The organism is Ornithinibacillus massiliensis (assembly GCF_018310345.1).
Lineage (GTDB): Bacteria > Bacillota > Bacilli > Bacillales > Amphibacillaceae > Ornithinibacillus > Ornithinibacillus massiliensis.
The window spans coordinates 115,344-172,381 of the sequence record NZ_JAGXBY010000005.1 but is presented as its reverse complement, the minus strand read 5'-3'; the positions used below and the strand labels follow the sequence as shown (position 1 = coordinate 172,381).

The 57,038-nt window shown below is 37.3% G+C and carries 65 protein-coding genes, 1 tRNA gene and 1 pseudogene (2 of these 67 cut by a window edge); 27 read left to right on the top strand and 40 right to left on the bottom strand.

Going from position 1 to position 57,038, the window contains the following annotated elements; all coding sequences use genetic code 11:
- The 5 genes in view from KGF86_RS14700 to KGF86_RS14680 are tightly spaced (at most 16 nt apart) and all read right to left on the bottom strand, a layout consistent with a single transcriptional unit that may run on beyond the window.
- A protein-coding gene (locus KGF86_RS14700) for an ABC transporter ATP-binding protein (protein WP_211742321.1) crosses the window boundary here: on the bottom strand, nt 1-537 show its 5' portion. 156 nt of this gene lie to the left of the window's left edge; 537 of the gene's 693 nt are visible here — the first part of the coding sequence; the start codon lies at nt 535-537; the stop codon falls past the left edge of the window.
- A 16-nt stretch (nt 538-553) separates the two neighbouring features.
- The gene (locus KGF86_RS14695; protein ID WP_211742320.1) at nt 554-1,828 is read right to left on the bottom strand and encodes a hypothetical protein; all 1,275 of its coding nucleotides are present in this window, start codon (nt 1,826-1,828) and stop codon (nt 554-556) included.
- A 4-nt stretch (nt 1,829-1,832) separates the two neighbouring features.
- Entirely contained in the window at nt 1,833-2,663 is an 831-nt protein-coding gene (locus tag KGF86_RS14690; RefSeq protein WP_211742319.1) for a hypothetical protein, read from the bottom strand.
- Nucleotides 2,660-3,349 (bottom strand): ABC transporter ATP-binding protein, encoded by a 690-nt coding sequence (locus KGF86_RS14685; protein WP_211742318.1) that lies wholly within the window; start codon nt 3,347-3,349, stop codon nt 2,660-2,662. Before KGF86_RS14685 ends, KGF86_RS14690 begins: the two co-directional genes overlap by 4 nt.
- Nucleotides 3,346-3,735 carry a GntR family transcriptional regulator gene (locus tag KGF86_RS14680; protein ID WP_186869583.1) on the bottom strand — a complete coding sequence of 130 codons (390 nt, stop codon included), beginning with the start codon at nt 3,733-3,735 and terminating at the stop codon, nt 3,346-3,348. The genes KGF86_RS14685 and KGF86_RS14680 overlap by 4 nt, the downstream gene beginning before the upstream one ends.
- Before the next feature lie 307 nt (nt 3,736-4,042).
- Here KGF86_RS14680 and KGF86_RS14675 point away from each other — a divergent pair, with 307 nt between their 5' ends.
- The gene (locus KGF86_RS14675) at nt 4,043-4,798 is read left to right on the top strand and encodes an exodeoxyribonuclease III (RefSeq protein ID WP_186869582.1); all 756 of its coding nucleotides are present in this window, start codon (nt 4,043-4,045) and stop codon (nt 4,796-4,798) included.
- Between the two features lie 147 nt (nt 4,799-4,945).
- Here KGF86_RS14675 and KGF86_RS14670 read toward each other — a convergent pair whose 3' ends face one another.
- The gene (locus KGF86_RS14670) at nt 4,946-5,893 is read right to left on the bottom strand and encodes an MBL fold metallo-hydrolase (protein ID WP_211742317.1); all 948 of its coding nucleotides are present in this window, start codon (nt 5,891-5,893) and stop codon (nt 4,946-4,948) included.
- A 214-nt stretch (nt 5,894-6,107) separates the two neighbouring features.
- On the opposite strand from KGF86_RS14670, the gene KGF86_RS14665 reads away from it, so the two are divergent.
- Entirely contained in the window at nt 6,108-6,728 is a 621-nt protein-coding gene (locus KGF86_RS14665) for a spore coat protein (RefSeq protein WP_246521609.1), read from the top strand.
- A 139-nt stretch (nt 6,729-6,867) separates the two neighbouring features.
- On the opposite strand, the gene KGF86_RS14660 is transcribed toward KGF86_RS14665, so the two are convergent.
- Nucleotides 6,868-7,731: a YitT family protein gene (locus KGF86_RS14660; protein ID WP_186869580.1), complete on the bottom strand. Its 864-nt coding sequence runs from the start codon at nt 7,729-7,731 to the stop codon at nt 6,868-6,870.
- A gap of 250 nt (nt 7,732-7,981) precedes the next feature.
- Between KGF86_RS14660 and ltaS the strand changes: the two genes are divergently transcribed.
- Complete coding sequence (gene ltaS / locus KGF86_RS14655; RefSeq protein WP_186869579.1) at nt 7,982-9,976, top strand: lipoteichoic acid synthase; 1,995 nt, start codon at nt 7,982-7,984, stop codon at nt 9,974-9,976.
- Nucleotides 9,977-10,079: 103 nt separating this feature from the next.
- Nucleotides 10,080-10,253 (top strand): YfhD family protein, encoded by a 174-nt coding sequence (locus tag KGF86_RS14650; RefSeq protein ID WP_186869578.1) that lies wholly within the window; start codon nt 10,080-10,082, stop codon nt 10,251-10,253.
- Nucleotides 10,254-10,353: 100 nt separating this feature from the next.
- Here the strand turns inward: KGF86_RS14650 and KGF86_RS14645 are convergent.
- Together KGF86_RS14645 and KGF86_RS14640 are read right to left on the bottom strand one after the other, a co-directional pair.
- A pseudogene (locus KGF86_RS14645) lies at nt 10,354-10,707 on the bottom strand (lysoplasmalogenase family protein); the annotation flags it as partial.
- Between the two features lie 12 nt (nt 10,708-10,719).
- Nucleotides 10,720-10,908 (bottom strand): hypothetical protein, encoded by a 189-nt coding sequence (locus KGF86_RS14640; protein ID WP_211742315.1) that lies wholly within the window; start codon nt 10,906-10,908, stop codon nt 10,720-10,722.
- 111 nt (nt 10,909-11,019) lie between these two features.
- Here KGF86_RS14640 and KGF86_RS14635 point away from each other — a divergent pair, with 111 nt between their 5' ends.
- From KGF86_RS14635 to KGF86_RS14620, 4 genes are all read left to right on the top strand, one after another.
- Nucleotides 11,020-11,469 carry a YueI family protein gene (locus KGF86_RS14635; protein WP_211742314.1) on the top strand — a complete coding sequence of 150 codons (450 nt, stop codon included), beginning with the start codon at nt 11,020-11,022 and terminating at the stop codon, nt 11,467-11,469.
- 60 nt (nt 11,470-11,529) lie between these two features.
- A complete protein-coding gene (locus KGF86_RS14630; RefSeq protein WP_186869574.1) occupies nt 11,530-11,775 on the top strand; it encodes a DNA alkylation repair protein in 246 nt (81 codons plus the stop codon).
- A gap of 87 nt (nt 11,776-11,862) precedes the next feature.
- Nucleotides 11,863-12,387 carry a type 1 glutamine amidotransferase domain-containing protein gene (locus tag KGF86_RS14625; RefSeq protein ID WP_211742313.1) on the top strand — a complete coding sequence of 175 codons (525 nt, stop codon included), beginning with the start codon at nt 11,863-11,865 and terminating at the stop codon, nt 12,385-12,387.
- A 228-nt stretch (nt 12,388-12,615) separates the two neighbouring features.
- A complete protein-coding gene (locus KGF86_RS14620) occupies nt 12,616-14,595 on the top strand; it encodes an acetoacetate--CoA ligase (protein ID WP_211742312.1) in 1,980 nt (659 codons plus the stop codon).
- Between the two features lie 179 nt (nt 14,596-14,774).
- Here the strand turns inward: KGF86_RS14620 and KGF86_RS14615 are convergent, their stop codons facing one another.
- From KGF86_RS14615 to KGF86_RS14600, 4 genes are all read right to left on the bottom strand, one after another.
- Complete coding sequence (locus KGF86_RS14615; RefSeq protein ID WP_211742311.1) at nt 14,775-15,842, bottom strand: DUF4097 family beta strand repeat-containing protein; 1,068 nt, start codon at nt 15,840-15,842, stop codon at nt 14,775-14,777.
- Nucleotides 15,843-15,943: 101 nt separating this feature from the next.
- Nucleotides 15,944-16,339: a thiol-disulfide oxidoreductase DCC family protein gene (locus KGF86_RS14610; protein WP_186869570.1), complete on the bottom strand. Its 396-nt coding sequence runs from the start codon at nt 16,337-16,339 to the stop codon at nt 15,944-15,946.
- A gap of 233 nt (nt 16,340-16,572) precedes the next feature.
- Nucleotides 16,573-18,060: a sodium/pantothenate symporter gene (gene panF / locus KGF86_RS14605; protein WP_211742310.1), complete on the bottom strand. Its 1,488-nt coding sequence runs from the start codon at nt 18,058-18,060 to the stop codon at nt 16,573-16,575.
- Complete coding sequence (locus tag KGF86_RS14600; RefSeq protein ID WP_211742309.1) at nt 18,057-18,341, bottom strand: YhdT family protein; 285 nt, start codon at nt 18,339-18,341, stop codon at nt 18,057-18,059. The genes panF and KGF86_RS14600 overlap by 4 nt, the downstream gene beginning before the upstream one ends.
- Before the next feature lie 199 nt (nt 18,342-18,540).
- Between KGF86_RS14600 and KGF86_RS14595 the strand changes: the two genes are divergently transcribed.
- The 3 genes from KGF86_RS14595 (at nt 18,541) to KGF86_RS14585 (ending at nt 21,834) form a co-directional block, all read left to right on the top strand.
- Nucleotides 18,541-19,083 (top strand): sigma-70 family RNA polymerase sigma factor, encoded by a 543-nt coding sequence (locus KGF86_RS14595; RefSeq protein WP_186869567.1) that lies wholly within the window; start codon nt 18,541-18,543, stop codon nt 19,081-19,083.
- Entirely contained in the window at nt 19,049-21,112 is a 2,064-nt protein-coding gene (locus KGF86_RS14590) for an ankyrin repeat domain-containing protein (RefSeq protein ID WP_211742308.1), read from the top strand. Before KGF86_RS14595 ends, KGF86_RS14590 begins: the two co-directional genes overlap by 35 nt.
- Before the next feature lie 152 nt (nt 21,113-21,264).
- Nucleotides 21,265-21,834, top strand: coding sequence for a hypothetical protein (locus tag KGF86_RS14585; protein ID WP_211742307.1), 570 nt, complete (start codon nt 21,265-21,267; stop codon nt 21,832-21,834).
- 24 nt (nt 21,835-21,858) lie between these two features.
- Here the strand turns inward: KGF86_RS14585 and nagZ are convergent, their stop codons facing one another.
- A complete protein-coding gene (gene nagZ, locus KGF86_RS14580) occupies nt 21,859-23,538 on the bottom strand; it encodes a beta-N-acetylhexosaminidase (RefSeq protein ID WP_211742306.1) in 1,680 nt (559 codons plus the stop codon).
- Between the two features lie 138 nt (nt 23,539-23,676).
- Between nagZ and KGF86_RS14575 the strand changes: the two genes are divergently transcribed.
- Nucleotides 23,677-23,749, top strand: a tRNA-Ala gene (locus KGF86_RS14575).
- Nucleotides 23,750-24,052: 303 nt separating this feature from the next.
- Here the strand turns inward: KGF86_RS14575 and KGF86_RS14570 are convergent.
- The gene (locus KGF86_RS14570; RefSeq protein WP_186869563.1) at nt 24,053-24,382 is read right to left on the bottom strand and encodes a DUF4870 domain-containing protein; all 330 of its coding nucleotides are present in this window, start codon (nt 24,380-24,382) and stop codon (nt 24,053-24,055) included.
- A gap of 178 nt (nt 24,383-24,560) precedes the next feature.
- Here KGF86_RS14570 and KGF86_RS14565 point away from each other — a divergent pair, with 178 nt between their 5' ends.
- Nucleotides 24,561-26,582: a prolyl oligopeptidase family serine peptidase gene (locus KGF86_RS14565; RefSeq protein WP_211742305.1), complete on the top strand. Its 2,022-nt coding sequence runs from the start codon at nt 24,561-24,563 to the stop codon at nt 26,580-26,582.
- A 227-nt stretch (nt 26,583-26,809) separates the two neighbouring features.
- On the opposite strand, the gene KGF86_RS14560 is transcribed toward KGF86_RS14565, so the two are convergent.
- From KGF86_RS14560 to KGF86_RS14550, 3 genes are all read right to left on the bottom strand, one after another.
- Nucleotides 26,810-27,517, bottom strand: coding sequence for an ABC transporter permease (locus KGF86_RS14560; protein ID WP_186869561.1), 708 nt, complete (start codon nt 27,515-27,517; stop codon nt 26,810-26,812).
- Nucleotides 27,514-28,362: an ABC transporter ATP-binding protein gene (locus KGF86_RS14555; protein ID WP_186869560.1), complete on the bottom strand. Its 849-nt coding sequence runs from the start codon at nt 28,360-28,362 to the stop codon at nt 27,514-27,516. The genes KGF86_RS14560 and KGF86_RS14555 overlap by 4 nt, the downstream gene beginning before the upstream one ends.
- A 110-nt stretch (nt 28,363-28,472) precedes the next feature.
- Entirely contained in the window at nt 28,473-29,492 is a 1,020-nt protein-coding gene (locus KGF86_RS14550) for a LytTR family transcriptional regulator DNA-binding domain-containing protein (RefSeq protein ID WP_211742304.1), read from the bottom strand.
- Between the two features lie 293 nt (nt 29,493-29,785).
- Here KGF86_RS14550 and KGF86_RS14545 point away from each other — a divergent pair, with 293 nt between their 5' ends.
- The 3 genes from KGF86_RS14545 (at nt 29,786) to KGF86_RS14535 (ending at nt 30,829) form a co-directional block, all read left to right on the top strand.
- Nucleotides 29,786-30,232: a hypothetical protein gene (locus KGF86_RS14545; protein ID WP_186869558.1), complete on the top strand. Its 447-nt coding sequence runs from the start codon at nt 29,786-29,788 to the stop codon at nt 30,230-30,232.
- 62 nt (nt 30,233-30,294) lie between these two features.
- On the top strand, nt 30,295-30,492 hold the full coding sequence (locus KGF86_RS14540; RefSeq protein WP_186869557.1) for a hypothetical protein: 198 nt from the start codon (nt 30,295-30,297) through the stop codon (nt 30,490-30,492).
- A 106-nt stretch (nt 30,493-30,598) separates the two neighbouring features.
- Nucleotides 30,599-30,829: a DUF6199 family natural product biosynthesis protein gene (locus KGF86_RS14535; RefSeq protein ID WP_211742303.1), complete on the top strand. Its 231-nt coding sequence runs from the start codon at nt 30,599-30,601 to the stop codon at nt 30,827-30,829.
- 55 nt (nt 30,830-30,884) lie between these two features.
- Here KGF86_RS14535 and KGF86_RS14530 read toward each other — a convergent pair whose 3' ends face one another.
- Nucleotides 30,885-31,673: a squalene/phytoene synthase family protein gene (locus tag KGF86_RS14530; RefSeq protein WP_425516496.1), complete on the bottom strand. Its 789-nt coding sequence runs from the start codon at nt 31,671-31,673 to the stop codon at nt 30,885-30,887.
- Between the two features lie 214 nt (nt 31,674-31,887).
- The gene (locus KGF86_RS14525) at nt 31,888-32,916 is read right to left on the bottom strand and encodes a hypothetical protein (RefSeq protein ID WP_211742302.1); all 1,029 of its coding nucleotides are present in this window, start codon (nt 32,914-32,916) and stop codon (nt 31,888-31,890) included.
- A gap of 190 nt (nt 32,917-33,106) precedes the next feature.
- On the opposite strand from KGF86_RS14525, the gene KGF86_RS14520 reads away from it, so the two are divergent.
- Nucleotides 33,107-34,264, top strand: coding sequence for an AI-2E family transporter (locus KGF86_RS14520; protein ID WP_186869553.1), 1,158 nt, complete (start codon nt 33,107-33,109; stop codon nt 34,262-34,264).
- Nucleotides 34,265-34,542: 278 nt separating this feature from the next.
- On the opposite strand, the gene KGF86_RS14515 is transcribed toward KGF86_RS14520, so the two are convergent.
- The 9 genes from KGF86_RS14515 to KGF86_RS14475 form a co-directional block, all read right to left on the bottom strand.
- A complete protein-coding gene (locus tag KGF86_RS14515; RefSeq protein WP_186869552.1) occupies nt 34,543-34,692 on the bottom strand; it encodes a hypothetical protein in 150 nt (49 codons plus the stop codon).
- Nucleotides 34,693-34,749: 57 nt separating this feature from the next.
- Nucleotides 34,750-35,442: a hypothetical protein gene (locus KGF86_RS14510; protein ID WP_186869551.1), complete on the bottom strand. Its 693-nt coding sequence runs from the start codon at nt 35,440-35,442 to the stop codon at nt 34,750-34,752.
- The gene (locus tag KGF86_RS14505; protein ID WP_186869550.1) at nt 35,439-36,167 is read right to left on the bottom strand and encodes a hypothetical protein; all 729 of its coding nucleotides are present in this window, start codon (nt 36,165-36,167) and stop codon (nt 35,439-35,441) included. Before KGF86_RS14505 ends, KGF86_RS14510 begins: the two co-directional genes overlap by 4 nt.
- On the bottom strand, nt 36,139-37,044 hold the full coding sequence (locus tag KGF86_RS14500) for an ATP-binding cassette domain-containing protein (RefSeq protein WP_186869549.1): 906 nt from the start codon (nt 37,042-37,044) through the stop codon (nt 36,139-36,141). Before KGF86_RS14500 ends, KGF86_RS14505 begins: the two co-directional genes overlap by 29 nt.
- Nucleotides 37,045-37,046: 2 nt before the next feature.
- Nucleotides 37,047-37,427 carry a GntR family transcriptional regulator gene (locus tag KGF86_RS14495; protein ID WP_211742301.1) on the bottom strand — a complete coding sequence of 127 codons (381 nt, stop codon included), beginning with the start codon at nt 37,425-37,427 and terminating at the stop codon, nt 37,047-37,049.
- 191 nt (nt 37,428-37,618) lie between these two features.
- Nucleotides 37,619-38,425 carry a GNAT family N-acetyltransferase gene (locus tag KGF86_RS14490; protein WP_186869547.1) on the bottom strand — a complete coding sequence of 269 codons (807 nt, stop codon included), beginning with the start codon at nt 38,423-38,425 and terminating at the stop codon, nt 37,619-37,621.
- Nucleotides 38,426-38,437: 12 nt separating this feature from the next.
- The gene (locus KGF86_RS14485; protein ID WP_211742300.1) at nt 38,438-38,944 is read right to left on the bottom strand and encodes a GNAT family N-acetyltransferase; all 507 of its coding nucleotides are present in this window, start codon (nt 38,942-38,944) and stop codon (nt 38,438-38,440) included.
- Between the two features lie 113 nt (nt 38,945-39,057).
- Entirely contained in the window at nt 39,058-40,059 is a 1,002-nt protein-coding gene (locus tag KGF86_RS14480; protein ID WP_211742299.1) for an HAAS signaling domain-containing protein, read from the bottom strand.
- Nucleotides 40,046-40,405 carry a PadR family transcriptional regulator gene (locus KGF86_RS14475; RefSeq protein ID WP_186869544.1) on the bottom strand — a complete coding sequence of 120 codons (360 nt, stop codon included), beginning with the start codon at nt 40,403-40,405 and terminating at the stop codon, nt 40,046-40,048. The genes KGF86_RS14480 and KGF86_RS14475 overlap by 14 nt, the downstream gene beginning before the upstream one ends.
- Nucleotides 40,406-40,714: 309 nt before the next feature.
- On the opposite strand from KGF86_RS14475, the gene KGF86_RS14470 reads away from it, so the two are divergent.
- Entirely contained in the window at nt 40,715-41,173 is a 459-nt protein-coding gene (locus tag KGF86_RS14470; RefSeq protein WP_186869543.1) for a YaiI/YqxD family protein, read from the top strand.
- A 10-nt stretch (nt 41,174-41,183) separates the two neighbouring features.
- On the opposite strand, the gene cypC is transcribed toward KGF86_RS14470, so the two are convergent.
- Together cypC and KGF86_RS14460 are read right to left on the bottom strand one after the other, a co-directional pair.
- Nucleotides 41,184-42,449: a CYP152 family fatty-acid peroxygenase CypC gene (cypC, locus tag KGF86_RS14465; RefSeq protein ID WP_211742298.1), complete on the bottom strand. Its 1,266-nt coding sequence runs from the start codon at nt 42,447-42,449 to the stop codon at nt 41,184-41,186.
- A gap of 148 nt (nt 42,450-42,597) precedes the next feature.
- Nucleotides 42,598-42,780 (bottom strand): hypothetical protein, encoded by a 183-nt coding sequence (locus KGF86_RS14460; RefSeq protein WP_186869541.1) that lies wholly within the window; start codon nt 42,778-42,780, stop codon nt 42,598-42,600.
- 17 nt (nt 42,781-42,797) lie between these two features.
- Here KGF86_RS14460 and KGF86_RS14455 point away from each other — a divergent pair, with 17 nt between their 5' ends.
- The 3 genes from KGF86_RS14455 (at nt 42,798) to KGF86_RS14445 (ending at nt 44,806) form a co-directional block, all read left to right on the top strand.
- Nucleotides 42,798-43,079 (top strand): hypothetical protein, encoded by a 282-nt coding sequence (locus KGF86_RS14455; RefSeq protein ID WP_186869540.1) that lies wholly within the window; start codon nt 42,798-42,800, stop codon nt 43,077-43,079.
- Nucleotides 43,080-43,153: 74 nt separating this feature from the next.
- A complete protein-coding gene (locus tag KGF86_RS14450) occupies nt 43,154-44,287 on the top strand; it encodes a virulence factor (RefSeq protein ID WP_186869539.1) in 1,134 nt (377 codons plus the stop codon).
- Nucleotides 44,288-44,305: 18 nt separating this feature from the next.
- Nucleotides 44,306-44,806 carry a GNAT family N-acetyltransferase gene (locus KGF86_RS14445; RefSeq protein WP_211742297.1) on the top strand — a complete coding sequence of 167 codons (501 nt, stop codon included), beginning with the start codon at nt 44,306-44,308 and terminating at the stop codon, nt 44,804-44,806.
- Nucleotides 44,807-45,046: 240 nt separating this feature from the next.
- On the opposite strand, the gene KGF86_RS14440 is transcribed toward KGF86_RS14445, so the two are convergent.
- Nucleotides 45,047-45,643, bottom strand: coding sequence for a TetR/AcrR family transcriptional regulator (locus KGF86_RS14440; protein WP_186869537.1), 597 nt, complete (start codon nt 45,641-45,643; stop codon nt 45,047-45,049).
- Between the two features lie 93 nt (nt 45,644-45,736).
- On the opposite strand from KGF86_RS14440, the gene KGF86_RS14435 reads away from it, so the two are divergent.
- On the top strand, nt 45,737-46,279 hold the full coding sequence (locus KGF86_RS14435) for a 2TM domain-containing protein (RefSeq protein WP_186869536.1): 543 nt from the start codon (nt 45,737-45,739) through the stop codon (nt 46,277-46,279).
- Between the two features lie 190 nt (nt 46,280-46,469).
- Entirely contained in the window at nt 46,470-46,808 is a 339-nt protein-coding gene (locus KGF86_RS14430) for a YqzG/YhdC family protein (protein WP_186869535.1), read from the top strand.
- An 83-nt stretch (nt 46,809-46,891) separates the two neighbouring features.
- Here the strand turns inward: KGF86_RS14430 and uppS are convergent, their stop codons facing one another.
- The 8 genes from uppS to KGF86_RS14390 form a co-directional block, all read right to left on the bottom strand.
- A complete protein-coding gene (uppS, locus tag KGF86_RS14425) occupies nt 46,892-47,602 on the bottom strand; it encodes an undecaprenyl pyrophosphate synthase (protein ID WP_186869534.1) in 711 nt (236 codons plus the stop codon).
- An 11-nt stretch (nt 47,603-47,613) separates the two neighbouring features.
- Complete coding sequence (locus tag KGF86_RS14420) at nt 47,614-49,077, bottom strand: DUF4153 domain-containing protein (protein ID WP_186869533.1); 1,464 nt, start codon at nt 49,075-49,077, stop codon at nt 47,614-47,616.
- Between the two features lie 94 nt (nt 49,078-49,171).
- A complete protein-coding gene (locus KGF86_RS14415; protein WP_211742296.1) occupies nt 49,172-49,804 on the bottom strand; it encodes an HAAS signaling domain-containing protein in 633 nt (210 codons plus the stop codon).
- Entirely contained in the window at nt 49,801-50,133 is a 333-nt protein-coding gene (locus KGF86_RS14410; RefSeq protein WP_186869531.1) for a PadR family transcriptional regulator, read from the bottom strand. Before KGF86_RS14410 ends, KGF86_RS14415 begins: the two co-directional genes overlap by 4 nt.
- A 75-nt stretch (nt 50,134-50,208) precedes the next feature.
- The gene (locus tag KGF86_RS14405; protein WP_186869530.1) at nt 50,209-50,769 is read right to left on the bottom strand and encodes a GNAT family N-acetyltransferase; all 561 of its coding nucleotides are present in this window, start codon (nt 50,767-50,769) and stop codon (nt 50,209-50,211) included.
- Between the two features lie 12 nt (nt 50,770-50,781).
- Complete coding sequence (locus KGF86_RS14400) at nt 50,782-51,627, bottom strand: DUF2785 domain-containing protein (protein WP_186869529.1); 846 nt, start codon at nt 51,625-51,627, stop codon at nt 50,782-50,784.
- An 18-nt stretch (nt 51,628-51,645) separates the two neighbouring features.
- Entirely contained in the window at nt 51,646-52,038 is a 393-nt protein-coding gene (locus KGF86_RS14395; RefSeq protein ID WP_186869528.1) for a VOC family protein, read from the bottom strand.
- Between the two features lie 145 nt (nt 52,039-52,183).
- Nucleotides 52,184-53,662 (bottom strand): SulP family inorganic anion transporter, encoded by a 1,479-nt coding sequence (locus KGF86_RS14390; protein ID WP_186869527.1) that lies wholly within the window; start codon nt 53,660-53,662, stop codon nt 52,184-52,186.
- Nucleotides 53,663-53,939: 277 nt separating this feature from the next.
- Here KGF86_RS14390 and KGF86_RS14385 point away from each other — a divergent pair, with 277 nt between their 5' ends.
- The 4 genes from KGF86_RS14385 to KGF86_RS14370 all read left to right on the top strand — a co-directional run.
- Nucleotides 53,940-54,344: a universal stress protein gene (locus tag KGF86_RS14385; RefSeq protein WP_211742371.1), complete on the top strand. Its 405-nt coding sequence runs from the start codon at nt 53,940-53,942 to the stop codon at nt 54,342-54,344.
- Nucleotides 54,345-54,542: 198 nt separating this feature from the next.
- The gene (locus KGF86_RS14380; protein ID WP_211742295.1) at nt 54,543-55,265 is read left to right on the top strand and encodes an ABC transporter ATP-binding protein; all 723 of its coding nucleotides are present in this window, start codon (nt 54,543-54,545) and stop codon (nt 55,263-55,265) included.
- Nucleotides 55,262-56,017, top strand: a complete 756-nt coding sequence (locus KGF86_RS14375) for an ABC transporter permease (protein WP_186869524.1) — start codon at nt 55,262-55,264, stop codon at nt 56,015-56,017. The genes KGF86_RS14380 and KGF86_RS14375 overlap by 4 nt, the downstream gene beginning before the upstream one ends.
- A gap of 100 nt (nt 56,018-56,117) precedes the next feature.
- Nucleotides 56,118-57,038 carry the 5' portion of an aldo/keto reductase gene (locus KGF86_RS14370; RefSeq protein WP_186869523.1) on the top strand. 12 nt of this gene lie beyond the right edge of the window, so 921 of the gene's 933 nt are visible here — the first part of the coding sequence; the start codon lies at nt 56,118-56,120; the stop codon falls past the right edge of the window.

Sequence of the window (57,038 nt, the reverse complement as noted above, 5' to 3'; positions counted from 1 at the left end):
TTCACTATCTAGACTTCCTGTTGGCTCATCAGCAAGGATTAGTGCTGGTTCCAGCACTAATGCCCTTGCTATACTAACTCGTTGTTGTTGACCCCCTGACAATTCGCTAGGGTAATGGTCCTTATACTCTATTAAACCGACTCTCTCTAATAATTGGTTAACCATTATTTTTCTATTCGGTTCATTTTCCCCTCTTAAAATCAGCGGAAGTTCAATATTTTGATACGCGGTCATACTAGGTATCAATTGAAAGCTTTGAAAAATAAAGCCTATATTTTCAAGACGAAAATCGGCAAACTTTGCCTCTGAATAATCAGATACTAGATTCCCATCAATCCAAATCTCTCCTTCTTTAGCACGAATAAATCCACTAATTAGATTTAGTAGCGTGGACTTTCCCGAACCACTCTTCCCAACAACGGAAACAATTTCCCCTTTGTGTACTTCCATTGAAATATTCTTTAATACTGGTACAATCGTTTTCTTTCCTTTTTTCCCCAATTCAAATTGGTGGCTTAGCTTGTCTACTTTTATCACAATATTTCCTCCATGTTTAATTCATTATTAATCGATAGAACCGCAATTCGTGTTCTCCGTTTTCTTCATCTGGGTTTTCCATAACTATTTCCCCTTCAAACAGTACCTCTCCATTGTGAATTGCACCAACGAATACTTTGACAGAGTTAACATCATCCTTATAACCTATCGCATACATTTTATCGTTTACTATTGTAAGATTCGACAAACCCTGAAATACTGAATCGTCTAGGTTAAACTTTGCTTTGGATTGTACAGATAGATCCTTTTCATTGATCTCTAGTATGGTAACTGTATTTTCTAACTCATAGACCAGATACACTTGTCTATCCTGTACAAATCCCCACGTACGCGCATCTAATAATTCGTTCGCTATCTCTTTATCGAAGGTAACTTCTTGGAGTTCTTTGCTTTCCAAATCATATAAATAGAAGGACCTATTAACCACGCTGATTTCAGTTGGTTCATTATCTACTATCTCCGTTTCCAGTTCAGTATCCTCTACTTCTCGTCGGTTCTGATCCTTTTGCAAGAAGTAGAATTTCTGCTCTGAAATATCTTCTGAATCATTTAAGAACATAATATCCTCCCAGTTATTAGCATCTTCAATGCTCTCACTTACTAGCAGGGTATCATCTGCACTAATCTTATGAGAGGAAATATCAATCGTGTATACCATTAACTCACGAACATAACGACCATTATTCCCATAATGATTAGACTCTGTTAATACTTTTAATTCTCCATTAACTAATTGAACATCTGACACTACGATATCGTAATAATGCCCTTGACCCGGTATCTTTATTTCAAATGAATTAGACTTATTGGTCTCCTTGTTTAAAACATCTACGTAAAAATAGTTCTCAGCATCCTCGTAGTGTAATCTCGATGATGTTGACTTAACCGCGACATAAGCGACAAATTCGTCATTTTCAAAGAAATTTCCTGTATAAATCCATTTCCCTCTCATAAAGTTACGATACTTTTCCTTTAACTTAGTCGCATTATTTATGGCAAAAGGGGATTCTAAATTCTCAAAGAAGGACATTTGTCCTCGATAAACAGACCCTTCTGTACTGACCGTGACGGCACTATAATTACTTTTCCCATCATATTCCCCTACTAGTAAGACGTCGTTCATGACCGATTTATCCCCGTCAATTGTCTTCAGTGTTAATTCAGGAAATTGTTTGGCAACCACTAATGATGTATAAATAAAGTACGTTACAAGTACTGTAATAATCACGAGACTTAGCGCTATAAGCTTCCAAAATCGTTTCAATATCATTTCGTCACAACCTTATCTTCTTATTTAACAAGTAATGACTCATCCAAATGGCACCGCTTGTTACAATTAGAGCTGCTACTACCATTAGAATGAATATTTCAGTTGGATAGAAGAATTCCTCCACTAAAAACTCCTGAATCAATAATGGAGATATAAATACGAAGAATGAAAGAACCGCAAAAACCACACCTAATATAATTCCCTTCCAACGAAAACACCTTTCAAATAGCACACCTGTAAATGCAACCAATACCGTCATCATTCCAATTCCATAATGAATGAAGAACTGGATAAACGAAGTGGGATATAATACTCGTAAAGAATCAAAGCTGTATAGTATTTCATTTAATGTGAGATCTTCTCTCAACTGACTTGGGACAATTAGCTTCATCACTTCATTTTCTATCATGATGAAAATAAGCTGAATAGCAACGAGCCCAAGTACCATTAAAAAGATGGCAGATGCCTTTGCAAAAAATACATTAATTCTAGCTGTCGGTAACATTAGTAATCGGTAGGCAAATGTGTTTTTTCCGAACCAATCCCGATACCATATGAAAAACACATAGATTAGCAAGGTAACAACACATAATGAGATAGGTGCTGTAAACCATAATGACCTTGAGATTGCACTAAAAGAGAAAATCCCCCAATCCTTTATTGCCTGCTCTATTGTATTACCTGCTGAAATAAGTTCTTCTATATCTCCTATATAATTATTCGAGATAAATACTACGCCTATTAGCTGCATAATGAGCGTAATTCCAATTAACACTACATATATTTTGAAGAAGCGATTTAGTTCAAAGTTAGTCAATTTTAAATAGCGCATCATGGCTGGTACACCTCTCTCATTACATCGATTATCGATTTTCCTTCTATTTCTCGTACTTCTTCCGCATTGAACTCTCGTAAGACAACTCCCTCATTTAAAATAACTGCCTTGTCGATTAAGTGTTCAATATCATTGATTTCATGTGTTGTAATAATGACGCCTCGGTCCTCTACTAGATGGCTAGTAAATACATTGGCAATTTGTTCTCTACTAAATATGTCAATCCCCGAAAATGGCTCATCCATTAATAGATAATCAACATCCAATGCAAGACCAAGTAGCATATTCACTTTAGCTGTATTCCCTTTTGACAGAGAAGAAATGCGGTCATTGGCGTCCAACTTAAAGAAAGTTAGCAAATCCTCTGCTCGCTTTTGATTCCATGACTGATAAAAATCCGCCATAAATGTCATCGCATCGGAAATTTTCATGTTAGGAGGCATCGTAATCGCATCTGGAATAAAGGTCACCTTTTCAAAGCTACCTTTGTGAAGCTTCTCACCATCAATTAGTATTTCACCACTATTAATAGGTGTTAGATTCATAATCGCATTTAAGATAGTCGTTTTTCCGACACCATTTATTCCGATTAAACACGTAATTTCACCTTTATTTGCAGCAAAGCTAACCCCTTTTAACACCGGTTTTCTACCAAACTTTTTGGTTATACCCTTTATCTCAATCATGCTTCTCCCTCCTGTTCTTCCAATCTCTTTTCGTAATTTTCCTTCACTAGATGAAGCACTTCATCTAGTGGGACATTAATCGTTTGTACAGAAGCAATAAATGAATGGACTGCTTCTAGAATCAATTCCTCTCTAACTGCTTTAATCACATCTGCATTATTCGTAATACGACTTGGTAAATTTCTCTCCGTAAATATCAACCCTTGTTCCTCCATTTCCTTATACGCCCTTTGCGCTGTATTAGGATTAATTTTCATTTGATTTGCTAGTTCACGTCGAGATGGAATCTCCTGACCAGGTTCAAAATTACCGGTAGCAATTTGCTCCTTAAAATGTCGAATTACCTGAACATAGACAGGATCTCGGTTGTTAAACTTTATATTCATAGCTACAACTCCTATATTTACTTGGTAACTGTTTCCTTACTGTATTAACCCCTTAATACACACTTGGCAAAAAAATATGTATTAAGGGCTTAATACACCGATTAAGTGTATTATACGATTAATACACCAATAGAGTCAACCTCATTTAAAAAATAGTTTTCCCAAAGACGCCTTTCATGAACATTTCTGCTGAAGGTGATATGATGAGTACAAACTAAAAAGGTTGTTTCTACTGAGGACTAGCTTACTTTGTTTCGACCTAAAAAAACAACCACTTTACAAAGCAGAGAAATTACGAGGAGATATTATGCGATTAGTATCATGGAATGTTAATGGATTGCGTGCCTGTGTGCGCAAAGGTTTTTTAGATTACTTTAATGAAATAGATGCTGATATTTTTTGTGTTCAAGAAACGAAGCTACAAGAGGGGCAAATTGAGTTAGAGCTAGATGGCTACTTTCAATATTGGAACTATGCAGAACGCAAAGGCTATTCTGGTACTGCTGTATTTACGAAACAGAAGCCTCTATCGGTGAAATACGGAATCGGTGAGGAAGAAACACAACCAGAAGGTCGTATTATTACGATGGAGTTTGCGGATTTCTTCTTAATCAATGTTTATACCCCTAATTCACAGCGTGATTTAGCTCGATTGGGTCTTCGATTAGAATGGGAGGACGCTTTGTTTCAACATATAATGGAACACGATAAAATTAAACCCGTTATATTATGTGGAGACCTAAATGTTGCCCATCAAGAGATTGATATTCGTAATTACAAAACAAACTATGGTAATTCCGGATTTACGGATGAAGAAAGAGAAAAGATGACACGCTTTCTGAATGCAGGTTTCATTGATACGCTTCGCCATTTCTATCCTGATGAGGAAGGTATTTACACTTGGTGGAGCTACATGAAAACGGTGCGCGAGAGGAATATTGGCTGGAGAATTGATTATTTTATTGTCTCCGAAAGGCTGAAGGACAACTTGATTGACTCTAATGCACATTCCGCTATCCTAGGTAGCGATCATTGTCCAATTATGTTGGAAATTGAAATCTAACAGTAAATAGGGGAATGGAATAGGTATCAAATAAAAAGAACTGAATGTAAAACTTTCCCATTCACAGCTATAACACCCCGGAAATATACAAAAGCTAATCTTCCTTTACCTTACGTATATTTCCGGAGTGCGTTATACACTTAATTCTTATTGCTTTAACTTTTGGAAGTAATCAATAATTCCTAATGCACTAACCTGCATATCCAGATTGATTAATATATAAACAGGATGATCATCAGGCACGCCAAGTTCCTTAAGGTGCTCTTTTACACGTGTAAACAGTCGCCCTGATAAAACATCATAGCCTTTACCTTCTTTAAATACCTTCTCGCCTTCCTCCACAAAAATATCTAACCACTCTGACACCTGATGCAATGCTGCAGTAGTTTTCAATGTCGCACCAAAATGCCCAAAGTAAATAAAGTCTACATTCATTTCCATAAAGCGATCAATGGACTCGTGCATAGCTGTCGGGTCAAAATGATTTGGTGATGTGGAAGGTAAGAAGAAATCAATCCCCAATGGATCCAACTGTTCATATTTTACCCCAGCAGTATCTCCTGTGAACAACCCATTACTTACAGGGTCATAAATACTAATATGGTGTCGTGAATGACCAGGTGTATCTAAAAATTGCAATGTACAATTAGGTCCTATTAGTAGTGTATCTCCTTCACTCTTTTCTATGATTGCTTCTTCAGGGACTGGTTCAACAGGATCAAAGAATTCGGCAAAACTATCTCCATAAATTGCTCTAGCACCACTAGTTAACCTTTTTGGATCAATTAAATGCCTTTTACCACGCGGATGGACAATTACTTTCGCATTTGGACATAATTTCAGCAGTATACCTACACCACCTGCATGGTCCAAATGAATATGCGTGACAATTATGTATTTCACTTCACTTAATGTGTGACTTAAATCCTCTAAGCCACGCTTAATATACTTAATGGACGGACTTGGTCCTGTTTCAATAATAGTTAATTCTTCTTCATCCAATACATACGTACCTGTTCGAGACGGTATTCCCATATCAAACCCATCAATTAAGTGAATTCGATCATGAAGACGAATTGGTAATCTTCCTTGCATGATTAATCCCCCCTATTCTAACTACCATCATCGTAGCACGTATTCTAAATAAATTCATGTTCTTCGCAATCGTTTTCTTCTTTTTAGTGTTGCCCATATCTCCCCAAAAAAGAATGCCAATCAAACGTATTTTAGCTAATTTATGGCTGGGATATTTCCAGTGAAACAGATAATAATAAACCTGATTCTTCTTAAGGAGGTTATTAATTTGAATATGAACATGAATAACCAAATGCAAAACCAACAATTAACTGGCACTTCACAAATGCCTGCAGAAGTAAGCCATGGTGGTCACGAGCTTTTTGATGCACATGAAGCCATCGGTGGTTTAGTTGGTGGTATGGAGCAATATATGATTTATGAGCAATATGCACAGGATCCGCAGCTGAAATCCATGATGAACCAACATAAAACATTCCTAACCCAGTTATATAATACTGTGGTAGAAACACTTAAAACAGGAAATGAGCCCACCGTTAAGACACAAACGTACAATATGGCCGAGAGTAATGATGTGTTGTATGGAATGACACCATCCCAACCGAAAAAACCTGCACAGTCTCCTCAAGAGATTAATGATGAATGTGTGACTGGCTTTATGATGGGAGTTCTAAAGTCCAATGCATCTGCCTTTACAATGGCAGCTCTAGAATCCACTAACCCTGTCTTAAGAAGAGTATTTGCCGATAGTGTTCCAAATATTATTGAGATGGCATATGAAGTGTTCCTATATCAAAATAAACATCAATATTATCAAGTACCACAGTTAAAGCAAGAGGACATGCAAAACTATATAAACAGTTTTGCTCCAATTCAAGGAACCATGCCTCATTAATTTGGGGTGCTATCTATTAAAGGATGCTCATTACGGGCATCCTTTTGCTTTTGAATGATTCTATACATATAAGATGGAATGAAAGTTGGAGAAATAATAAAAAGAGACAGTTCAACTATTTTGAACTGCCTCTATTTCGTTAAAGCTTTTGCCCATAGTATTTATCTATCGAAAATCCTCTTCCTAATATTTCGGATGCATTCAGGAAAATGACGAATGATGTCGGAATTTCTTGTTGAAGCATTCCTTTTAATTTTACAGCCTCTTGCTGCTCGGCTACACATAATATTAGTGTCTTATCCATATTGGAGTAGCCTCCAACAGACCTTACCTTTGTTAAGCCACGATCAATACCAGTTCGTATCAATTCCTGAACCTTTTCTTCCTCTTCTGTAATAATCACAATTAACTTAGTAGCAGAAGTTCGCAGTTGAACAAAATCGATTGTTTTACTCGAAATATAGATAGCCATTAATGCGAAAAGTGTCAGTTCTAAACTAAAAACAAATATAGAAGATAAAACTACCACTCCATCAACAATTAACTGCGTATAACCACTGGATTTTCCTGTGAATTTCTTCAGGATTTGTGCTATTGAGGCAGTTCCACCAGTCGAACCTTTTCCAATATAAACAATACCTAGTCCAATTCCTAATACTATTCCACCATAAATTGCACCCAGAACCGGATTGGTAATGGTAATTGGTGTATTTGCCGTTAAACCAATTATAAATGGCACCCAGAAAGTACCGAGTAAAGTTTTCCCACCAAAGTCCTTTCCTAAGACTAACCAACCAATGATAAATATTGGTATATTTATCACAAATTGCGTCATTGCTGGACTAAATCCAAATAATTCATATAAAACAGTACTAATCCCAGAAATACCACCAGCGGCTAATTTTGATGGTAATAAAAATACATTATAAGATAATGCGACTAATGTAGCACCAATTAAAACAAGTACATATTCTTTTATTACGGTTCTATGTTGTTGTTTCATCTTTTTGTGTCCTTTCTATAACAAACAAGCAAATATTATTCTATCATAGTTTCTATTTAATTGAATACAATCAATAATGTCTGAGTGCAATACGGACAAGCCCTCACCATACTTTCCCAATAGTAAATTTTGGAAATTCACTTGATTCATAGATTAATTTGAGTTAAAATCATAACTTGATAACTTTATTTTAGATTTCATCACAAAAAGAAATCTATCAATTTAAGCAAAAAAAGATGGGGGAAATAAGATGAAAAAACTTTTAACATCAAAAATGTCCTTCTTTTTTGTAGCCGTGTTACTAATCTGGTTAAAATCGTATCTGATTTACGTAACTGAATTCAACCTAGATATAAAAAATGGGACACAAGAATTTTTACTTTTCTTTAACCCGCTGAGCTCAGCCCTCATTTTCCTAGGAATAGCATTATTTGCTAAAGGAAAACGGGTAGGATTATGGATTATTGTAGTTGATACATTAATGACCATACTATTATATGCCAATGTCGTGTACTATCGTTTTAATAACGACTACATTACACTTCCAACCTTAACACAAACAAGCAACTTCGGAAGTTTAGGAAGCAGTATTGTAAGTCTTGTACAATGGACAGACATATTCTTTGTACTAGATCTAGTAATCCTTATCGCCTTATTTATTTGGTTTAAAAAAGGCTGGAGCACAGAAAGAATTAGTCGTAAGAAGCCTATACTGGTGCTTATTATAGGACTAATTGCATTTTCATTGAATTTAGGTCTTGCTGAAGCAGATCGACCAGAACTACTAAAAAGAACATTTGACCGCAACTATATTGTAAAGTATATAGGACTTTATAACTTTGCAATTTATGATGCAGCACAAAATATTAAATCATCTTCACAACGAGTACTTGCGGATAGTGATGATATTACAGAAGTTGAAAACTATACGAAGAATAAATATGCAGAGCCAAATCCAGAATTATTTGGTGTTGCTAAAGGTAAGAACATTATTAAAATTCACTTAGAGTCATTCCAAACGTTCTTAATCAATTATAAATTACATGGGGAAGAAGTTACTCCTTTCCTAAATTCATTAGTAAATGATCCTGAACAAGACTTTACGTATTTTGATAATATATTCCATCAAACCGAACAAGGTAAAACAGCTGATGCAGAGCTAATTACGGACAACTCTATTTATGGGTTACCACAAGGATCTGCATTCGTAACTAGAGGTACTAACACATACCAATCATTAACTGCGATACTGAACCAGCAACAAGATTATACTTCAGCCAATTTCCATGGTGATTATAAATCATTCTGGAATCGTGATGAAATTTATAAACAATTTGGTGTGGATGTATATTTCGATGCTAGTTATTATGACATGAGCGAAGAAAATGTTATCAACTATGGCCTAAAGGATAAGCCTTTCTTCGAACAATCTATGCCAATGTTGAAGTCATTGGATCAGCCATTCTATGCCCATATGATGACTTTAACAAACCATCATCCGTATATTATAGGTGATGAAGAAGCTTCACTTGCACCTGCGGAAACAGGAGATAAATCTGTTGATACGTATTTCCAAACCGCTCGTTATCTTGATGAATCGTTAGAGCAATTCTTTAATGATTTAAAAGAAGCTGGTCTATATGAGGATTCTGTGATTTTCCTATATGGAGATCACTATGGTATTTCTCAAAACCATAATCGTGCAATGAAAGAAATTACTGGTGAAGAAATTACACCATTTAAAAATGCTCAATTACAACGAGTTCCATTCATTATAAAAATTCCTGGTGTTGAAGGAATGGGAACAGTCCACAAATATGGTGGATTAATCGATGTAATGCCAACTTTACTACACTTAGTAGGAATTGATGCACAAGATTATATCCAATTTGGAACAGATTTATTCTCTGATGGCCATAAGGAATACGTTCCATTCCGTAATGGTGATTTAATTACCCCGGAATACAGTGTTATTTCTGGTACTTTCTATGATAATGACACTGGTGAGGAAATCGAGCCTACGGAAGAAATGATTCAAGTAAGAGATGAGGCACTTCGTGAGCTTGAGCTCTCCGATAAATTGTTAAATGGTGACTTATTACGCTTCTATACACCAAATGAAGAATGGACACCTGTTGATCCGACTCAATATCGTTACGGAAATGAAACTGGTATCGTTCCTTTCCAACTAGAAGAACAACCAGAAAAACCAATTGATCCAAGAGAGCCTTCATTAGAAAAATAAATAAACGAGTAATCATTAGGAATTTTTTCCTTTTGATTACTCGTTTTTATTTGCCATTTTCGTTCATACTATGACATGAATACTCCAGAAAGAGGTGAACGTTATGGGACGTGGTGACCATAATAGAGCAACAGGTAAGAACTTCTTTGCTCAGACTCCGAAAAATCAATTATCTGATGGAATTGATGTAGAGTATTCAGAGGAATTTGCCGATCACGATGACAAAGTAGCTCAAGCGAGAAGTAGAGCCGCTGACAGACGTGCGAAGGAAAAATAAATAGGTGGCCTTACACTAGGCCACCTATACTTATAGCAAATAATAATTGTGCACCAAAGTAAGTACTCATCACCATGTAATCTGCTAATTTAAATTGAACCTAGAATTTATATATCGCCAGCACCGCATCTGAGATAAAGAATAATGTTGCTGTGATAATGAGAATTTTTTCGCTAGTATGAATAGCTAATCCAAGCATGGTGGAGATAATTGTCATATACATAGCAACTGCAACAACTAAATTCCACCTTCCAACCTGCTTCACACTTTGGAACAGTATATAAAAGACTATTAAGGCAAGAAACAGAAGCGCACATCCAACAATTAAAAGATCCATTGCAATAGAAAAAGAATAACCATACCAAAATGCAAAAATATATATAATATGAGCTAATAAAAAACTAACCAGTCCATGAATAAACCACTTATCCGTAAGCATTAAAAGGATATCACCAACTAGTGATAATCAGAGTGCTAGTACAATGAAATAACTATACATGCTGTTTAATCCCGACCCATATACCGCGAGCACTAGTATAAATAGCATTGTTCCAAGCTTTAATATGTATTTAACTAGCTTATTTTGAAAGTAAATAGCCAGAATAAGATATAACGTAGTTGATAAAATTATTACGCCAAGCAGTATTTCCTGCATGATGCACTCCCTCCCTCTTACAAATTCTACAACTTAGTGAAAAACTCCTCTTTTCTTTGCCAGCAGTGCATGTTCTCATTTACAATTAGGATGAAAAGCGAGGTATTCAAAATGAGTAAGAAAAACGTTGAGGACTATCTTACAGAAGGTATATATGGTACTCGATTACCCAAGCAGGAAGAAAGAGATTATTTCCTTGGTACATTACGAGAGCGAATTGTCATCGCCTTAACAATTGGTCAGGTAATGACGGATAAAGGGATACAAATCCTAGAAGAAAATATGAAACATTATCCCGATGCCAAGCTATTATTTAATGGGAAAATTGCATCCAGATTTCTTAAAGCTGAGAAGGAATTAGCAAATAAATATAATATTTCTTATACGGTAATCAATAACGAAGCAGTAGAAACTGATATTGGTGCTGTTCTAACCTATGACTATGCCATAGATAAAGAAGCAATTTTTATGAATGAAAATAATGAAGATACCCCTTCTGAAGAAGATACAGATCAAAAGGAAAAGACTGGTTTTCTATCTAAGCTAAAACGACTTTTTTAGCTTTCCCCTCCTCGTATAAAAAAGCATGTTGGTTTCATACTAACAATGGAGGTGTGAAAGATGGCACAAAAATATCGATGCCCCAATTGCAAAACAAATCGTTCACGCTTTAATATCATTGAACAAATAGCAAAACCGGTTAAATTAGACCCGCAAACTGGTGCGGTAATAAATGATTATTCAACTGGTGAAGTCGAGCCATTTCATGCTGTGTATAACGGACCAAAATACCGAATCCAATGTGGTTCATGTGGATTAGTAGAAGATGAAAATACATTTGCTAAGTTTGGGGAACGGCCGGTGTAAAACCACAGACGCATCTGTGGTTTTTATATTTCATATAAGTACATATAATGCTCTATTTTCTGTTAAACTTATCATGGAGGTGTTTTGATGCGGTTAGAAAATAAGAAGGTTATTGCTCTTGTTGAAGATGATTTTGAAGATTTAGAGCTTTGGTATCCTGTGTTACGTTTACAGGAAGAAGGGGCAATTGTTCACCTAGTAGGAAAAGAAGCGAAGAAAAAATATATAGGCAAATATGGTGTTCCAGCAGAATCAGATTACGCATTTCACGATATAAAGACAGATGACTATGATGCCATCTTAGTCCCAGGTGGATGGGCTCCAGACAAGTTAAGACGCTACCCTGAAGTTCTTCAGTTTGTAAAAGAGATGGATGAGGCAAAGAAACCTATTGGGCAAATTTGTCATGCAGGATGGGTGTTAATTTCAGCCAACATTCTTCAAGGTAAAAAGGTTACAAGTACTCCTGGCATCAAGGACGATATGACAAATGCTGGTGCCACATGGTATGATGAAGCCGTTATCGTAGATGGACACATTATATCTAGTCGCCGTCCACCAGATTTACCACCTTACGTTAAGGAGTTTGCGGATATACTAGCAGGAAATTAAGACAAGCCCCATACCCCATTTGGTAGCGTGAAATTGCGCCTTGCCTTCATGGAAACTTAGTATTGCAATATTAGCTGCTAGAAATCAGAGATTTTCTTTTTTAAATACAAAACCCATTATTTGTAGTAATGGGTTTTTCTATGTTTGTACCGTAACTGGTCTATTCTTTACACATAGAAACCGTTTTCATATAATGAAAGTAGTTATGAAAATCGGGGGAGGATTTACATGAAACAAGTTCAAGAAGGTACGTTACTTTGGAAGCCAACGAAAGAACGTATCGATCAAGCCAATATTATAACCTATATGAACTGGCTGAACGAGAATAAAGGCTTTTCAATGCCGGACTATACATCCCTTTGGGAATGGTCCGTGCAACATATAGAAGAATTTTGGGAAACCATCTGGGAGTACTTTCATATCCAATCGTCTACGCCGTATCATCATGTACTATCTTCCCATGACATGCCTGGTGCTAAGTGGTTTGAAGGTGCTTCTATTAATTATGCAAAGCATATCTTTCGTAATTATAAGAAGGATAAAACCGCTATTATTCATACATCAGAAGTACGGCCAAATCGTGATGAAGTAACATGGGAAAAGCTATATGAAGATACAGCAGCACTGCAACAAACATTAATCAATCTTGGTGTCAAACAAGGCGACCGCGTTGTTGGGTATATTCCAAACATATATGAATCAATTGTTTCCCTACTAGCAACAGTAAGCCTTGGTGCGGTTTGGTCAAGTGCTTCACCCGATTTCGGTAAGCAAAGTGTCATTGACCGATTTAAACAAATTGAACCAAAGGTCATGATTACAGTAGATGGTTACCGTTATGGTGGAAAAGAATATAATCGAATGGACGTTGTGAAGGAAGTACAGGCTGAACTCCCTACTTTAAAAGCAACGATTGCCATACCTTATCTCCATACAACAGAGCCATTTTCAAATTTACTGTACGTTACGTTGTGGAATGATGCAACCCATTATACAGGGCAGGAGTTAATATATCATGATGTAGAGTTCAATGATCCACTTTGGATATTATTTTCATCCGGAACGACAGGCAAGCCAAAGCCAATCGTTCACAGCCAAGGTGGTATATTAATCGAGCACCTAAAAGCACTAACATTCCATACAGACTTACATGAGGAGGACCGCTTCTTCTGGTTTACCACGACTGGTTGGATGATGTGGAACTATTTAGTGAGCGGATTATTAACTGGAAGTACGATTATCCTTTATGATGGAAATCCTACTTATCCAGATAAACGAATGCTATGGAAGTTAGCAGAAGAAACGAAAATGACGATATTCGGAACATCTGCAAGCTATATTACAGCATGTATGAAAGAGGGCTTCTCTCCTTTAGAGGAATTTGATTTAAGTCATTTGAAGACGATCAGTTCCACCGGTTCTCCACTTCCTCCAGAAGGGTTTAAATGGTGCTATGATCACGTTAAAGAGGACCTATCCATTGCTTCGATTAGTGGAGGTACCGATGTATGTACAGCCTTTATCTTAGGTGTACCAATACTACCAGTCTATGCTGGGGAATTGCAATGCCTGGGACTAGGAGCTAAAATAGAAAGCTTCGATGATGATGGTAATCCAAAGATAAATGAAGTTGGGGAATTGGTTTTAACGGAGCCTTTCCCGGCTATGCCAATCTACTTCTGGAATGATGAAGATGGCAGTAGGATGCATCATAGCTATTTTGATATGTACCCAGGAATATGGCGACATGGCGACTATATTAAAATTACGGAGCGAGGTACTTGTATCATATATGGTCGCTCTGATGCTACGATTAACCGTGGTGGGATACGAATTGGTACAAGTGAAATCTATCGTGCGGTAGACCAGATCAAAGAAATCAAGGATAGTTTAATAGTTGATATTCCGCTTGAAAACGGCGACTCTCTTGTTCCATTATTTGTAATCATGGCAGATCATCAACAGCTGACGGAGGAAATTATTGATGCCATTAAGTATCAGATTCGAACCCAGTGCTCACCAAGACATGTTCCAACGGAGGTCATTCCTGTTCAAGACATACCAAAAACATTAAATGGGAAAAAACTAGAAATACCAGTTAAAAAGATATTAATGGGTCAGCCATTGGAAAAAGTAGCTAATAAAGGCTCGTTAAGTAACCCTGAATCTCTTGTTTACTTTGTGAGGTTTGCTAAGGAACGACTTTAAGCTATGAACTTTTATACGTTACACAAAGATGATGAGACTATTTCTCGTCATCTTTTTTAATTATTCTCAGTTAGAAAAGTTTTCTTCATCATCATTGTTATGGTTTGAGTATCAAGCGAATCCACCAAATTATGCACAAATCTTCCCCATCAAAAAAAGAAAGAGACAATTCTCTTCCTTTATTGATTCATAATCGATGATTTTTCTGTGTATAGTTCTGCATTTCCAGAACCGGTACGGACGCGAATCAGATTATCTGCATAACCAGATTTACCTACTATATGATGTTTCTCTCGTTGTTCTACCTTCATAGGGAGATTCGTAACAATACTACCTGATCCCGTTTTAATATCAAACACGGAATTTAGTTCATATTCTTGGAACCCTACGCGAATATTACCACTTCCAGTTTTTAAATCTAAGCCAGCGTTCTCCGAAACAGATAGATTAATATTACCTGAATAAGCGTTAGCCTTTAACGCTCCACTAAAGTCACGAAAGCTAATTTTACCAGAACCTACATGGGCATTTGTTGTCTCGCCATAGAAGCTTTTTGCTTCAATCATCCCGGAATTGGAACGAACCGCAGCTTGCTTCATATAGACTTCTCTTAGGATCAATTTTCCAGAACCCGCTTTTAATTCTAACTCTTCTCCCTTAGCTTCCGTTAATCGTATACTGCCTGAACCAACGCTCCCATGGATATTCCCATAAGATGAATGGATTTCTGCTATACCAGAGTTTGCTACGAAGGATAGCTTCTCTGTTTTTAATTCTTTCGCTCTTATTTTCCCTGATGTTGTATTTAACGTCAGCTTACTAGCAGTTACCTTTGCTAGATTGACGGTACCAGAGGTTGCCATTATTCGAACTGTATTGGCAATTAGGTGGGTTAAAGCTATTTTTCCTGATGTCGCTGTAATGTCTACATTATCCGCTATATCAACAGGGATATGGAGTTGTAGTTTACACTTCGTTACATTACCCCATAGAAAAACGATACCCTGCCGTTCTCTTTTTGCTGTAATCAATAATGTGTCGTCTGTTTTAGTAGTCTCTAAAACTGGCCCACCTTCAAAAGACTCAAGCTTTATATCTACTGACGACGATTCATGTGGAATAACCTCCACCTCTGCCGAATCAACCGAAATAATCAAGTCACTTAATTTGTGAATAGCAATGGATTCCTCTTGAACAACCTTTTGTTTCGTACCACCAAATATCCTACTGATAATATCCGTAACCATACCCGTATCCTCCTGTGAACGATTTACTATCTCTAGTTTAATACAGGGCACAGATTACACAACGTACTGATGAAGTAGTGAAGCTCCGTCTTAAGGCTGAATTATGCATCTAAAAAACGTTCCCGCTGCTCAGGAGTTGGTATCATGCACTTCTCTCGTTTACCGAACCATTTATAGCGATTCTTGGCAATAACTCCATACACTAAATCCCTTATCGGTCTAGGTACGACTATAAATGCATACATGAACTTCCAAGGTCCCTTCAACCCTTTACATACTTTCAATGCTGCCGTCGATTTATAATAAACTGTATTTCCTTCTAAATAGATAAAGCTATCCAATTCATCTGGAATCTCATTCTCTTTTAATAGCTGTTGGCCAATGGGACTTTGTAATGAGGTAAACTTGTAGCGCCCTTTTGTATCTCTTTTAATGATAAATTGGACACTAGAATTGCAAAAATTACAAACCCCATCGAATAGGATGATTCTTCTCATTCACAAAACCTTCTTTCCCTTTTAGAAAAAGACCGGGACAATAATATTGAAGAAAACCCAATACCGAATGATTAATAAAGACTTGATTCAGGAAACATACTTACAGTTTACAGGTGTCATTTAAACGAACAATAAGTTCAACCACCCGATAAAGCAACCATATACTTCCCGAGCTAGTACCGTATATCACTCAGTCTGACATTTAGTTTTACTCTCTCCCCGGTCTATTCCTTTTAATAAGTTGGTTTTAATTCATTTGGTATCGATTTCTTTGTAATTAAGCTAACAATGACATAGGCAAAGAATGACACAACAACTGGGACTACTACAGCGTGGATACCGAAAGGCTTGAATATGACCTCGAAGGTATCACTGTACGATGGTAATAGTTTTGGTAAAAGATCGGACAACAAATAAATTCCTACTCCAGTAATAATAGAGGCAATCGCACCATACTTATTTCCGTTTTTCCAGTAAAGACCTAGAACAATCGGCCAAATAAACGCCGCCTCTAGCCCTCCGAAGGCAAATAGGTTAAGCCAAATAATCAACTCAGGTGGATTAAGGGCCATTATAAAGACAATTACGCCTAGTATTGCCGTAACCGATAGACTCATCCTTTTAACGGTCTGTTGTGATGCATCTGGTTTAACATAATTTATATATACATCTTTAATGACCGTGGAACTAACTAGAATAAGCAATGAATCTACTGTAGACATAATGGCCGCCATTGGAGCTGCTAGTACAATTCCTGCTAACCATGCTGGCATCGTTTCTAAAGCAATTAATGGCATTACTTGATCTCCAATTTCTATACCCGGAAGAATGGCTCTAGCAAATACACCAATTAGATGCATATTCAGCATGATGAAACCAACAACAATCGTGCCAATGATCAAAGCACGGTGCATCGATTTGGCACTTTTATAAGACATAGCTCTAACAGCGATTTGTGGTAATGCCACTACCCCTACACCAACTAAAATCCAAAAAGATGATACATAGGCAGGTGATAAGGTTCCTTCTGCTCCAAAAGGAGAGATAAGGTTTGGATTTTCAGCAGTTAAATCCGCAATAATGTTAGGAATGCCTCCACCTGCAATTATGGTTGCAATAAGCAGGATTAACGTCCCTACAAACATGAAGCTTCCTTGTATGGCATCCGTTAACGCCACGGCACGGAATCCTCCAATGGTTACGTAAATGAGTACGGAAACCGCAAAGATAAATAAGGCTGTGGTGTACGACATACCGGTTAAGGACTCAATTAATCTAGCCCCACCAATCCACTGTGCGGCCATAGCAGAGAATAAAAAGACAACAATACTAATTGCTGAAAGTACTACGACAACTGGTGATTTATAACGTCCCTTCAAGAAATCTACCATCGTTATCGCTTTATATTTCCGCGTTACGATAGCAAACTTTTTCCCTAATACCATTAATACAAAATATCCAGTAACCACCTGAGACATTGCAAGTAGAACCCAACCAAGCCCTTGTGTATAGGCTGTTCCTGGTCCACCAATAAAACTACTTGCACTTCCATATGTAGCTGTCATTGTCATCGCAAGGACAAATCCTCCTAAACTACGCTCCCCTAGAAAATACTCCTGCATAAACGAATTAGACGACTGCACAAATCTGCTAGCATACAACCCAACTAGAAAAATAAGTACTAAAAATACAAATAATGGTATGAATGCAACTAAATTCATCGTTCACTATCCCCCTCTTCATCTTCGTCCTCAAAGGGAACCTCTACAAAGAATGCCTTGACAACAATGATGACTAAAACTACCATTACAATAAATCCCACTACACAACTATAAAAAAACCAATCTGGTAAACCAAAGATAAACTTATACTCCGCAGGGTCCTTACTTCCTAAACCATATGCAAAAGCATACCACCAAATAAAATTAATGACGGCTAACCCGACACCTATTAATGCTTCTCGATTAGCAATTTTATTTAAATCATGTTTATTGTTCTGCACTGTAATCCCCCCTTAATCTTATGTAAAGCTATATACTTCTACAATTATATAGATAACTAGAATGAAATAGCAATACAGCGTCCTTATATCAAAAATAGGATAATTGTAGCCTAGCCTATTTTTTAAAAATATCCGAATAAAATGCAATTTATTTTTCTGTTCTACGTCTAATTTATTGAAAACCAGGAGGTGATGGATTGTGTCGCATAATGAGATTATATCGAATTGGTTTGAACAGTATGGAAATGATATCTATCATTTTTTACTATACAGGATTGGCCCAAGAGATGCTGAAGACTTGCTGCAGGAAGTCTTTATAAAAGCATTGAAGGGGTTTACAAGCTTTAAAGAAAATGCTACACCGAAAACATGGTTATTTAGTATCGCGCGAAATCTAGCCATTGATGAAACTAGGAAAAAGAAGGCCAAAAAATACGCTACTACCGTGCCACTTGATCAAGCCAATGAACCTAAAACAGTGAATTCTCCCGAAGCCATACTAGACTTAAATGAAGATACAAAGGCTATCTATGAATGCATTCAACTCTTAAAGCCTAATTACCAAGATGTGATTATTCTACGTGGAATCAAGGAACTTTCTGTACAAGAAACGGCCAATATATTGAAATGGAGCGAAAGTAAAGTAAAGTCGACACATCATCGGGCAAAAATAGCCTTACACGAAGAGTTAAGGAGGTGTTTCTCTTATGAAGAAACTAAATCACCTAGAGCAGCTAGATGAACACTTACGTATAATGCCAAAGCCTAACTTAAATAAAGAAAGAGAATTGCAGATAAAGAGAACCATCTTAAATACTAGAGCAGCGAATATTAAACCGAAGAAAAAACGAAATTATAAGGGTATAGCCGCTACAATCGGTGCTTTAGCAGCAGCATTTATATTCAGCCTATTACTGTATGGAGCCCTTGGCAAAGAACAGCAGTCCACCTTATTATTAACTAATTTTATAGAGGATGAGGTTTCTAAAATTAGTGGAGAGCTTAACGGTAATACCTACACCTCAGACGATCAAGCTATCATTAACTTGTTCTACGAGAAGATGGAGGATACGGAACTAGTAGAAACTGTAGCTAGCGATACCCAGTTTGCTGAAACACTAGAGGTATACAACAACCAGAATCAGCTAATAGGAGCCTTTCATTTCAGTGATTCCAATGTGGTTATGATAGATGGTAAACAGTATGAGATGAATACAGCAGAATGGCAGAATTTCAAAGAAGTTTTCTACACCGATGAATATTTAGTTGTAGAAGATTCGGAAGATGAACCAGAAGAGCAGCCAGAGGAAAGTATAAATGTAGAGGAATTAATAGATCAAGAGTTAGCAAAGGCACCTAGCGAACGAGATTGGGACACTATTTTAGGGCATATACAAGAAGGAGCAAATCCAGATCGTGCCCTACAGCTTGCTGCGAAAGATAACCTGGATACAGTGGTGGAATCATTACTTCTTGCTGGAGCTGATCCGAACAGTTTAGACAAAAATAAGGACACCCCACTAACATTGACAACTAGTACAGAAGTCGCTTCCCTGCTTATCGAAAATGGAGCGAATATCGAACACCGCAATGCACGTGATTATAATGCACTAGTTCTAGCAGTTTATGGACATCAGACCGAGATGGCGAAACTTTTATTAGAAGCTAATGCCAATCCCAATACAACCGTTACTTCTAATAATGATGTGACCGTACTATGGATGGCTAGTAAATTTAATGATCAGTCTATTAAAGACCTGCTCATTCAACATGGGGCTGAATTAGTGGAAGGGTATGAATATGAAGGATGGATGGCATCTGAGATTCCAACGCTTGAAGAAATGCTAACGGCTGATTTACTTTCTTATGCCTCTATAGGGAGATTACCTAATTTAATGACCATTCAGCTTCCAGCAGATTCTTCCATCTTCCCTAATCAGTACGGGGAAGCGTTTGAATCATTTACAGTAGAGAATGGTGTGGCAGATGTTTATGGCGACCATCTATTTATTAAGTCCGGGGGGGGAAATCTATATACGAAATACCAGTATGAATTAAATCCTGGTGATAATGTAACTGTAAATGATATCGAAGCGGCATTAGGGCAGCCAAGTTCCACCTATATGGATGAAGCAAACGGATTACGCTATCTATCCTATAGCTTAGATCATTATGAGCTCCGGTTTTCTTTTGATGGTACCGTAACCTATCCAAAGGAAGAAACAGCTATTTTATCACTGGAGCTACTTTACAAACAACCTGGTATTGTTGAACATGCAGAAACCGTATTCGATTTACTTGCAACAAGAAATATGACTGAACTCGCTAATCATGTTCACCCTGAAAAAGGTGTTGTCTTTGCACCATTCCTACAGCTAAATTCAACACCATTAACAGAAGAGCACGAACCAGTAATCTTCCAAGCTAACGAGATTTCTGGGTTATTACAGAATAAAACGGTTTATCACTGGGGAGACCATGGATCAAGCGGCTTACCGATTGATATGTCACCTGCTGAGTACTTGGATAACTATGTTTATACCAAACAAGAACCAGATTCTATCTTTATCAATCAACAAGACCTAAGTGGTCCAGAGTTTTTTACCGACATTATACGAGGAGAATACCCTGATGCCCACATGGTCCAGTATTCATTCAATGAAACTATACCAGGAGATGATTTAAGCTGGCTTCAATTGACGTTAATCTTTGAACCATACAACAACGAATGGAAGTTAGTAGGAATATTGCACAATGCATGGACACCATGATGAAAAAAAAGAGGAAGGCTGTGTGCCTTTCTCCTTTTCCAATTCCACTTGCAACCATAATATATCCCCACTCATTTTTGATGTATAATGAAAGTACATCACTAGTATCGATTGTTTTAATATGATAGGATTTTTTTACTTAGGAGGTAGTTATGTCCACATTCACAAATGAAGAACTAAAAAGAATTATTAAGGGAAATCCGGTTGGCGAATTTCATCCATATAACTTGGAGGAATATGACCATGAGGCAGTGAATGATTATATTGCTAGTGTAGTTGGATCAATCTCCGCAATTAAGAATCTAGCTATTGAGGCAAACTTTGATAGCTATGGAAGTGGTTATGCTTCTTATGTAGATGTATTCTGCTATAAAAAGGACGGTAGCTCTTCGGAACAAAAGGATTATGAGCTATGGATTGATGGAATTAGGGTATATATTAATCGGCTTGCCCCAGTAGCTATATTCGGAGAAAGCGAGATTACGAAACATAGAAATGGTGGATCTAGTGATTTCATTTCAAATCATTCAGTCGGCTCGCTTCCACCAGGAGACTGGGAAGATGAGATAAGCGGGATAAAAAGAGTCTTAGAGAAGTTCCACTTCACCATTTTAGATAAGACCTATTTGAATGAACCACTTCCTTTTCAAACAAAAATCCCTACCATTCTCGCCGATCCACCGTATAAGCTTTTTGATGCGCTATTTTATTGGGAGGACTAACAATAGGAACTTACCAGAAAGCCCCTATTGCTGCTCCTCTTTAATTTTTTTATTAATCTGTTCCAGGTCATAATATGCTACCTGCTCATCGGTAATCTGATATTTTCCCTTTACAGCTAATATTCTTTGAACACTCTCGTTTATTCGCTCTTCACTGATTTCACCTTTTTCAACAGCAGACTTAATTGCCTCAATTGAACGAACGATATCGTCATATTCCTTACTAATTAAAATCACATCACTTCCAGCTTTTACAGATTGAACAGCAGCCTCTCCCGGTTCATAATGATTGACTATTGCATCCATATTCATATCATCGGTTACAATAACACCATCAAAATGTAGCTCCTCCCTTAGTAAATCCGTCATAATCGCTTTGGACATCGATGACGGAAATTCTGAGTCGAGTAAAGGGAAAAGTATATGCGCAACCATGACGACATCAGCGCCCTCATCAATCGCATCGATAAATGGGATAAGCTCTAATTCATGTAACGCCTCTAAACTCTTATCTATTTGAGGAAGTTCTAGATGTGAATCAACTGATGTATCCCCATGTCCTGGAAAATGCTTGACTACTGGTATAATATCATTCGCTTCCATACCCTTCATCGTCTGAATGCCAAGGGTACTTACTAAACTTGGATTATCTCCAAAGGAACGGTCGCCAATTACGGGATTTTTAGGATTGCTGTTCACATCGATTACTGGAGCATAGTTCATATTCATACCAAATGCGTGTAACGCTTCTGCTAATATACTTCCTATTTGGTACGACAATTTAGGGTCATTCCGTAAACCAATCTCTTTATTAGTAGGCAGTTCTTCAAGGCCTGGAAGTCTAGTTACCCGGCCGCCCTCCTGATCGACAGATAAAAACAATGGAATTGGATTGACCGAATTTACACGTTTAATTCCATTCACTAGCTGCAAAGACTGCGAATAGCTAGTTAAATTTTTACGAAAGAATATAATGCCACCAACCTTATAATTTTCAATTAAACGTATTGTTTCTGGTTCTGGTGTTGTCCCCTCAATCCCAGCCATAATCATTTGGCCTATTTTTTCATCAAGAGTCAACGTCTCTAGAACGCTTGGTTGATTACTGGTTAACTTAGTAGGGTCAATCGATAATGAAATATGATGGAGTGCTGGATTACCCTCCTTATCTGTTGGTCTTGGCAGCACCCATTTTAGTTGGTATGTACCGTTCACTTGATACACGAGAATAATTTGGTCCACTTGATCATCTTCATAATAACGTTGTTCATCTGCTTCACCTAACGACTTGATAATATCAGCAAAGCGTATGTCTGAGAGCCTATCTTCAAAGGAACGGATATCGAATATAATATCCCCATTATAGCCCAAGGCTACTTTCTTATCTGGATAATCGATATATACAGTCTCACCGGAAGGACTTGAATCAGCGGGATCTCCCCATTGATCGGTAACATCATCCAATAGTGTCTCCCCAGCAATGAATGATACTCCGGGTAGTTTGCCCTCCTTTGCTTGTGCTTGTATATCAGAAATGAATCGGTTTATCGAACTTTGTTGATCAAGACTTTTTTCAACAGGATGATGCCTTGCCTGCTGCGCATCCTTCACAGAAGAAGTACTTCGATTATCTGCATTATTTACGATAGCTAATGTTATGAGAAGGATTACGGTGATACCAATAATAACCAGAAATCTTTTCATTAAACACACTCCCTCTCCTTTATTCTATCCTTTGATTAGACGAAATATCCGAGAAGTGTCTTTTTCCTTTCACTATACTCGTAATCTAACAGTATTGAAATAAAGCGAAGGAATGATTATAATATTACTAGAATGTTTGGGGCATTAGCTCAGCTGGGAGAGCGTTGCACTGGCAGTGCAAAGGTCAGCGGTTCGAGCCCGCTATGCTCCATTACTTTTTTACTTCAAGAATCTTCCTCAGTTCCTTTAAAACAAGAGTCTCCCTCACTATCCAATCATTCTTATCCAAACGAACCATCAAACTTTCATTCTGCTCAATAGCTTCATCTAGGGACACCCACTTAGGGGCTTTTTATATTTCTTATAGTCCAGAAAATAAGGTAGCAAGACATCTCTATCATTCCGTTGGTTTTGTAGAGACATGCATCATGGTAGATGGAGAAATTGTAGCTAAGCTTATCATGTAACACGAGAAAACGTTCAAGCACCTGAGCTTGAACGTTTTCTCCCTTTACTAATTATTAATAAATCGGATAACCAATGGAATACGATATGTCTCCCCTTGATATGCTTTAACTGCAGCAACGATAGTTAGGATAAACCACACAATACCAACCACTACGATTAACAAGAATCCAATTAAGATGATCATTAAAATACTACTAACGATCGAGTAAATCGTAAAGGAAATAATAAAGTTAAAATACTCCTTCCCATGATAGTCGACAAAATCTGAACTATCCCGTTTAATTAGCCAAATTAATAAAGGACCTAGCACCGGAAACGGAAAACTCAACACGTACAATAACATGGCAAACAAGCGATCATCTTCAGTAGAACCCATTTTATCTCCTCCAACGTTTTTAATTTGAGTTTATTATACCTTTATTTATATATAACAAGTATACATTTATTATGAATATTTTTATTTACGATACTCGAAGTTTTTTCAATAATAAAAAGGATTTAAGCCAACTTTCTCGAATATTAATGTAAGTAGATATATTACAGGGGGGACGAACATGATAACAGTAAAAAAAGATTCGATTATAGAAGATTACCATGGTACAAAAGTAAGTGACCCATATAGATGGTTAGAGGATGCTAATTCTAGTGAAACAGTGGAATGGAGTAACTGGATGGGAAAACAATGCTACGATTATTTTGCCCCAATCGGTACTCGCGATACAGATAGAAAGAGATTAGAGGAACTGTGGAATTATCCTAAATATTTTGTACCAAAGAAGATTAAGGACAAGCTATACTATCAAAAGAATGATGGACTACAAAATCAAGCCATCCTTTTCCGAAAAGACAATGAAAAGGAGACAGTCGTGCTAGATCCTAATAAACTTAGTGAAGACGGAACAGTCGCGATGACGAATTACGCCTTCAGTAAAGACGGCAAGTACTTAGCTTACGCAACCTCTACCCACGGAAGTGACTGGCAAGAGATTCGCGTCTTGGATTTAGCGACAGGCACTGATTTAGAGGACCATATCCAACATGTTAAATTTACTAGTATTATATGGTCTCCTGATAGCTCTGGATTCTTCTATAGCCGTTTTCCAGAACCAGGTAGTGTAGCACCTGAGGACGAAAGTAATTATAATAAAGTTTACTTCCATCGTATCGGGGACAAACAAGCAAGTGATCAATTAGTACACGAACAGCCAGAAGACAAAGAGCTTATGTTTTCATCCTTTATTAGTGATGATGATAAATATCTCTGTTTATATGTATTCCTAGGTACAGCTACAGAAAATCGTTTCTACTTACGACCAATTGATTCTGATGAACCTTTCACTAGGCTATTAGATAAATCAGATGCTGAATACCAATATGTAACGAATAAAGATACTACCTTTTATTTTAAAACAGATTTAAACACACCGAATGGCAAAATAATCGCCATTAATCTGGATAATCCTGACCCTTCTAACTGGGAAGAGGTAATACCGGAACAGTCTGATGTAATAGATTTTGTTATTGCTCTTCATGACAAGCTAGTAATTGGATTATTGCATGATGCTCATCATCAATTAAAGGTATATCGTCTAGATGGAGCCTACGAAAATGATATCCCATTACCAATCCTTGGCTCTTTGACCGATATTTCACGTAGCAAAGATGATAATGAGATTTACTTTGGCGTAACCTCTTTCTTAAGTCCAACCGTTGTCTATCAGTATAATCTTGATTCCCAGAAGCTTACTGTTTTTGCAGAGTCAACATTGCCAATCGATACATCCGATTTTGAAACGAGGCAAATATTCTATACTTCAAAGGATGGGACAAAGGTTCCAATGTTCCTAACACATCGAAAGGACTTAGAATTAAATGGTGATAATCCCGGCATTTTGTACGGGTATGGTGGATTCAACATCAATATGACACCTTCTTTTAATCCTGCTATTTTACGATGGTTAGAAAAAGGCGGCATTTACGCTGTAGCCAATCTTCGTGGAGGAACTGAATACGGAGAAGAATGGCACCGTGCTGGAATGTTAGAAAACAAGCAAAATGTATTTGATGATTTTATTTCAGCTGGAGAATGGTTAATTGAAAACAACTATACACGAAAAGAAAAGCTTTCTATTATGGGCGGATCAAATGGCGGATTATTAGTTGCTGCTTGTATGGTGCAAAGACCAGACCTTTATGGCGCTGTTATTTGCCGTGTTCCTGTAATTGATATGCTTCGTTATCATAAATTTACTATTGGTCGCTATTGGATTCCAGAATACGGTAGTGCAGATAATCCAGAGCAGTTCCCATTCCTTTATAAATATTCACCACTTCATAATATTGAAGATGGTGTTAAATATCCACCGGTTCTCATTGCCACTGCTGAAAGTGATGACCGTGTTGTACCAGCACATGCCAAAAAGTTTGCAGCAACCTTAATGGAAAAGGCAGATAAAGATTCTACCATTATCTTACGTCTAGAGGCTAAAGCTGGACATGGATTAGGGAAGCCAACTTCGAAGGTAATTGAAGAATGGGTAGATTTTTATGCGTTCTTAGATAAGGAATTACAGTAAAAATAAGACAAGTTAAGCATCTTATTGGAATTAACTCAAGGAGACTCTATATTGCCTCCTTGTAAGTAGCATACGCAAAAAGACTACTAGGAGCAGGGCTACTAAGAACTTTAATAGTAGCCCTTGCTAACCAGCAGTCTATAGAATAGAATACCTGTGCAGCTTTAGGGTATTTATTGCTTAAATCTGCTACATTCTCTTCCAAAAGGGTTAAAACCTCTAACGCTTTAATCCATTTCCTTCTTCTTATAAACAAAGGCAGTTAACAGAGAGAGAACGACAGCCCATGCTAGTAAAATTACTAAATTCAACCATACATCACCAAATCCTAATCCCGCTTCTACATCATAAGCGATTTCAACCAATTGGATATTGGGTAAGTACTCGATAAACGATAATGCAGGGTATTGTTCCACTAACAGTACTAACAGGGAACCAAAACCGAACAGAAAAATAATTGGTAAGAAAATAACCGATGCTTCTAAAACCGTTCTTGATAATAGCCCCATAATCGTTCCCAGCGCTAAGTAAAATAACATGGAAATAACTAACGCCACAGCAATGACCGGTAGATTAGTAGGTTCATAGCCTGTAATCATGGCACATACTACAATCGCAATAATTGATAAAAAGAAGCTGACTAGGCTTTTTCCAGTAAGAATCTCTGTTAAGGAAGCCGGCGAGAGCATGAGTCCTCGCAATGTATGTTTTTCCTTTTCCTCCGCTATAACCGCACACTGGATAAATGCCGTTACGGACGCTAACGTCATGTTAATAACTAGGTAATGTAGCTCTATCGTTACTTCCCCCATATTACTATATAGAAAGGCCAAGACAATTGGCATGATAAGGACAGAACTAACATACATATTTTTAGATAAATCCTTTAAATCCTTATTAAAAATCGCATAAATTCGTTTCCATGATAATGTCATACTAATTCCCTCCCTGTAATCTCTACGAAAATATCTCCTAATGTTGGCTCATTGGAATGAATCGAAGCAATTTCATTCTTAGACATATAGGTATAAACCTCATCCGCCCCTTCTGCACCACCTGGAACTTGAACGACCCTACCATCCTTCAATTCCACTATTAAAGTTCCATCTGCAAACTTCCTGCGTAATGCTTTCGGTTCATCTAATAGTTGGATTTTTCCTTTATTTAAAAATGCCACTCGATTACAAAGTGTTTCAGCTTCACTCATGTCATGTGTAGTCAAGAAGATGGTTATCCCCTTTTCATTTAAGCGACGTAACCCTTCATGAATTTGCTTAGAGTTCGCTGGGTCTAATGCAGAAGTCGGCTCATCTAAGAATAACAATTCTGGTTCGTGTAATAATGTTCTTGCTAAAAGTACACGCTGGGTCATCCCTTTTGATAGCTTGGAAACAATTTTCTTCTTTTCTTCTAGAAGGTTAACTAGATCTAACACTTCATCCATTCTTTTTTTCGGAACATCATATAATTCACAATAAAGCTTCATGTTATCTTCTATCGAAAGTCTTTGATATAAACCACTATTATCCGATAAAACGCCTATTCTTTTCCGGTAAGATCCTTTATTGAGTGCAGAATTCTTTACCCCAAAAACTTCCGCTTCACCAGAAGTTTGCAGTAGCTGACCAGTTAATATTTTTATCGTTGTAGTTTTTCCAGACCCACTTGGTCCCAAAAATCCAAACGTTTCCCCTTTTGCTACATTAAAATTTACATTTTCTAATGCCGTTTGATTCCCAAAAATCTTGGCTAAATTTTTAACTTGAATGATATTTTCCATTTTTCTCCTCCGTGATGGTTTATTTTGCCTTGTACTCACAGATTATTGAAAAACAAGGGTTTCTGCACTATTTTCTCCGTGAAAAGAGCATATTTGGGGTTGAATGGAGCTTATTTTAGGCCCAACATTTCATTTAGTAAGGCCATTTTTGCCTTTGAAAGTGGAATGGAGGACTTCGGTTTATCATCTAAAACTAAACTATAACTATTTCTTGTCCACGTAATTACCTCACGCACCTTTTGCAGGTTCACAATATAAGAACGATGACAACGGAAAAATCCAAACGGCTTTAACCGTTGTTCTAATTCATTCAATGTAAATACACTTGGGAATGATTCTCCTTTTATAAATACAATGGATTGACCATCATTACTTTCAATATAATCAATCTCAGGTGGATCAAAGAGAATGATCTTTTCATTTACCTTAGTAGGAATTTTATTAAAATTAAGAGCAACCTGACCCTCTTCTTTATCTTTAGCCTCTGATCCATCTTCCATTTGTACTTTACTTAAACCCGATTGACCTAATCGGTATACATCATTAGACATCGTAATAGCACTTTCCATATTATTGGTTAATACAAGTATCGCTTTGTCCTTTTCTTTTAATTCCTCAAGAATATTTAGAAATACTCGTTTTGTTTCCATATCAACATTTAAATCTGGCTCTTCAAATATATACGCAATTGGATCTTGTATGAGGATAAGGGCAAAGTGAACCCGTCTTTTTTCAGAAAAAGTCAGCTGATTTATCTTTTTATTCTTTACAACCCCCAGCTGTACCACATCTAGAATGGTTTCATTGGAAAGCTCTGAACCATAAAGCTGCTTATAAAAATTAATATGATCCAATACCGTTAATCTAGGGTAAAGCCCCACTTCAAAGAAGCATATTCCTAACTTTAGCTCCGTCTCCTTCTTTTTTTTATAGATTTTCTCCCCTAATAGCGTTATTTCCCCTTTGAATATCGGCTCTTTACCAGCTAACATCTCTAATATAGCTACTCTAATATTAAGATTAGAGTGAATGACAACGACTTGTCCCTTCTCTATTCCCAGTTCAAAAGCTGGAAATAGCAGCATATCCTTTTCTTGTTTTTCCAAATTATGTATAGCGAGAACACTCATGAAACCATTATCCCCCGTTTTTCCCTAGTAATATTTCATAACAATTATTGACTTCGTTAACGAATGCATAGTCTTTCATTCTATCATCGGTCAAGACAGTCTTTAATTAATCTTAGCTTGACTAACCAGAATTTTCTAGTCTTTATTTGTTAATTCATGAAAAGAAGGAAGCATTTAGTAAACTAAGTGCTTCTTTTTATATATAGTAATTAGCCCATTCTTCCCCAATAGACTCCCATCCTAGTTGTTTTCCCCATATATTAAATGGAAGACATTTTAAGGAGGAATACGAGTTGAATCAATTTTGGCCACCACATGATGATGAGAGACAATTTAATTTACCTGGATATTTATTAGGACAGTTTTTTGGCGGATTTCCTGGAGGAGGGCAAACTGGAGGGTTCTTCCCAGGTGGGCCATTCCCTGGTCAGCCTGGAGGACAATTCCCTGGTGGAGGTTTTCCTGGCCAACCCGGTGGGGGGCAAGTAGGAGCTCCAACTACTCCGCCACCGGCGTTTATACCACAACAACCACAATTTCAAACATTTGCTATTGACCCTGGAGCAATTAGAGGCTGCTTATTTCGATTTACCTATATTTGGTTAGAGAACGGTAACGCCTTCTGGTTCTATCCAACATTTGTCGGAAGAAATTCCGTTGCCGGATTCAGATGGCAGTTTAATCGTTGGGTATACTTTGGCATTGACCTAGATCGTGTTGCGTCCTTCCAATGCTTCTAGGACAAATGTAATAAACAATGTCCCCTCCTTCTGCATAACCTATAGTGGAAGGAGGGATATGTATGTGGGATAGACTTGTAGGACTATATATTGCAGCTATTTTAGCAGGATTTGCGCTTGCTAACGTACCTACTTCGACCATCATTACAGAGCAAATTGCGGAAATCCTTCAACTAATAGGTGGACTTGTCATTGTTGTCTTTGCTATCGCAATAATCTACCTAGCACTTCGAGCACTCGTTAGTAAGAGTACGAATTAGTTATATTATTTATCTTATAATAAGTAAGAGGCCATATGGTCTCTTTTTCTATTTTTTATGAAACAATTACCACTTGAATTCGTAATAATAAGTGAGGGGGATTGGGATGGAATATGTATTATTACTTACTCTCATTGTAATTCTTATTGTTTATGGTCTTTTAGCTATCTTAAAGCCAGAGATTGGTTGGGAAAACTCAGAAAAATGGAAGACCTTGGACGCAGAAGAAGCATCCGAGGCATATTTATGGCAGGTTCGTATTAGTGGTGTTATCAGTATATTTCTCGCGGTAAGTGTACTGGCAGGCATCCTACTTAAAATATTTTACTTTTCATAAACCAAATATCTGTTTGCTTACAAAGAAAAAACCACGACCATTATGCCGTGGTTTTCTAGCTATTTTTTAGTATGTCATCTACGGTTGCTTCTACCTCTTGACGAGATATTTTTTCCTTGCCCATTTTCAACGCATGAAGGGTTCGATTAGCTAAAGCAAGTGGTATTCTGCAGAATAGAATGATGTTTTTTGTCTTAATAGACTTCATATATTCATCTGCTTTCGCTAGATTGGCAGATGCATATTCAAACATATCTTCTCTTGTCCAATTATCAGGGAAAAACTGTACACCGCGCTCTCTATCCTCATCTACATTACGCAATACATTTACAGCTTGAAGACCTCTTCCATAGCCAATTGCCAAGTCTTTATTCGTTTCCGTATTATCATACCATCGCCAAATGTCGGAAAGCATAACACCGACAAGTCCAGCAACATAGTATGTATAGTCATCTAAATCTTCTTTTGTTTTAATATTCCAGTTTTTCTCTACCCAGTCTGCCATTCCTCTCGCCATGATACTAGTTGATTCTAATACTTTATCCACAATATCTTTCGGACAGAAATGGATCCAATCCCCTAAACGCTTGGTTACCTCTGGTAAAATGGATTCATGAGGTTTAATTAATTGGTTATATGATTCGTTATTAAAGTCCCCTTTTAACAATTCACTAGTCGAACGTAATAAATATTGCTTTGAATCCGAGTCCAGCTCTTCATGATCTTCTATTTCATCAATTGCTCGCATACAAAGGTAAGCTGATGCAACCGTTTTTCGTAATGTTGGTTTCAAAATCTTTATAGGTATATAGAAAGTTCTACTAGTTTCTTTAAGCATATGCATTGCTTCTTTTTCTAATCTCGCCACGTCATTCAAGCTGGTAAATCCTCCTTAAAAAACTAAGCCTAAGTTTGTTTGTGTCAAAGGGATTCCTTGAAAGATTACACACTTTCTTAGAATCCCCATTTTTTATACGTTATATCAATCTATTCCCATTTTACTCTTAATATAACTAAAGTATAACAAACTTTTACAGAACTTGCTTCAATTTACGCGCCTACTCTACTGTGATTGATAGTCTTTGCACGACGTTTTTCCCATTTTCTGTATTTACAACTAAATCCCCTTCTAGCTCTTCACCGTTTTCACCGTATGCTTCTACCACATTGATACTTTGATTATTATCCGGTTCAAATGAAATAACTATCTCGTATTCTTCTAAGTCCTTGATTCTATCGTCTTTTTCTGGGTCTACTATATAAATAACAGCTGTTCCATCTGGATTTACTTCACTTGTCCCTTGGAATCCACTTGTAATATAATTTGGTATTTCGGCACGAGCATGAATGGTTGCCTCTTCCAGTAGATTGCTTTCAATATTAAGTACAATATAATCACCTTGTCTTTCTAATGTAGGCGTTATTCTAACATGCTTACTCCCTAAATCATCTGGAATGTTCCATTCAGGCTTTGTAATGGAGAAAGATTGTTTGGACCCATCAATTACTACAATCTGAGCAAAGGATGCCTTATCGAACATCGCTTCTTCAAAAGCGTCATAATAGATTTGAGCAAAATCACCCCTAATTCCTTCTATGTAATACTCTGCTAATTCTTCTGTATATTGGTCCCCCACCTTAAAGGTTAATTCAATATGTAATATACCTTCGTAATCGTCTGGAAGATTCGCTTCTAATTCAAAGGCACCAGATTCCTCTACTTTCCCTTGAGCGCCGCCACCGATAAACGTTCCTGCCACTGGGGTTGTCATCAGTTGAAGTTTAGAACCCGGTAATAGATTAGTTGTTCCATTTACTCTCACTTTATCTCCAACAACATGGAAATCCCCTTCAAACCATACGTTTAAATCCCCTTGGTCTTCCGGAGCAGTTGTATCCTTAACTTCAAATGACACTTTTTCAGAAACTTGCTCTTCTTCCTCCTGCTCTTCTATTTTCTCCACTTCACTTGTCTTTATTTCTTCTTCACTTTCGTTACCATTTGTCTGTTCCTCTGAATTACTACATGCAGCTAAAATAACAAGTATTATAATAAGAACAATAAAGCCTTCTACTCTCATTTTCATTATCCCACTCCTATTTTGATCTTAACTATTATATAGACATAGGACATAATCATCATCAACAGGACTTTATACTTAATTTATCAACCTAGCATCATACCTTTTTACTATAAATAGAAATAAATTGTAAATCTTAAATGGCATCTTACTCTCGCTTCCTCTATAATAAAAAGAAAAAAGGAGTCCCAATTCTATGAATTCAGATAATCAATTCATCAAGTTCCTCGGGGGAAAAAACATAGTATTCGTCTTAGCTGTACTAATTTTGATTGGGATAACGGTTTTAATCTATAACAAGATTTCTTTTGTTTTTTATCCGTTAATCGTAATCTTATCGACCATAACACCGCCAATTATTCTAGCTTTTATTGCTTTTTACCTATTAAATCCTATTGTTGATTTACTAGAAAAGCTTAAGATACAACGAATTTGGGGCATTGTGATTATTATCATTGGGATCGGTGGATTAGCAACTGGATTAATCCTATTAATTGCTCCAGCTATCGAAAAACAAATTTCCGACTTAATCACTGCATTCCCAAATTATGTACAAACATTATGGTTGGATATAAACAATTGGATTCAGAATAATACACTTCTTGAACCTTATTATGACGAGGCTTATAACTGGGTTGTGTCTAATTTCAGTAATATTCCAGGTGTTATCGGTTCCTATGTATTAGATGCATTTGCAGGGGTAAGAAGCTTTGCGGGGACCGTTACGAATGTTGTTGTAGCCATGGTAACTTTCCCTTTCGTTCTCTTTTTCCTATTAAAGGATGGTAATCGCTTTAAGGAATATAGTTTAAAATTATTACCACCTAAATATCGAAGAGATGCGAATCAAGTATTAGTCAATATGGATGCACAAGTAGGATCGTATATTCAGGGACAAATTATTGTTGCAACCTGTATAGGAATCCTATTATATATCGGCTACTTTATCATCGGATTAGATTACGCTATCACATTAGCAATTTTAGCAGGTATCTTAAGTGTCGTTCCATATTTAGGTCCAACCCTATCCATTATCCCAGCTGTCATTATTGCGATAGTTAATTCACCGTTAATGCTATTAAAGCTGGCAATCGTATGGGTTGTTGTTCAATTCTTAGAAGGGAACTTCATATCGCCTAATATTATGGGAAAAACGATGAAAATCCACCCATTAACGATTATGATCGTATTACTAGTAGCTGGTAATTTATTTGGGCTAATAGGTGTCGTTCTTGGTATACCAGGATATGCCATCTTAAAAGTCATTGTTTCATACATGTATCAAAAATTTAAAGAGCGATACAACCGATTTTATGGTGAGAAATACGGTCCTTATCAGATTGATGAAGAATAATTATAAATAGTTAAATTTGCCTTTATTGTTCATTTTAGCTTCATTCTCGCCGCTGATGAATGATAAAGGCTTTCTATTGTTCGTTATAAATTGGGTGTTTAAATTGATGATCCTTATCGTTCAATTCTTATCGGACCCTAGTTTAGATTGATTATTAAACCTACTTACATAAATCTCATCATAAACAAGCAGGCTCTAGGGCAGTAATCTCCCTCAAGCCTGTTTATTTTCTATCCTTATCTAGTGTTATAAAGAATTCCTCGGGGTACATTGTTTCATTAATTATCTTTACGCAGCAGCACGATAGATAAAATTCCTAATCCGAACCCTACCGTTCCTCCAGCCTCCATATTATGAAAGAACAACCCAATTCCCATTCCGGTAATTAAAAATCCCAAAAAGGCTAGACCACTTTTTACATAGCTCATAGTGAGGACCCCCAAATATAATGTCATTGTCAGTATATTCGGGGGGATATGTATTGGTTAATTGTTTACTTCTTCAGCTAATATTTCATTAGCATTTTCTATGTTCAAGTTCTCCGGGACACGGATATAGAAAAAGCGGGATCCAGTATATCCATTGCCTAAGTCATATTCTGATAAGAATTGTGCCGTGGTAAACTCTGGATCAGAATAAGCAATTTTTACATTGGTTGTACCTTTCCCTATCACTCGAAGTACATTTTGATCCATAGTGATATTAACATCTGGTATATAATCACTAATGTCGACCTTTACCGAACCCGCTTCCATAACATGCCAATTTTCAATGTAATACACCTCCACTTTATCCTTTAGGTCCGAATTCCGCTCTATAATAAACGCTTCTTCATAGTTGGATGAATCGAAAGAAAGAGTATTACCTGTTAATGGGAATTCCCAACTCTTTTTAATCTCTTTAGAGTCTATTGAAGAAAAATTACCATTTAGCGCTTGTTGATAGTAACTATTCTCCCAGTCTTCATCAAGATTATTATCAACTACTTTCGCCTTAGTTGATGGGAGAAACAAGGAACCAATCGCCGCAACTAACAGAATCGAAACATAACCAATAATAATCCATTTTGATTTCCGAAACGTTACAGGTTTCACTTGAAATCGTTTGTTGAGAAGCACAAAGAAGATGATTATTCCAATTACAATTACTATTGGAAGAAGAGACACGAGAGCCATCATCGTCTTACCTCCAATCGATTGGATAGTACTAATATGAAGGTACTACCAATTAGTATAGTAGTTATTACTTTTACGACAAATACAAGAAAGGACTGTTCCATGAAATAAAATCCGACTATCATTTCTAAACGCTCTAGATACGTAAAGGTAATAAAGATAGCTGGGATTAATAATAGAAATAGTTTACTAATTTGAATCATCATGCCAATTACGTAGCCTGCTATTCCAAATAGTAAGACATACAAAAACGTAGAAATAAGCCCTACTCCATAATGGGAGATTCCCACTTCACTATTTAGTGCCAGAAATACATCAACATCAGCGGTGAAGTATACGAATAAACGGATTATTCCATTGGATAGTAAGGCCGTTATTGCTCCAATGCCACTTATTGTGATGAGAAACAACATATTAGCGAGATTATACGATATTCGGGTTGATACAAACGTAAAGTCATCCTCACGATAAGCCTTTGTTGTAATTAAAATGGCATTCATAAATGCCCAAATAAAGGTGAGAATTATAACAGCGCTAGAGGAGTAACCTTCAAAGTAAATGGTATACAAATTATTTGATACTGACCAGAATGACGTCCCTAAAATCGCAAGAAATATTCCTAGAACCTGAACAAGAATTAACGCAAGAAATACTCCTATATAAGCTTTCATTTTATAACGGAATTGCGTAAGTACTATACTAGACAGACTTGTGCTTGTTAAAGACATCATCAATTCCCCCTTTTGTTTGATTCGTGAGATAGACACATAGATCATTAGGCGTAACCGGCACAACCCCTATCCCTAATTGTTTCATTTCATCATGAGAAAAATCGTTCCGAACAACAGCATAGCAATTATCAGCGTCTATATTTTGTTTATATAGGACCTCTTTCTTCTCTATTGCTTGTAGAACCGCAACAGATTTCCCACTTAAAGCTACCGCATATTCTTTTAGATCATCGATTGGGAGATGTAAGATATTTTTACCCCCATCAATTAAAAGGACATCCTCTAGTAAATCTTCCATTTCCTCTAAATGGTGACTCGAAATAACAATTGTACGAGGAGAATTCAAATAATCCTTTAACAATGCACGGTAAAAATCCTTCCTTACTGCTGCATCCATCCCTGTAGTAGGTTCATCTAGAATCGTAAGCGGGCATTTGGCAGCAAGGCCCACTATCATATTAAAGGTACTCCGTTTCCCTTTTGATAGACTATGATGATTATGATTTAGATGGAATTGAAAATAATCCATCAATCCCAAGGCCAGTTCATGATCCCAGTTCGGGTAAAACTTCCCCGCTTCATCTAATATCTCTTTCAAGGTTAAGGTATTCGTAAAACTCATCATGTCATCAACAAATATAACGTTCATGGATACATCAAGAGTATTGAACGGACGTTTACCAAATACGCTAACCTCTCCAGCTGTTTCCCTCCAAAATCCTGCTAATATTTTTAGTAATGTAGTCTTACCTGCCCCATTTCGACCGATCAGTCCGGTAATGGTGTTCTCTTTTAAAGAAAAAGTTAATTCATCTAATGCCTTAAAGTTACCATACTGCTTCACAAGACGATTACATTCCACAACTACATTCACAACTAATCCCCCTTTTTCTCCTCCATCATATCTTTCAGCATTTGTAACAGATCATTTTCCGAGACCTGGAGCCGCTTTGCCTCTTGAACCGCTTCAACTAGCAGACCTTTTAATTTCTGATTTTTACGTTTTTCTAAAATAATCTCCATTGCTTCTTCGGAAACAAACTTACCTAATCCCCGCTTGTTATATAAAATCCCTTCTTCATAAAGGAGATTCAAGCCTTTAGCAGCAGTTGCAGGATTTATAGTAAACATATCCGCAAGCTTATATTGGGAGAATACTTTATCACCTTTTTCGAGATTGCCATTTAAAATTTCATTCTCTAGCCATTCCGCAATCTGTACATAGATCGGAGTTGTGCTACCCGAATTTAAAAGCATACCGTACCCCCTCACAAATATAGTGCATTAGTGTTGTAATGTAGTATATATGATTTGTGCTTTTTTGACAAGAAAAAATGCCCTCCATTGAGTGAGAGCATTTTCACTTAACTATTTAATTGGTAAATAACTTGATCTAATCCTGCTGTTAATGTATCTAGTTTCATGGGTGCTTAAACGTTCAAAACAACCTACATGTCTCCCCATATCCCCTTTGTATACGCAATCCTTAACCCGAGTCGTTCCATGTTGTTTGAGCTAATACTTGCGAATTTAGCTTGACCCGTTATGTACTCTACATTTCTATCTCTTGCATCTTTTGCCCTTTCTAAAATGAGAGCACGATGAACCCCTTTCCTCCTCAATTCTGGGACAGTTGCTGATGCTGATAGCGTGGCGATTCCATTTTGAATGAATAAAACACCAATACCAGCTAGCTCGCCATCTACCATTGCAACATAAAAGCTCCAAGAATCGAGCGGATATAAGACCTGATTATTTTGAGCAATACCTTGTTTAATAAAGCTAGGTAAACCAAATCCTCTCACATATAAATCTGCAAATAAGTCAAACTCATCTGAATGCAGCTTTCGTACAGTTATGGTAGAATCTACCTCTCCAATTAAATCCATACTATCGCCATATAAAACACTATGAAATCCCTTTTGACAGAGTCCCTTATCGGCTAATGTTCGGAGCAAATCCTCACTACTAGATCCTGGTGCAATTTCAAGTTGAACTCTAATGTTATGTTCCTTGTAGTAATCAAGAATCCCATCCAGCTCTTGAATATCTTCAGATGTGAGTCCTCTAATGGTATTAAATGCTGGCCCTGGAATCCCTTCTGCTATAAAAGCAGTTGCGGTACCAAACTGCCTGATATGTATCCCCATCGGATTACCTGGTAATGATTGAATAGCAGAAAGTCTTGATTTAAGTCCATCAATCTCAGAAACTTCAATTCTTCTCGCTAACTCCTTTGTGAGCACATGAACCACCTCTAATCCCTCCTAATCTACTCCTACAACCTCACTTCTTCTTTCTAAGAATACAACATCTCGCCATACACCATGTAACTTCCCAACGCGTTCTCTTGTTCCCACTATTTCAAATCCATAACGAGTATGTAGCTTAATGCTATTCGTATTTTCTGGGAAGATTAATGCCTGTAACGTCCAAAATCCTGCCTCCTCACTAGACCGAATCAACCGCTCTAGTAATAACGAGCCAATCCCCTGCCCGGCGCTTGTAATCGAGACATATATACTCACCTCTGCCACACCACGATAAGCTTCTTTATGGGCCGTTTGGCTTAAGGCAGCCCACCCAACTACTTGTCCATTATATCGGGCTACTAACCGACAATCCGTAATATGGCCATGATCCCATTCTTCAAAGCTAGGTGGCTTTATATCGAATGTTGCATTTCCTGTATGTATACCCTCCATATAAATACTACGAACAAACTCCCAATCTTCTGCTTTCATTTCTTCAATTTCAATATGTGTATTTGTCATCTATTCCACCCTAATTCTTTTAACTTATCCAAAACTTGATGCCTTCTTTTCTTTAAAAAACAACGAATTAATTATTTTTATCATAATCAATTCGTTGCTTATTGAAAAGCATATTATTGTTTTCTTGCCTTGATATATCCATCTACTACATCCCATACTAATCCAATTAATAGTATGATGAGTACAATATTCGTACAATTAATCCAAATGGCTTCGACAACAGAATATCCATCCGACCCCTCAGCAACAACTCCTGCTTGCGCCAAGTCACTCATAAATTGAGTATTCCAGAATGCATCTCCGGTGATTAAGAAAATAACAGCTACTATCCCAATCAAATTGATAATCAAGGTATAAGCTACCAGTTTCATCGTCCATTTACCGGAAATTAGCTTTAGACATTCTTTGACAATAAATAAAGCAAGTGATAGCAATATGAATGGTAGATATTGTGAAAGGGTAGACTCATTTAAAAAAGGAATCACATGCTGAAATGTTCCATCTTGAAATACATATACACCAAAGAAATTACTAGAGAAAGTAAATAGCACCATCACCAAGACGTAAAAAACAATCGCAATTATTGGATTACAGCGTTTAATTTGTCGTTTACGATCTGGAATCTCTGGTAGTAATGACGGGCTCCACGTTTTATCCAGAGCTAAATCCTCTGCCTTATATCCACCATTGTACTCCACCAATGCAAAGATGAGGATAACCCACCCTACTGCCTGTGGTATTGCTGTAACTAACGAAACAATCAACCCTACAAAGGCATCTAATAAATCAATCGGATTAATCATAGTTTGAATCACGAAGACGATACCAAGTGCAGCTGTCAGCGATATTAATACAATCTTTAAAACAGTAAGAAATGGATCAAAAAGCTCTGGACCTATTAAATACCTTTTCTTCCCTGTGTATTTTAGTGCCATCTCCCTTGGGCTGCCCAATTCTAATAAAACTTCTTCCACCACTTTTTCATTTGCAGTATCTCCAACACGTTCCTCCACCATATCTTCAATTAACCCACGAAGCTCAACTGCAATATCTTCTCGTTGGGATTGCGGTAGCTTTTGGGTAACTGCATAAATGTACCGTTCAATCATCTCCATCTTCATTTGCTCCTTTCCTATGAATAAGACTATCCAGACTCTCGACCATACTTTCCCATTCTGTACATAGTTGCTTGTAAACCGTTTTACCCATTTCACTTAAGACATAATACTTCCTAGGCCTTGCTTCATTGGTATCCCAACTGCTAGCCAGTAAACCTTGCTTCTCCAATCTTCTGAGTAGTGGATACAAAGTTCCAGGCTCTACTTGAATTCCCCTATCGTTTAATCTCGTAACAAGTGAATAACCATACTGGGGATTAGATAGCTGGCTAAGAACACCAATGGTGATTGTACCTCTTCGTAATTCAAGCAATAACTTATCAATATGTTCTTGTTCGTTCATCTTGATCAACTCCTGTTTTCATTATAGTGTATGACGCACACTATTGTAAAGTGCATATTATTATAAAATAAAAAACATGATGGATTATACACAATCCAATCATGTTTTTGGATATTCTCCAAGCTAGTTCGATTGCCCTTATCGTCGTTAGGAGTCCATATTAACCTCAGCTATTTTTTTATTAGTACACTACTGAATACCGGTAAGCAAGCCAATCCAACATCTCCCACGAATAAAAAGCAAGAGTGATTGACAAATCATCAATAATTCGCTTTCATGGAAGTAGACACAAAAGAACGGAGAATTAACATGAAAATATATGTAGACGCAGATGCAAGCCCAGTGAAAGATATCGTCATCTCAGTTGCGAAACAATATCAGATACCAGTCGTATTAGTTAAAAGCATTAGTCACTACTCACATGATGAACTTGTGGATGGGGTACAGACGATTTACGTTGATACAGGAGCCGATGCAGCAGACTATCGGATCATGCAGCTGGCTAAACGATTAGATTTAATCATTACCCAAGATTATGGTCTTGCTTCTCTAGGACTGGGGAAGGGTTGTCTTGTATTACATCACAAAGGCTTTGCCTATACGAATGAAAACATCGACCAATTGCTACAGACAAGGCACCTTAGTGCAAAGGCAAGAAGAAGTGGTCAAAAAACGAAAGGACCGAAACCATTTACCGATGAGGACCGTAAAAAGTTTAAAGAATTGCTGGAGAAAACAATTAAACAAATAAAAGGGAGCAATACTTAACCGCTCCCTTTCATCCGTTTTTTTGACGAATGTGATGAATGATAAATCTGCTTTTAGGCAAGCTTGGAAATCGTCTCATACTAAATCGTAAATCTTGCTTCGGTACTTCATATTCCACATGATTGATTAAAAAATCCATCGTTTCTTTCATTAATTCAATTGTTAACCATTCCCCTGGACAGCGATGACCTCGATAGTAGTCACCTCCACCTTGGGGTATAAAATCATACAGATTATCATCACGATCCTTAAAGCGTTCTGGGTCAAACATGTCTGGATGCTCCCAAATATCAGGGTGATGATTCGTACCGTAAATATCAAGTAACACGAGGTTTCCTTTACGAAAATCATGGCCATTCCATAGATAATCATCACGAACTCTTGCAACTAATACTGGGAAAAATGGGTAATAACGCCTTACCTCCTGGACGAACAATTCAAAATAAACACTAGGTTTTGTTTGAAGCTTCTCTTTTTCTGCTGGATGCTCATATAAAGCTAACGCACCAAAGGTAATGTAAACAGCTATCGCAGCAATTGGTCGTAAAATATTTAACAATTCTACTGCAACGATCTGTTCATGTAAAAGCACACCATCTTTATCCTGATACCACGCCATTTTGTATAGCGCCGTATTTTGAGGAACCTCTATAGCATTATTGCGGACATCTTGAACAAGACCCTTTAACCAACTTTCTGCAAAATTTCTAGCATTTCTGCCTTTCCAATGCCTCCCCCCAAGTGCCCCTGCACTATCAAACATTGCCTCAAGCTCATTCGCTCTTTTGCTCCATTCATTCTCCTTAAGTGGTACACCAGCCCATTCACAGGCTACCTTTGTCAGCAGCTGGCACATTTCACTAAATAGCACCACCTCTTGTTGCTTCACCCACTTTTCCGAAGCTCGTTCTAAATGTTTCCTCATAATGGTCTTGATATCGTCTAGACGTTCGCTTGTCATCAAAGACATAAATAATTCCTTACGATGTCGATGACTCTCCCCATCCATCGTCTGAATCGCATGCTCTCCAAATAAGGTTTGTCGAAGTCGCTTCGGCGCTGCCCCTTGCCGAATCAGCTTTTTCTCATCGTAGAACATGTTTACCGCTTCTTTCCCCGCCACACAGATTGCCTTTTGCCCACCAAGCAGCCTTGTTTCAAAAATATCCCTACCAAATTGATTTCTGCGATTCGTTATATAGTTATAGCCTTCCAGTAATAGCTTTACAGTGTTGTCGATACCTGTATCAATTGGAATCTGTTCCCGATATGGCATATGTATCACTCACTTCTCTTAAGTTCTGTTCCTTGTATAGTCTGTTTTCCTTCCAAAACTTTATACACCGTTCATTTAATTTCATATAATGAATAGATAAGCTCTTAGGGTAATAGGAAACAAAAAAATAACCCGAAGTAGCTTCAGGTTATTTCATTTGTTGTACTTCCTTTAGTACATTGCGTGCAAAGTGATAATAGGTCGTACGGGGATATATTTTTTGTATTGCAACGCTATCCTTGGCTGTTTTTTCCGCCTTTTCTTCGTCTCCTAATTCCATATAGCAGAGCGCTTGATAAGACTTATTCACTTCTCTAAGCGCTACATCCATTGGATGGACTCCTGCATGTGTATCATTCAATAGTTTACGGTAGTAGTGGTAATGCTTTCTTTAGTGGATTAGTTTTTGTCCCTTTGTCCACTGCTCCATTCCTAGCCTTTCTTCCAATAGTCAAAGGTGTCGATCTAATTCGAGCTACGATGATTGATGGGTTATCTTTAGCGGACTTTACAGCTTTTGATTATTTCTCGCTCTTTTTTAATGCGATATTCTACTTCTTACTCGGGCTAATTTTCTTCTTATATTGTGAACGTATTGCTATGAAAAAGGGATTATTAGCACATTATTAATTAAACGAATGGCTAGAAGGTTTCCCCTTTGGTAGAATTGACTTACCTATAATAAAATCTAGGGGGATATTTCTATGAGGATTGTATCGATTGAACCAACACCAAGTCCATACTCCATGAAAATAATTGTCGACGAAGTGATGCCAGATGGTATAACAGAAAACTACAAACTTGGCGATGACTTATCAAATGCCCCTTTCTATATACAAGAATTATTTGCCATTAATGGGGTGAAAGGAATTTACCGCGTTATTGACTTTATTGCCCTTGAGCGTGATGCTCGGACACCTTGGGAGGAAGTTTTACCAGAGGTACGGAAAACGCTTGGTTCTGTAGAAGAAAATGAAAGCGACACAAAAACTTCCGAAGCATCCATTGATGACCATTACGGCGAAGTAAGAGTGTACATTCAAATGTTCCGCTACATTCCGATGCAAGTAAAGCTAGAAGACGGCGAAATAGAACAACGATTCGGATTACCTGAGCGGTTTATGAATGCTGCAATGGAGGCATCCGCAGCATCCGATAATATGTTAATGGAGCGTAAATGGGTGGAACAAAGCCCACGTTACGGTGATGTAAAAGAAATCGGAAGTGAAGTAGTCGAGGAAATCTCTGCTTCCTATGATGATAACCGCTTAAAGGAGCTCGTGACGTATGCGTTAGACAATAAAACCGTTCCAACCCCATGGAAAAAAGTTACGCTAGAGATGCTTGATAATTCGGATTGGCGAGCACGTTATGCCGCACTCGATCGAATGGATCCAACTATCGAAGATTTGCCCGTATTGGATAAAGCATTAGATGATGAAAAAGCCTCTATACGTAGACTTGCGACAGCATACTTAGGCATGATAGATGACAAAAAGGTATTACCATACTTATATAAAGCCTTACAAGATAAAGCAGTAAATGTACGACGAACAGCTGGTGATTGCTTATCAGACTTAAGCTTTACAGAAGCAATGCCCGAAATGATAAAAACATTAAAAGATAAAAGTAGATTAGTACGCTGGCGAGCTGCGATGTTCCTGTATGAGCTTGGTGACGAATCCGCTATCCCTGCCCTTCTCGAAGCACAAGACGATCCGGAATTTGAAGTGCGAATGCAGGTCAAAATGGCGTTAGCTAGAATCCAAGGGGGAGAAGAAGCGAAAGGGTCTATTTGGCATCAAATGACACAGTTAATCAATAAAGACAAGCCATAGAGAAAAAGGGGGAAAGAAATGAGAATTAGGGAAGTAATTCTAAGTGATGCGCCAAAATTAGCACAGCTGATCCTACAGGTTGAAGCAAGCTCTGAGTACATGCTTTGGGAAGCTGGAGAGAGACAAATTTCTTCTGAAAGCCAAAAGAACATGATTGAACGCCTACAAAAATCGGAGAATTCCACTATACTTGTTGCGGAACATGAAAAAGAGCTAATCGGCTATCTTTTTGCAATTGGTGGTGAGGCTAAGAGAAAGAAGCACACAGCATATCTTGTAGTAGGCATGCACCATGCCTTCCGTGGTAAAGGTGTTGGTAGATTATTATTTGCCGCATTAAATGAATGGGCATTGGAGCATAACATTCACCGGTTAGAATTAACGGTTGTAACTGATAATGAAGCTGGAGTCTCCCTTTACAAAAAAATGGGATTCGAAATCGAAGGCACCAAAACAGATTCTTTATATGTAAAAGGTGACTATTTAAATGAATATTACATGGCAAAAATCCTTAGGTAAAATCAACCTCAACCTATGATGAAAACGAATTGGTTACGGGTATTTAGAAAATTTATTCACTAGAACATAATGGGATTTTTGAAGTATAATAGCGTAAAATATAATCAAAAAGCTAATTATGCCTAACAAATTTGGTAAGTTTATCATTAGGCATAATTAGCTTTTTATTAGTTTAGAGCCATATTATTATAAGACTCCATTGAAATGACCAGGTTGTTTTGTTGCCTTTAATAGTGCTCCTTATTTGCAAAGCGATTGAAGATGATATTTTAATGTCTGAATCATTTCATCATGTGTAAAGTGCTCCGGATTTAATAAATGATGCATTGCCATTCCGTCGACTATCGCATGGAGTCGATTAGCTTCTAATTCGAGATCAAGCCCGTCTTTTGCGTATTGTAATGATTGTAAGGCAAGAACGACATTTTTCAATCCTTGATGCATGTCGCTGTACACTTTATTGCTTAGCTCACGGAGCGTTGAGTCGACTAAAACTTTCGCCGAAAAAGCAAGCCACACCTCCATTTCTATTTTTCGCTCTTCATTGACGGGTAGTACTTCATATACACCTTCAGTCAAAAACTCTAACGGGCTTATATCCTCTGAATACTCCCTTGCTTTCGCACGCTCGATAACCCGTTCAGAAACCATTTCCATAGAAAAACGAAGCAATTCGGACTGCGATGAAAAATAATGTCTTAGCGATCCAGTAGAGAGTCCTGCAGCCTTAGCAATCTTTCTGACAGATGCTTGTTCTATTCCTTCGTCCACAATAACTTTCCATGTTGCTTCTGCTATTCGAACTTTACGTTTATGGTGATCAATTATTTTTGGCATATTTTTATTATATCACACTTGTGTTAAATAAACAGTTCTGATATTATTTAACACGAGTGTACTAAATAAAGCGAAGCGAAGGATGTGTTTCATTTGATTGGTTGGTTGATCATAGCATGTGAGATAGGTTTTTGGATATTTGTTCTAGCAGGACTAACTGCTAGATATGTAATGAATAAGAAAAAACTGGGTACATTTTTGCTCATTTGTACGCCAATCGTTGATCTTATATTGCTTATTGTTACCGTATACGATTTAAAAAATGGAGCTGTTGCCTCTATAGTGCATGGAATTGCTGCGATATATATAGGGGTAAGTATAGCCTTTGGCCATCAGATGATTAAATGGGCAGATGTACGTTTTAAGTACCGATTTGGAAACGGTGAAAAACCGGCGAAAATTAAATATGGAATAGAACACGCAAGAAAAGAGCGTAAAGGGTGGTACCGTCATTTGTTGTCCTGGTTAATCGGCGGGGGGATATTAATAGGTATTGTTCTTTATATTAATAATCATTCACAGACTGAAGCATTACTACAAACCATTCAGTTTTGGTCTCTGATTTTAATCATAGATTTTATTATAAGCTTTAGTTATACGTTTTTCCCTAAACGACGGGTTGAAAAGGTCAACTAAAGCAAGATTTCACAAGCAATCTCGAAGTTATAATGAGGAATTACAGTAAGAAGTATAAAGTTGGGTTCCCCGCCGAATAATAAAGGATACTATTATATAGTCCTTTTGGAAGTTGGAAAATCCATTATGGACAATGGTTTAGAAAATGGCGTTTTTCCATTCTAATTCTTATGCTAAGCGAGGTTTAACCATGAAGAAATTGATGATGATAATGTTAAGTGTTACTATTTTCAGCTTGGGAATAACCGCTTTTCATACACCACTAGAGGCGATTTCTACTAAGGAACTAGAGCCCTCCTATGCGAAGTGGGGGCGTCTGGCTATGCAAAAGGTAAAAGAAAAGTATCCTGATGCAAACATAGTGGATTACCTTCATGTTGGTAAAAAAAGAGGAATTGAGAATTCAACCGAAACGTTTAAGCTATGGCTTGAGGCGCCTACTAATGAGTTTGGTGTTTTTATTGATATAACCTTTAATAACAATACAGAAGAAATAGTTGATATTTCATTCAGAGAGGTTTCAAGCTAGAATAAATGCCTGCTCCGGAAATATACGGTTAACATCAACGTATTTTTCCGGAGCCGATACAGATGTGTGAAATCTCTCTTATTTTATACCACCCATTCTTTCAAAGGGGCTTCTTTATTCGCATACACCTTTCTAATTGCATTAATATATAATTCTTTTTTAAAGTCCGGAAACAATTCATCAACAAAGCATAAATCAGCTGTAGCAGATTGCCACATTAAAAAGTTACTAATACGCTTCTCCCCACCAGTTCGAATGATAATATCAGGGTCTGGTAAGTTCTTCGTATAAAGATAGCTTTCAAACATTCGCTCATCTAATTGATCCATCGAAATTTTCTTGTCCTTCGCATCTTGAATAATACGAGCAATTGCTTGAACAATCTCACTCCTACTACTATAATTCAGCGCAAAATTCACGATTAAGCCTGTATTATTCTTTGTTTTATCCATGGCCCGTAACACGGCATTCTTTGTTCCTTTTGGTAAATTCTCTACATCCCCAGAAATGAGAATTTTAATATTACGTTTCATAAACTCCGGTAATTTTTGATTAAAGAACTTAATGGGTAAATTCATCAAATAATTCACTTCATCCTTAGGCCTTTTCCAATTCTCAGTAGAAAAAGCATACAGTGTTAGTATCTTAATTCCCATTTCCGCACTCGCATCGATCAATTCTTCCATCGTTTGGGAACCTGCATAGTGCCCTTCACTTCTACTAAGCCCTCTGCGTTTTCCCCAACGACCATTTCCATCCATAATAATAGCGACATGATTAGGAATTGTATTCATATTGCTCCTCCTTATCTCAATTCAAGCTCCTGAAGTCTTTCTACTACTTGCTCTTTCTTGAAATTAAACGATTGCCATGTGTTTAAACGAAGTTGTTCGATCATTTCTTTACGTTGCTCTAACACCGCTAATAAATCTGGATAATTTGGATCTTTTTCATATAGCGTGATTAAACCATCAATACCAGAATAGGAAAGTAAATCTAAGTAATAGATATCAATTTTTCCGGTTTCTTCATATCGTTCTAGATTTTTCTCCACAATGATTTCTTCTAAATTGACCATATTCAGTCCTGTATAAAATAGTAATCCCACTATTATATAAAAATGTGCGATAGAAATTCCCTCTATCCATACGCGGACCAATGTATACGCAAAAATAATCATTAAAAACAACATAAATACATGTGCAAGAATTCGGTCCAATGTAAATCCATAAGCTGCTTCATAGGCACTTAAACGAATAAATGCTGATGCAAGCATGACCCCACTAACTACAATTAACAATGTATACATCGCCTTCAAAAAGTTGCCGTATGCTTTCTTCCCAGCCTTTACTAGCTTCAAACAAATTAACAATAAGGTCCAGTTAATCACGGTTACTAGTACAAGCTCGAAAAATCCTCTTCTTGCGTACTCCGCATACGTATAATCTGCATGAAGTGCATCACCAAAGAAATACGTAAATTGAATGGCGACAAATAGGACATATATAATGTTAAGCAAGACTAAGACCGTCCCTGCAATCACACTATCCCAGGTTACCTTTTCTGTTTGAACCGTTGGCCTTCCTAGTGGTAGTACATACCGCTTCTTTAAGGTCTGGAAGGCTCCAAAGAATAATAACGATAATAATAATGCAGCTACTACTCGGAAAAAATATTCCAGGAAATTCAGCTTCAACATAAATGCTGGTATTTCCAGCATCATATCAGCAAATTTCTCATCCGCTGATATTAATAACACCGTAATAACGAAAAGCAACGGTCCCCCAATCAATAATCCCTTTACAATTCTCTTTATGGTTTGGCTGGTTTCTTTACTCACCTGTCGAAATAAGGTTCGTTTAAAAATAATCTTGAGCCATCTTTTTACATAACTGAATGTTTGAGATATCTTAAAGAAAATTCGCTTAAAGAAGATTAGTGAAATCCAATCCACATGATTCGGTGTCGTAATTAACACAATATGGACAAACACTAAAGCTGGAATTACAAAAAGATTTAACGCATAAAAAAACTCATTATCATAGAATAAATACGACGCTGATAAAATCCAGATCATGACCATTAATAATAAGCCAATTCGTCGATGAGATACTTTAAACCCTAATCGGTAATACAGGACAGCATAAAATGCTGCAATAAAAATTGGGTACGATATCCCTATCACACCATGAAAGAAGCTAAGCTCTGCCAATATACCAAGCACTAAACAAATCACTAAAAATCCAAAAGTCTTTTGACGTTGCTTCAATTATTTCACCACCATTTAGTCATTCTATATACATAGGTTATCTAGGTATATAGACAAAGAAACGCATCGGCACTTGATATCGTAGGGTAGGGTGCTACACCGAAGCCTTCCTCCCCCAGCGATATCCAATCCAACTTATCGGATACAACATAATTGTTAATAAAATACACACTAGAATAAATCGCCCACTTAACAGAGGCTGAAACCATTCATGAGGAATCAATTTAAACACAATTAAATACATCAACACAAGATTTGGGATAACGGCATATGTAAATGTCCTACGAAGTATCGTTAAGCCGCCACTACCAAATTCTTTACCAATCTCATAGCCGAGCAGTCCCCAAAATGCCATATACACCATTATAATGATGGAAGGTACTGCAGTTATTCTTTTCCATAGTACTTCAATCCATTCGATATGGTACACGTTATAAACAATCGTAAGAACTATTCCTCCAAGGAAAATAAGAACATTTAATACAACAAATAATAGTTGCATTTTTTTCGGCGTTACCTTTGCCTCATCTTTCCAAATTGCTGCAATTTCTTCAGGTGTTCCTAACCGTTTTACAATTTCATCATAGACGTTTGCGTCCTGAATATCCTCTTCACGAAGAAGTTCATATACATGGGACCTGTATTCTGCGATGATTTCCTGCTTTTCAGGGTGTTTCCCAAGAACTTGGTCAAGCTCTTGGAAAAAACGTTTATCGCCAGTCGTCACGATTCACTTCTCCCGATTAGATTATTCATCACCTGAACATATCGATGCCATTCACTTGTTTTAGCTTCTAATATTTTCTTACCTTCAAGTGTGATACGATAGTATTTACGTGCAGGACCCTTTTCTTGATTTTGCCAATAGCACTCAATATATTCTTGCTTTTCTAGCTTATGAAGGGCAGGGTATAAGGTACCTTCCTTCATTTGCAAATTATGGTCACTGCGGTAATCCATTTCCTTAACAAGCTCATAACCGTACATATCCCGCTCATTTAATAACTGTAGGACAAGTAACGATGTACTCCCTTTTACCAGTTCTCGATCAAACATTTTTTCACCTACCTAGAATTATTAGGTAACTATACTATATAGAATTCCGAGGTATATGTAAAGCCCAAATTTAGATTATTTTACTTTTGCATATATACATGTGTCTCGAAGCTCTTGTCCATAAACATCTAAACTATCTTTATGCAATATCCCTTCTAATTCAAATCCGATTCGCTCGGCAATGGCACGACTCTTTACATTTTTCGCATCACATCGGATTTCAACACGGTTTGCCTCTAGCTCACGGAAGGCAAAATCAGCTATCCCTTTTACCGCCTCAGTCATATAACCTTTCCCACTATAACGGGTATCAATCCAGTATCCAATTTCAAATTTACGCGCATCCCAGTCAATTCGGTGCAATCCTGAATTAGCAATCAATACACCTGTCTCTTTGTGAAAAACTAACAGCCTTAAATCCTCCCTATTCAAGAAGGCTACATGGGCTTGTCGGATATTTATTTCTGTATCCTCTTCCTGCTCCTCATGCTGTGCCCAAGGCATCCAAGGCAAAAGCTCCTTTTTGGAAGCTTGTTTTGATTCGTGAACTGCTTTTCCATCACCAGGCATTGGCATACGGATATGTAATCTTTCTGTTTCAAATTCGCTCGGAAAATCAATTAATATTGGATTCATTATACGTTCCCCTTATAAGTTGTAGTATGGCTGATTTATAGCTATTAGTGCATTTTTCAAGTGTTCCCGGAACTCCTCTTTTTTTCCTATCACCTCTAAATGCAGCAGCAGACTTCTTAAAAATTGTTTGATGTTGTTCCTTTGAATGAACGGTTTCGAACTATGTTGTGAATAGTTTTGCTGCAGCTCCATTACAATTTTATCGATTTTTTCATATAGGAATAATGGATTCATTCCCCTTTCCAACAAGGAAATGAAAGGAACAACCATCCGTTCGTCCTCTTCAAACAAGAAGTAGGCTTTATCAAAGCACATTTTATCCAGAATGAGTAGTGCAATATCTTCTAATCTACTTTCCTTTAATTGTGGTTGCTTCACTAGTTCATCGAGCGCGTCTGCTATATGAGCGATACTATGCGCCCAACCCTTCACTTCTACAAATCCCCGAACATCCTCTTCCTTCTTTACATAATGTATCATTTTGTTCGTGATTTGATCTATTTCCTCATCGGCTATAAAGGGTTTTTGTCTATTAACAAATAACAGGACAGCAAGGATTAAGGAAGAAAATGAACGCGTAAAGACAGCGTCCTCATCTGGCTCATTTATTTTGTAAAATAAGTGATGATCATCTAAACAAACTGTCACTATTCTGTTTAGCTCTGGGGGAGGAAAATGTCCATTTATTATAAGGTTAGTAAAGCATGGATAAATCAATGAATCCCGTAACTCCGGATCTGTACTACCAATATAATCTAGCATTGCCTTCACTAAGGTTGGTAAAGGTACAGGACCGAGTTGTTGGAAGTTGCTCTCCTTATATTGACTTAGTATCGATTTCAGTTCAGCTTCATTCAATAGTATCCCCTCCTCTTCTTATGGTGCCACGATTTCCACTTTTATCCGATCCGGATCCTCGAAGAACACTGCATAATGGTTAGGACCACCTGCATATGGATGCCTATCCTCATATAAGATTGGCACACCTTTTTCCTTTAAATGGAGCGTAATCACATCAACATCCTCCCTAGAATCCGCATAAAATGCAAGATGATTTAATCCGACTCTTTTCCGATGATATGTACCCTCTAAGAAATGCTCTTCCGTCTGTACAAAAACGATATACGTATCTCCTAACCTCCAGCTTCTTCCTGATTCCCAGGTTTGATAAGGTTGATAGCCTAATTCTTCTAAAAGCTCACCCCAAAAATCAGTAGACCTTTCCAAGTTTGAAACATTTAATTCGATATGATGTAATTTGCCTCGCATGAATAAATCCCCCAGTTTTGTATTAATCTTATATAATTCTATTCCCGAGTATGAAATTCCTTTATTTAAATTGGAATAGATGGTAATGATTTCTTATTTACAAAAAAAAAAAGAGAGCTAACCGAAGTTAACTCTCTAACCGAATTTAATGACTAGCCGCCTTTTCCAATCCACCAGGCTTATTATAATTCGCTAGTCTTTCTACTAATTTATGACTTTCATCATTTAACCCGACCACTTCTACGTTCACACCATTTTGATGATACTTCTGTACAACCTTATCAATTGCCCCTACACCAGAATCATCCCATATATGGGCATTTGATAAATCTAATTTCACTTTTTCTACTTCCTCTTTGTAGTTAAAGCTGTCCACAAACTCTGTTACAGAAGCGAAGAAAAGTTGTCCAGAAATACGATATACCTTCACATTTGCTTCCTTACTCGAAAGTGCTGTCACGTTCACCTTGGAGATTTTCGAAGCAAAGAAAATAGCACTTAAGATAATACCAACTAGAACACCTTTAGATAAGTCATGTGTGAATAGTACCGTGACAACTGTAGCTACCATAACTATTGTATCCGTCACTGGTATTTTAGGAATATTCTTAATCGATGACCAATCAAAGGTACTAATGGATACCATGAACATAATACCAACTAAGACCGCCATCGGAATTTGAACTAATAAACCGTTAAATACTAGAATAAGTGTCATTAAAAACGCCCCAGCAACAAAAGCAGATAATCTTCCACGTCCGCCAGACTTTACGTTAATAACGGATTGTCCGATCATCGCACATCCGGCCATACCACCAAACAGCCCAGACACAATATTCGCAATCCCCTGTCCACGTGCTTCTTTATTCTTATCACTTTTCGTATCTGTCATATCATCTACAATAGAGGCTGTAAGTAAAGACTCTACTAAACCAACAATGGCAATTGATAGGGCATACGGAAAAATGATTTGTAGCGTTTCAAAGTTAAGTGGAATGTCTGGGAATAAGAAGATTGGTAGAGATTGTGTTAATTCTCCCATATCTCCAACCGTTTTCACACCACTTCCTGTAAACATAGCAATTGCCGTAATGACAACAATCGCTACTAATGGCGCTGGAATCACCTTTACAAATCGCGGTAAAATATAAATAATGGCTAATGCTCCTGCCAGCATGGCATACATTTCCCAATTTGCACCTGTAAAATGCTCTAATTGCGCCATGAAAATCATAATGGCAAGTGCATTAACAAAGCCAATCATGACCGAACGAGGGACAAATTTCATTAAACGTCCTAACTTCAATACACCCATCACAATTTGCAGAATACCTGTTAAAATAGTGGCTGCTAACAAATATTGCAAGCCATGTTCTGCCACTAATGTAACCATCAACAATGCCGTTGCCCCTGTTGCAGCAGAAATCATACCAGGACGCCCACCAACAAATGCAATCGTCACCGCAATAGCGAACGACGCGTATAGTCCAATCATTGGATCAACCCCAGCAATAACAGAGAACGCAATAGCCTCAGGGACTAATGCAATGGCAACCACGATACCCGCCAGAATATCTCCTCTAATATTGCCGAACCATTCATTTTTTAAATTTGCTAAATTCATGCTACACCTCTTTTTCATCTTTTATTGTTGACTTTCGACTCTCACGAAAGCCGGGACCGTAACAAACAAGGGGTATTATAGCGAAATATGACATTTTTGTGAAACAGCAAAGAAAACGGAAACATTTCATCTTTTCTTCGTTTTACTCCAAATACCTTTGAATTTAGTAGCTATATGCTATAATAGAAAATAATTTCGCTAAACCTATGTTAATAATAGGAAATTCTAGTTTAAGTAGTTCAATAGAATGGTAGAGGAGAGTTCCGATGTTTAAAAAATTCTTTGTGCAGCTGATGGATCAGACCATTCGATACGAGCAGGTGAAAAAGCCTTTCAGCTTGCTAGATTAAGTCAGGAGTCTAAAGTAGATATTATATATGTTGTCGATCCAAAGCATTCTAAAGAAGAAGTTCTGACTAACTGGGGTAAAGATACAGAAGACGCACGGAAGGAACAACTTGCTCTACTAATTCAGAAGGCGAAAAAATCTGGTGTAGACTTTGAAGTCATTTTTTTAAATGGAGAACCAGGACCTACCATTGTTGATTATGCCAATAAACACAACTATGACATTATCATTATTGGAAGCCGTGGATTAAATGCTTTCCAAGAAATGATGCTAGGTAGCGTTAGCCATAAAGTGGCTAAACGAGCAACTAGCCCCGTATTAATCGTAAAGTAATAAATCGAGCTCCCATTATTGGGAGTTTTTTTGATTTCCTTGATTATCGCCGCCAAAAGGTGTGGGATTACTTTCCCTTTCCCCCAACCAAAACCTCCCGACACCCTTTCAAAACGCCACATGTTAAAATGATATAGAATTGATTCTCATTAAGTTGGAACATTAAAATAAGGGAACACATAAAAGGAAGTGACAATCATGAATCAAGCTGCCATCGTATTCCATAACGTAAATTATTCTACAGATGGTCTACATATTTTAAGAAACATTACCGGTTCCTTTCCTGATGGTAAAGTCACAACACTTGTTGGCCCATCAGGCGCAGGAAAATCTACTCTATTTAAACTTTGTAACGGATTACGCTCTCCTGAGTCTGGAGAAATTTTAATCAAAGGAAAATCAATAAATGAATATAATCCGATAGATTTACGTAGAAAGGTTGGCATTGCTTTACAAAGTGCCACCATGATTAAAGGTACTGTATTAGAAAACCTCGAACTACCACTTGCACTACAGGGAGAACGTATTGACAGACATTATGCCGAAAACTTACTGCATGATGTTGGATTAGGAGCAGAGCTATTGGAGCGACATGCTAAGGATTTATCCGGTGGACAGCGGCAAAAGCTGTCTATTGCTCGTACTTTAGTAAATAAACCAAGCGTATTATTACTAGATGAAATTACTTCATCACTTGACAGAGTATCGCAACATGATATTGAAGAGCTAATTGAGAAGATTAATGAAAAATATGGGACAACCATGATTTGGATTACCCATAATCTAGATCAGGCTTTAAGAATTGGCCACTACACATGGGTCATGATGAACGGGGAGCTAATTGAATCAGGAGATAGTTCCTTGTTAAGGAATCCACAAGATAAACGTGTGCAAGAATTCGTAAAGGGGGAATTAGAATGAGCTTTCTTACGCTATCATTGACGCTAATTTTCGTTCTAATTCCACTTATTCTATCTCGAACATTAAAACTTGGTTTAGAAAAGGACACCCTGATCGCTACCATTCGGTCTATCATTCAATTACTTGCCGTAGGATATGTCCTACAATATGTATTTGATGCAGAACACATTCTCTTTATTCTCCTGATGATTCTGCTTATGATTGGTGCAGCAACCCAGAACGCTCGAAAAAAAGGCGCCTCTATTCAAGGGATTACGTGGAAGCTTTTTCTTACATTCGTTTTTATTGAGGTATTAACGCAAAGTATCTTACTTGGTCTTCACATTGTGCCACCAACGCCACAATATATTATCCCGATTAGCGGGATGGTTATTGGCAATTCAATGGTACTTGGTATCTTGTTTTTAAATCGATTTACAGCTGAGGTCGAAAATACACAAGATGAAACAGAGCTAATCCTATCCTTAGGGGGTACACCTAAACAAGCCATTCATACTCAATTGATTACGGCTATCAAAGCAAGTACAATCCCAACAATTGAGAGCCAGAAAACAATTGGACTTGTTCAGTTGCCCGGGATGATGAGTGGTCAAATTATTGCAGGCGCAGATCCTGTACAAGCCGTTCAATTTCAATTGTTAATCTTGTTCCTATTATTAACTACTGCAGTCGTAACCAGTATTATGCTAGGATACCTATCCTACCCAGCGCTATTTAATAAGCAAATGCAGTTTCTAAAATTCCATAAGTAATCACCACGGGAATCTTGTATGAACACGATTCCCTTTCCTTGTATCTACACTTGATTTTCCAATAGAATATAATTATCCCATACTTTAGGAGGTAGTGAGATTGTCAAATAAAGTACGAATCGGTAGAACTGACTTAGTTGTAAATCCTATTGGTTTAGGAGCCAATGCAATTGGTGGTCATAATCTTTACCCAGGAATTGATGAACAGATTAATAGAGAGTTATTACAAACCGCCATTAAGGAAGGTCTGGATTATATTGATACAGCATTTACATATGGCATGGGGCGATCCGAGGAAATAATTGGTGAAGTGATGAAGGTAATGGGTAATCGTCAACAGATGGTTATCGCTACAAAGGGTACTCAAAAGCTTGTTAATGGAGAAACGATTGTAGATAATTCTCCAGAATTTCTACGAGAAACGGTTGATGCTAGCCTAAAAAGACTTCAAACAGACTATATCGATCTATTTTACATCCACTTTCCTGATGAAAAAACACCTAAGTACGAAGCGGTTGGTGCATTAAAAGAACTTAAAGATGCAGGAAAAATCAGAGCCATTGGCGTATCGAACTTCTCATTAGAACAATTAAAAGAGGCAAATCAAGATGGATATGTTGATGTATTACAAGGACATTATAATCTATTAAATCGCCAACCTGAAAATGGCCTGTTCCCTTACACGCTTGAACACAATATTTCCTTTGTTCCATATTTCCCATTTGCTTCTGGCTTACTCGCAGGAAAATACACTAAAGAAACAACCTTTAATGATTTCCGTGCTAATATGCCTCATTTCCAAGGGGAAGCATTCGAACAAAACCTACAAAAAGTAGAAACATTAAAGGAAATTGCCAATACGAAGCAAACAGAAGTATCCAACATTGTACTTGCCTGGTATCTCGCACAGCCTTCAATCGACACCGTCATCCCAGGAGCTAAAAAACCAGAGCAAGTCATACAAAACCTTAAAACATTAGAGGTACAATTATCAAAAGAAGAAATAGAAACCATCGATCGG

Excerpts from the sequence above, each read along its gene's own strand:
- KGF86_RS14515 (WP_186869552.1), bottom strand. The coding sequence starts at position 34,692 with ATGAGCTATGTAAAAAGTGGTCTAGCCTTTTTGGGATTTTTAATTACC.
- KGF86_RS14445 (WP_211742297.1), top strand. The coding sequence starts at position 44,306 with ATGAGAATTAGGGAAGTAATTCTAAGTGATGCGCCAAAATTAGCACAG.
- KGF86_RS14475 (WP_186869544.1), bottom strand. The coding sequence starts at position 40,405 with ATGAACGAACAAGAACATATTGATAAGTTATTGCTTGAATTACGAAGA.
- KGF86_RS14630 (WP_186869574.1), top strand. The coding sequence starts at position 11,530 with ATGGCACAAAAATATCGATGCCCCAATTGCAAAACAAATCGTTCACGC.
- KGF86_RS14560 (WP_186869561.1), bottom strand. The coding sequence starts at position 27,517 with ATGACATTATCATGGAAACGAATTTATGCGATTTTTAATAAGGATTTA.
- KGF86_RS14410 (WP_186869531.1), bottom strand. The coding sequence starts at position 50,133 with ATGTTTGATCGAGAACTGGTAAAAGGGAGTACATCGTTACTTGTCCTA.
- KGF86_RS14480 (WP_211742299.1), bottom strand. The coding sequence starts at position 40,059 with ATGGAGATGATTGAACGGTACATTTATGCAGTTACCCAAAAGCTACCG.
- KGF86_RS14665 (WP_246521609.1), top strand. The coding sequence starts at position 6,108 with ATGAACATGAATAACCAAATGCAAAACCAACAATTAACTGGCACTTCA.
- KGF86_RS14610 (WP_186869570.1), bottom strand. The coding sequence starts at position 16,339 with ATGAGAAGAATCATCCTATTCGATGGGGTTTGTAATTTTTGCAATTCT.
- KGF86_RS14520 (WP_186869553.1), top strand. The coding sequence starts at position 33,107 with ATGAATTCAGATAATCAATTCATCAAGTTCCTCGGGGGAAAAAACATA.
- KGF86_RS14590 (WP_211742308.1), top strand. The coding sequence starts at position 19,049 with ATGAAGAAACTAAATCACCTAGAGCAGCTAGATGAACACTTACGTATA.
- KGF86_RS14650 (WP_186869578.1), top strand. The coding sequence starts at position 10,080 with ATGGGACGTGGTGACCATAATAGAGCAACAGGTAAGAACTTCTTTGCT.
- KGF86_RS14525 (WP_211742302.1), bottom strand. The coding sequence starts at position 32,916 with ATGAAAATGAGAGTAGAAGGCTTTATTGTTCTTATTATAATACTTGTT.
- KGF86_RS14690 (WP_211742319.1), bottom strand. The coding sequence starts at position 2,663 with ATGATGCGCTATTTAAAATTGACTAACTTTGAACTAAATCGCTTCTTC.
- KGF86_RS14635 (WP_211742314.1), top strand. The coding sequence starts at position 11,020 with ATGAGTAAGAAAAACGTTGAGGACTATCTTACAGAAGGTATATATGGT.
- KGF86_RS14550 (WP_211742304.1), bottom strand. The coding sequence starts at position 29,492 with ATGAGTGTTCTCGCTATACATAATTTGGAAAAACAAGAAAAGGATATG.
- KGF86_RS14485 (WP_211742300.1), bottom strand. The coding sequence starts at position 38,944 with ATGACAAATACACATATTGAAATTGAAGAAATGAAAGCAGAAGATTGG.
- KGF86_RS14570 (WP_186869563.1), bottom strand. The coding sequence starts at position 24,382 with ATGGGTTCTACTGAAGATGATCGCTTGTTTGCCATGTTATTGTACGTG.
- KGF86_RS14565 (WP_211742305.1), top strand. The coding sequence starts at position 24,561 with ATGATAACAGTAAAAAAAGATTCGATTATAGAAGATTACCATGGTACA.
- KGF86_RS14380 (WP_211742295.1), top strand. The coding sequence starts at position 54,543 with ATGAATCAAGCTGCCATCGTATTCCATAACGTAAATTATTCTACAGAT.
- KGF86_RS14695 (WP_211742320.1), bottom strand. The coding sequence starts at position 1,828 with ATGATATTGAAACGATTTTGGAAGCTTATAGCGCTAAGTCTCGTGATT.
- KGF86_RS14670 (WP_211742317.1), bottom strand. The coding sequence starts at position 5,893 with ATGCAAGGAAGATTACCAATTCGTCTTCATGATCGAATTCACTTAATT.
- KGF86_RS14510 (WP_186869551.1), bottom strand. The coding sequence starts at position 35,442 with ATGATGGCTCTCGTGTCTCTTCTTCCAATAGTAATTGTAATTGGAATA.
- uppS (WP_186869534.1), bottom strand. The coding sequence starts at position 47,602 with ATGAATACAATTCCTAATCATGTCGCTATTATTATGGATGGAAATGGT.
- KGF86_RS14535 (WP_211742303.1), top strand. The coding sequence starts at position 30,599 with ATGGAATATGTATTATTACTTACTCTCATTGTAATTCTTATTGTTTAT.
- KGF86_RS14660 (WP_186869580.1), bottom strand. The coding sequence starts at position 7,731 with ATGAAACAACAACATAGAACCGTAATAAAAGAATATGTACTTGTTTTA.
- KGF86_RS14405 (WP_186869530.1), bottom strand. The coding sequence starts at position 50,769 with ATGAATCCAATATTAATTGATTTTCCGAGCGAATTTGAAACAGAAAGA.
- KGF86_RS14430 (WP_186869535.1), top strand. The coding sequence starts at position 46,470 with ATGAAGAAATTGATGATGATAATGTTAAGTGTTACTATTTTCAGCTTG.
- KGF86_RS14555 (WP_186869560.1), bottom strand. The coding sequence starts at position 28,362 with ATGGAAAATATCATTCAAGTTAAAAATTTAGCCAAGATTTTTGGGAAT.
- KGF86_RS14375 (WP_186869524.1), top strand. The coding sequence starts at position 55,262 with ATGAGCTTTCTTACGCTATCATTGACGCTAATTTTCGTTCTAATTCCA.
- KGF86_RS14685 (WP_211742318.1), bottom strand. The coding sequence starts at position 3,349 with ATGATTGAGATAAAGGGTATAACCAAAAAGTTTGGTAGAAAACCGGTG.
- KGF86_RS14505 (WP_186869550.1), bottom strand. The coding sequence starts at position 36,167 with ATGTCTTTAACAAGCACAAGTCTGTCTAGTATAGTACTTACGCAATTC.
- KGF86_RS14395 (WP_186869528.1), bottom strand. The coding sequence starts at position 52,038 with ATGCGAGGCAAATTACATCATATCGAATTAAATGTTTCAAACTTGGAA.
- KGF86_RS14470 (WP_186869543.1), top strand. The coding sequence starts at position 40,715 with ATGAAAATATATGTAGACGCAGATGCAAGCCCAGTGAAAGATATCGTC.
- KGF86_RS14675 (WP_186869582.1), top strand. The coding sequence starts at position 4,043 with ATGCGATTAGTATCATGGAATGTTAATGGATTGCGTGCCTGTGTGCGC.
- panF (WP_211742310.1), bottom strand. The coding sequence starts at position 18,060 with ATGAATTTAGTTGCATTCATACCATTATTTGTATTTTTAGTACTTATT.
- KGF86_RS14640 (WP_211742315.1), bottom strand. The coding sequence starts at position 10,908 with ATGCAGGAAATACTGCTTGGCGTAATAATTTTATCAACTACGTTATAT.
- KGF86_RS14495 (WP_211742301.1), bottom strand. The coding sequence starts at position 37,427 with ATGCTTTTAAATTCGGGTAGCACAACTCCGATCTATGTACAGATTGCG.
- KGF86_RS14680 (WP_186869583.1), bottom strand. The coding sequence starts at position 3,735 with ATGAATATAAAGTTTAACAACCGAGATCCTGTCTATGTTCAGGTAATT.
- KGF86_RS14440 (WP_186869537.1), bottom strand. The coding sequence starts at position 45,643 with ATGCCAAAAATAATTGATCACCATAAACGTAAAGTTCGAATAGCAGAA.
- cypC (WP_211742298.1), bottom strand. The coding sequence starts at position 42,449 with ATGCCATATCGGGAACAGATTCCAATTGATACAGGTATCGACAACACT.
- ltaS (WP_186869579.1), top strand. The coding sequence starts at position 7,982 with ATGAAAAAACTTTTAACATCAAAAATGTCCTTCTTTTTTGTAGCCGTG.
- KGF86_RS14390 (WP_186869527.1), bottom strand. The coding sequence starts at position 53,662 with ATGAATTTAGCAAATTTAAAAAATGAATGGTTCGGCAATATTAGAGGA.
- nagZ (WP_211742306.1), bottom strand. The coding sequence starts at position 23,538 with ATGAAAAGATTTCTGGTTATTATTGGTATCACCGTAATCCTTCTCATA.
- KGF86_RS14615 (WP_211742311.1), bottom strand. The coding sequence starts at position 15,842 with ATGGTTACGGATATTATCAGTAGGATATTTGGTGGTACGAAACAAAAG.
- KGF86_RS14620 (WP_211742312.1), top strand. The coding sequence starts at position 12,616 with ATGAAACAAGTTCAAGAAGGTACGTTACTTTGGAAGCCAACGAAAGAA.
- KGF86_RS14585 (WP_211742307.1), top strand. The coding sequence starts at position 21,265 with ATGTCCACATTCACAAATGAAGAACTAAAAAGAATTATTAAGGGAAAT.
- KGF86_RS14460 (WP_186869541.1), bottom strand. The coding sequence starts at position 42,780 with ATGGATGTAGCGCTTAGAGAAGTGAATAAGTCTTATCAAGCGCTCTGC.
- KGF86_RS14530 (WP_425516496.1), bottom strand. The coding sequence starts at position 31,673 with ATGCATATGCTTAAAGAAACTAGTAGAACTTTCTATATACCTATAAAG.
- KGF86_RS14625 (WP_211742313.1), top strand. The coding sequence starts at position 11,863 with ATGCGGTTAGAAAATAAGAAGGTTATTGCTCTTGTTGAAGATGATTTT.
- KGF86_RS14450 (WP_186869539.1), top strand. The coding sequence starts at position 43,154 with ATGAGGATTGTATCGATTGAACCAACACCAAGTCCATACTCCATGAAA.
- KGF86_RS14540 (WP_186869557.1), top strand. The coding sequence starts at position 30,295 with ATGTGGGATAGACTTGTAGGACTATATATTGCAGCTATTTTAGCAGGA.